This is a genomic window from Streptomyces sp. NPDC054932, assembly GCF_053610205.1.
In genome coordinates this window covers 1-46,442 of sequence record NZ_JBSGXU010000049.1, presented here as the reverse complement: position 1 = coordinate 46,442, position 46,442 = coordinate 1, and the positions used below count along the sequence as shown (strand labels likewise).

The following is a 46,442-nucleotide window of genomic DNA, read 5'->3' as shown; positions in this document are numbered from 1 at the left end:
CGGCGCCGGTGGGGAAGGGGCTTTTCTCCCTTCCCCACCGGCGCAACGTACGCAAGGGGGCCTACGCGGGGCCGACTGCCTGTTCCAGGGCTTCCAGGACGGTGTCGCGGAACAGCGTGGCCTTGTACCCGGTCTGCGGCAGCGGCCGGCAGCGGGCGAGCACCGTTGCGGCCGCCGCGGCGAGGACCTCGGGGGTGGCCTCGCGGCCGATCAGTACGGCCTCCACCTCCGGCAGCCGCAGCGGGACGCGTGCCACCCCGCCCGCCGCGACGGCGGCGTGCGTGACGGTGGCGCCGTCGAGCGCGAGCCGGGCGGTGGCTTCGACCAGGGGCCATTCGGCGTGGGCCCGGCTGATGGCCCGGTGGCAGGCGGCGCGTTCGCCGGGCAGGGCGGCGGGCAGCCGGACCGCGGTCAGGATGCGATGGGGCGGCAGCAGGTGGTCGGCGCGCTGGAGCTGCTCGGCGTCGCCGTCGCCGTACAAGTCGGCGATGCTGCGCGGGGATTCGTCGTGGATCTCGACCTCGGCGTCGTACGTGAGCAGGGCCGTCGCCAGGGTGGAGGGGTGCGGGGTGATGCAGGGGCCGGTTCCGCTGACCACGCCGAAGTGGTGGTCGCCCTCACGCGCGGGACAGCCCGTGCCGCCCTTCTGGAGGCAGCTGACGTGCGGATTGCGGTAGTACCAACAGCGGTTGCGCTGCAACAGGTTGCCTGCCAGGGTGCCTGCGGCGCGGATCTGCGGCGTGGCCGCGGTCCCGGCCGACAGCGCGAGAGCCGGCCAGCCGGCCCGCAGCTGCGGATCCGCGGCGAGTACGGCGAGGGTGGTCAGGGCGCCAATCCGCAGGCCACCGCCGGCCAGTGGCGTGGTGCCGCGCATGCCGTCGGCGCCGTCCGCGCCGTCGAGGTCGGTGAACGGCCCGGGAGAGACCCCGCTGCGCTGCCGGGCGGTGGTGTCGGTGCCACCGCCGCGCAGCTCGCCGCCGCGGGCCAGTACTGCGGCCGAGAGGTGTGTCAGATCGGGCTCAGCGCTCACGTGCCCAGTCCTTCCAGGATCCGGTCGGGGCGGATGGGCATGTCGTACGGGCGCCACCCGGTGGCATCGTGGACGGCGTTGGCCAGGCACGCCGCGGTGGGCAGCGTGGCGATCTCGCCCAGGCCGACACCGCCGCCGGGGACGTGTTCGAAGCCCTCCTGGTGGAAGTGGACGGTGATCTCGGGGGTGTCGCCGATCCCGGGGATGCGGTAGTCCTCCATGTTCTCGGTCAGCACCCGCCCGGTGACCGGGTCGGTGCGCCGCTCCTCGTACAGGGCGTAGCCGATGCCCTGCACGACGGCGCCCTCGCACTGGCTCCGGGCCAGCCGCTCCTCGTGGATGCGGCCCGCCGAAATGCCGCTCCACACGCTCAGCGGGCGGATGCGGCCGAGCCGCGTGTCCACCTCGATCTCGGCGACCTGGACGGATCCGGTGAAGCCCCGGCCGATGGCGATACCGCCCAGGGTGAAGGGGGTCACGAAGCCCCGGCGGTCGCGGGGGCGCCGCCCGGTCACCCGCACGCCGTGCGCCGTGCCGAGGCGGGCGGCGACGTCACCGCCGCCGAGCGCGTCGCGCAGCCGGACGGCGGCGTCCGCGGCGGCGGGCACGATGGAGGGCGTGGTGCGGCTGCCGCCGGAGGTGGGGCCGTGGACGGTATCGCTCCGGCCGATCTCGGCGCGGACCTTCGCCTCCGGCAGGCCGAGCTCCCGGGCAACGGCCCGGCGCAGCACGGTCCGCGAGCCCGTGCCCATGTCCTGCACGGCGCAGCGGGCGACGACGATCCCGTCCTCGACGGTGAGCTCGACCTCGGTGACGGGGTCGAGGAAGTACATCCAGTTGGCCGCGGCGACGCCGACGCCGCGGCGGAACCGTCCGGTGCCGCCGCGGGGGCCCGACCAGACCGGAAGGGCCGCGGCCCGGTCGTAGAGGGCGTGCCGCTTGGGGTTGCCGTCCCAGCGGCGGCGCAGGGCGATCGGGTCCTGGCCGAGCCGGTGGGCCATCTCGTCGACGGCCTGCTCCAGGGCCCAGCACATCGTGGGTCCGCCGGGGCCGCGGAACGGGGCGCCCGGAGGCCGGTGGGTGACCGTGTCGAAGTCGCGGAGGCGGCGGGGGGCCTTGCCGTACATGAACCGGGCCAGTGCCGCCACGGTGCCGCCCACCGCGACCCCGCCGTCGTTGTCCGCGTCCATGGCGAGCGCGCTCAGATCGCCGGCCGCGTCCGCGACCATCGCGAGCCGGATCCGGGTGCCGGGCCGGTATCCGCCGTCGGTGAGCTCCTCGTCCCGGTCCAGCACCACCCGTACTGGGGCGCCGTGCAGTCGGGCCAGCTCCGCCGCGGCGACGACGTCGGTGGTCAGCCCCATCTTGCAGCCGAAACCGCCGCCCACGTGGACGGCCTTCGCGACCACCCGGTCCACGGGCACGCCGAAGCGCTCGGCGGCGAGCTCGGCCACGCGTTTCACCGACTGTGTGGACACCTCCAGGTGCAGTGAGCCGTCGAGCCACTGGGCCAGGCAGGCGTGCGGTTCGAGCGGGGTATGGGTCTGCGGGGCGGTGGTGAACACGCCCTCCACCACTCTCTCGGGGGTCCGGATCCGGGCCTCGGTGATGCGGCGCACGGCCGTGGCCGGGCGCTTGCTCATGGCCGAGGGGCCGCGCAAGTTGCCGCGCCAGCGGGCGGGCACCAGCTGAGGGGTCTCGCCGGACCCCGGCGCCCGCTTGCGCGCCGCCTTGTCCTCGTAGACCAAGGGACCTTCGCCCGTTCGGGCCCGACGTGCGTCCAGGGCCGCCGGCAGCACTTCGTAGTCGACCGTGACCCGTGCAGCGGCCGCCCGTGCGGCGGCCCGGTCCGGCGCCGCGACCGCGGCCACCGGCTGCCCGACGTAGCGCACGACGCCGTCGGGGGGCAGCAGCGGCACCAGCGGTACGTCCCCGGCCTCGAGGGAGCGTACGTGCGCGTGCGCGTGCGGCGAGCGGATGACCACTCCCTCCAGCAGTCCTTCGGGCCGCAGGTCGGTGGTGTACCGGGCCGATCCGTCGGTCTTCTCCGGGGCCTCGGTGCGCGAGGTCACCGGTGTCTCGCCATCGGTCGGCGCCGTGTCGTGGTCGCCGGCGCAGGCCGCGGCCACCGCCCGGAAGATCCCTTCGTACGCGCCGCAGCGGCACAAGTGGCCCGCCAACGCGTCCGCGATCTGCGTCCGCCCCGGCCGGGTGCGGCCGTGCGCGGCCCGCCAGCGTTCGCAGAACGCCGCTGCCTCGACCACGAAGCCGGGCGTGCAGTAGCCGCACTGCAGTGCGTCCTCGACCGCGAACGCACGCATCACGGGGTGGCCGGACAGGCCCTCCACCGTCGTCACCCGGCGGCCCGCCAGCCGGACCGCCGGGGTGAGGCAGGCGACCCGGGGCTCACCGTCGACCTGGATCGTGCAGGCCCCGCAGACCCCGCCCGCGCAGACCAGTTTGGTGCCGGTCAGACCGAGCCGGTCGCGCACCACTTCCACGGCGGCCGGATCGTCGTCCACGTCCACCGCGCGCCGGGCGCCATTGACCTCGAACTCCACGAGACGCACTCCTCCACCATGGGGGTGGTGACCGCCGGGGCCTCGCGCTCACCTTCACGCTCCTTGATATCCCGCTCCCCGGGTCGGCGCAGTCCGGCGTCCACCGCCGGTGGACGGCTCGCTCAACCGTTCCCGTCACGAGCAGGCCGGCCGCGGTTACGTCACGAGAGCACCGGGGACGACGACCCGACCCGGCTGGCCGAGATCGTCGAGAGTCTCCGGCGCCGCATCGACGGGATCGCCGGCCCCTGCCTGCGCGCCACGCCCCCCACCGTCGTCCTGCCGCACCGGCCGGCCGGTCGTGCGGCGGCCGGGCCGGGGGCAGCACACAGGGGGTACCGGTGCTGCTCCTCCGGAGCGCCCGATGGTCAGTGGCCCGGGGCGGAGGCGCCGTCCGGGGCCGGGGTGTCGCCCTGGTCGCGCATGCCCCACGGGGACCCGTACGCGGTGAGCAGGTCGAGGAAGGGAAGCGGCGGCAGGGCCTCGGGGCCCAGCACACCGGCCTGCGACCAGACGCCGGTGGCGAGGAGTTCGAGGGCCACCACCGGGTTGACGGCGGTCTGCCAGACGACGGCCTGGGAGCCGTACTCGCGCATGGACCACTGGTTGTCGACCACGTGGTAGAGGTAGACCTCGCGGGGCAGGCCGTCCTTGGTGCCCTTGACCCAGGTGCCGGCGCAGGTCTTTCCGGTCATGCGGTCCCCGAGGGTCGCCGGGTCCGGCAGGCAGGCGGCGACCACGTCGCGGGGCGAGACCCGGACCTCGCTGCCGTCCTCACCGCGGACCGCGACCCGGTCGGTGGAGTCCAGGCCCAGGGCGTGCAGGGTCTTGAGCTTGCCGATGAAGTCGTCGCCGAGGCCGTACTTGAAGGTGACCCGGCGGGCCCCGACCCAGCGCGGGACGAGCAGGACCTCCTCGTGTTCGACGTTGACGCACTCGACGGGGCCGATGCCCTCCGGGAAGTCGAAGACCTCCGGCTCGCTGAAGGGCTCGGTGGTGAACCAGCCGCGCTCGCGCTCGTAGACCACCGGAGGGTTCAGGCACTCCTCGATGGTCGTCCAGATGTTGAAGGACGGGGCGAAGTCGTGGCCCTCTACGGCCAGGTTGGCGCCGTCGCGGATGCCGATCTCCTCGATGTCGTCGAAGAGCTGGTCGGCCGCGTAGCGCGCGAAGACGTCCGAGAGGCCCGGTTCGACGCCCATGCCGACGAGGGCGAGACGGCCCGACTTCTCCCACTCCCCGGCCCGTTCGAACTGCTCGTCGCCGAGCTTCACCCCGCATTCGCTGTGCGGGTGGTCGGGGTGCGGCCGGGAGAGGGACATGGCCATGTCGAGGTAGTGGCTGCCCGCCGCCAGCGCGGCGTTGAACAGGGGCATCACGAAACGCGGGTCGGTGGCGTTCATCAGGACGTCGCATCCGCGCTCGGTGAGCAGCCGGGTGACCGCCGCCTCGTCGGAGGCGTCGACGCGGCAGGCGCTGAACCGCTGCTCCTCGCCGCCGAGGGCGGCGACCGCGGCCTCGGCGCGGGCCAGGTCGTAGTCGGCGACAAGGATGTGGTCGAAGAAGTCGCGGCGGGCGGCGATCTTGGTGATCGCGCTCCCGACACCGCCGGCACCCACAAGCAGAACACGCATGGCGAGGTCCTTTCTCGGTGAGGCGTGCGCCTCAGGGGACTGATGGAAGCGGTCGCTCCGAGTTAAGGTCAATGGTGTTGGCATAAGGAAGGGAGAGCGGGCGATGGCGAAGGACGTGGTCCCGGAGGAGGCCCGCAGGCGGCGGCGCCCCACCCGGCAGGGGACGGTGCTCTCCGAGCGGTTGATCGTCGAAACGGCCCTGCGGATGGTGCGCGAGCACGGCAGCGCGGGCCTGTCCGCCCGGCGGCTGGGCGCCGCCCTGGGGGCGGACCCCAGCACCCTGTACCGGTACTTCGACGGCATGGACGGCCTGACCCTGGCCATCGGCGAGGAGCTGATCGGCCGGGCGCTCGCCGGCTGGGTCCCCACCGGGCAGTGGCGCGACGACCTGCGCTCACTCGGGCTCCGCATCCACGGCGCCTACCTCGCGCACCCACAGGCCGCGCTGCTCACCGCGAGCCGGGTGACCGGCCGGCCGCGTGAGATCGCCGCCGACGAGGCGATCCTCGGCAGCCTCCGCGGCGCGGGGTTCGCGGACGAGGACGCCGTGCGGATCTACCACGCCTACGTCGACCAGTCCCTGGCCTTCGCGGCGCTCGACGCGGGACCCCTCGCGCTGTCGGAGAAGGCGCGCGAGTCGGACGAGGAGAGGTGGGAGTCGACGTACGCCCGGCTGCCGGCCGACGAGTACCCCAACATCGCGGCCACCGCCGGGCTGCTGGCCGCCCGCATGCCGCACAGCGCCTACCCGGTCGCGCTGGAGATGCTGCTGGAGACCGCGGAGAGGCAACTGGCAGACTCGGCCCGCAGATCCGGGCGCGCGACGGGCACCACTGCTGCCGGGGGCGCGGGCGGCGTGGGCCGGTCCGGAGGGCGGCGCCGGGGACGGAACGGGGGGCAGGAAGGAGGGCAGGACGGAGGGTGAAAGGGCGGGCCGCGCGGCTGACCGGGCGCGCTTATGCCAACACCATTGACCCCCTGTACGGCGCACGGGTTTCCTCATCGCATTCACGCCCCGTTCACAGTGCACCAGTGAGGGACCATGGTCGAAGACACCCCGCGGACGCCGGCCGCCACCGCCACGCTCAGACCGAACGCGATCGGGTTCGTCGACGCCCTCGCCATCGGCCTCAACGCCACTTCGCCGGCGTACTCACTGGCTGCCGTGATCGGGCCGATCGTCGCCCTGGTCGGTGTCCACGCCCCCGGGGTGATGCTCGCGTCCTTCGTTCCGATGGTGCTCATCGCCTCCGCTTTCTACTACCTGAACCGGGCCGACCCCGACTGCGGCACGACCTTTTCGTGGGTGACGCGTGCGCTGGGTCCCACGACCGGCTGGCTGGGCGGTTGGGCGATCACCATGACCGGGGTGCTGGTGGTCGGCTCGCTCGCCGACGTGGCCGTCAATTTCGGCCTGCTGGCCGTCGGCCTGGACGGCTGGGCCGACAACGCCCTGATCCGCCAGGCGCTGACCGTGCTGGTGATCGTGACGATGGCAGCGCTGTGCGTCCGGGACACACAGGCAGCCGCCCGTCTGCAGAACGTCCTCGTCCTGCTGCAGACCCTCTGCCTGTTCGTCTTCGCGGCCGTGGCCCTGTACCGGGTCTATTCGGGCACCGGCTCCCTCGACGCGCTGCGGCCGTCCGCCGGCTGGCTCGACCCCTTCGGGGCGGGCGGCACGGCGCTGACCGGCGGGCTGCTCCTCGGTGTCTTCGTGTACTGGGGCTGGGAATCGGCCGTGAACCTCACGGAGGAGACGACGGACCCGTCCTCCGCCCCCGGCAGGGCCGGCCTCTGGTCGACGGTCGTCCTCCTGGCCACCTACGTTTCCGTGGCCTTCGCCGTCGTCGCGTACGCCGGCACCGGCTACCTCACCGCGCACGCCGACGACGAGGAGGCCGTCTTCGCCTCCCTGGCCCGCGAGGCCCTCGGCGGCTGGGACTGGATCGTCCTCCTCGCCGTCGCCACCTCGGCTCTCGCCTCGACCCAGACGACGATCATCCCGGCCTCGCGCACCGCACTGTCCATGGCCCGCAGGCACGCCCTCCCGCGCCGCTTCGGTCGGATCCACGGCCGGTACCGCACCCCCGCCGTCAGCACCTGGTGGGTCGCGGGCACGGCCACCGTCTGGTACCTGCTGATCCACCGGATCAGCGAGAACGCCCTCGCCGACTCCCTGACGGCCCTCTCCCTGCTGATCGCCTTCTACTACGCCCTCACCGGCATCGCCTGTGCGGTCTACCACCGCCGCCGGCTCACCGCGGGAGTGCGCGAGTTCCTGTTCATCGGCGCCGGCCCGCTCATCGGCGCGGGGATGCTGGTCTGGCTGCTGGTCGAGTCGGTCATCGACATGGCCGACCCGGCGAACTCCTCCGGTGGGACGTCCTGGTTCGGTCTCGGTCCCCCGCTGGTCATCGCCCTCGGTCTGAGCCTCGCAGGGGTGCTGGTGATGCTCGCCAGGCGCGCGGCGTCCGGGGCGTTCTGGGCCGAGCGCCCCGGCGTCCACGAGGAGTCCGCGGGCCGGCCGGACGGGACGGATCGTCCGGATGCGCCGGAGGAGACGGAGGGGATGGGCGAAATGGACGACGAGCCGGCCCGGCCGGTCGCTCCCGCCGCACGGGGATGAACTCCGCAGAGTCGTACGGGCCGTGACGGGGGGCGGTGAGCCGGCCGGGGCCATTGTCAGTGGCTCGCGAGAGGATCACTGTCATGACGAACCTTTCCGCCGTTGAGGCGCTGTCCAGCATGTCCGGCCGCTCCGAGTACGAGGCCGCGCTCGAGCGCCTGCGCGCCGCCTCGGGGGCGTACTACGCCGACGGCGACAGCCCGATGGACGACGCCACGTACGACCGGCTCCGGCTCGACGTGCTGGCCTGGGAGACCGAACACCCGGGTGACGTCGCCGCCGACTCCCCCACCGGACAGGTCGGCGACGGCGCCGCTCCGGCCGGTGACGTCGCGCACACCACCCGGCTGCTCAGCCTGGACAACGTCTTCCATCCCGAGGGCCTGCTGTCGTGGGGCGAGTCCCTGCAGCGCCGGCTGGGCCGGGCGCCGGTCGGCGGGTTCGCCGTCGAGCCGAAGCTGGACGGCGCGGCCGTGGCGGCCCGTTACCGGGCCGGGCGGCTGGTGCAGATCATCACGCGTGGCGACGGCAGCAGCGGTGAGGACATAAGCCATGTCATCGGGCAGATCGAGGGGCTGCCCGAGCAACTGCCGGTGTCCGCCACCTTCGAGGTGCGTGGCGAGGTGCTGTTCACTCAGGAGCAGTTCGAGACCGCGAACGCGGTCCGCACCGCGCACGGCGCGCAGGTCTTCGCCAACCCCCGCAACGGCACGGCCGGCACCCTGCGGGCGAAGGACCGCCCCTACCGGCTGATGATGACGTTCTGGACGTACGGCGCGGTCGAACTGGACGGGGAGCCGTTCCTGCCCGCCGGAGCCACGCACGCCGAGGTCCTGGCCGAGGTCGCCCGGGCCGGAGTGCGCACGACGGCGGACACGCCGGCCGGGCTGCACGTGGTCGCCACGCTCGAAGAGGCCCAGCAGCGGGTGGACGAGATCGCCGCCATGCGCCCCGGGCTGCCGTTCGGCATCGACGGAGTCGTGATCAAGGTCAACGACGCGGCGGAGCAGGAAGCCGCGGGGCTGGGCAGCCGGTTCCCCCACTTCGCCGTCGCCTTCAAGCTCCCTGCCGTCGAGCGGCAGACCGTGCTGGAGGACGTGGTGTGGGAGGTCGGCCGGACGGGAGTGCTCGCACCGACGGCCGTACTCGCCCCGGTCCTGATCGACGGATCGACGGTGACCCGGGCCACGCTGCACAACCCGGCTGACATCCGGCGCCGTGACCTCCACCTGGGCGACACCGTGACGGTCTACAAGGCGGGTGACATCATTCCGCGCGTCCAGGCCGCCGTGGTCCCGCTCCGCCCGGCCGGAGCGACGGAGGTGCCGCTGCCCCAGGAGTGCCCCAACTGCGGCGGAGAGATCAACAAGACCCAGGAGAGGTGGCGCTGCGCCCAGGGCGCGGCCTGCGCCCTTCCGGCCCTCATCGAGTACGCCGCCGGGCGCGAGATGCTCGACATAGACGGCCTGGGCAGAACGTACGTCAAGGCCCTGGTCGACGCCGGTGACGTGGCGGACGTCGCCGACCTGTTCACCCTCTCCCCGGAGCAGCTCACCACCGCCTCCGGCAGCGCCAAGCGGGCCGCGAAGCTTGCCGAGCAGATCGAGGCGGCGAAGACCCGCCCGCTGAGCCGCGTCGTCTGCGCGCTGGGCGTTCTGGGCACCGGACGCAGCATCTCGCGCCGCATCGCCCGGCACTTCGGCACGATGGACGCCGTCCGCCAGGCCGATGCCACGGCCATGCAGGCCGTGGACGGCATCGGTCCGGAGAAGGCGCCCGTCATCGTCGAACAGATAGCCGCCCTGGCCCCGGTCATCGACAAGCTGGCCGCGGCGGGGGTCAACATGAACGAGCCTCAGGAGCAGGCGGCGACGCAGGACTCGGGGCCGCTGGCCGGCAAGGTCGTGGTGGTGACCGGGAAGATGACCGGCGCGCTGGAAGGCCGGGGACGGGACGCGATGAACGTGCTGATCGAGAAGGCGGGCGGGCGCGCGGGCAGCAGCGTCAGCCCCAAGACCTCCATCCTGGTCTCCGCGCCGTCCGCGAGCGGCAAGCCGAGCTCGAAGGCCGTCAAGGCCGCCGAACTCGGCGTCGAGGTCCTCACTCCGGAGGCCTTTGCCGAACTGGTCGCCGACTTCCTCGCCTGATCCGAGCTCCCCCGGCCCGGACGGGCCGGGCCGGGCCCGGGTCAGGCGTCCAGGGGCTGCCAGGCCGGGCCGGCGCCGTCCCGCCGGACGTGTCCGAACACCACGTCGGCGAAGTGGACGCCGAAGCCGATGGTGCCGGGTTCCGCCAGCTCGGCGACGAGGCGGCGGCGGTGGTCGGCGGTGAGGGCGCCGTCGTGGTCGAAGCCCGAGGACCATTCGGGGTGGTCGATCTGGATCGGTGAGTGCACGGCGTCACCGAAGGCGATCAGACGCCGCCCGCCCCCGGTGATCACGTACTCGGCGTGCCCCACGGTGTGGCCGGGGGTGATCCGCACGTGCACGCCGGGGAAGACTTCCTGCCCGTCCGTGACGGTGCGCACGCGCTGGGCGAGTGCCGCGACCTGTTCGGTCATGCCCTGCGCCTCCAGGAGGTCGCGCCGGTCCCACTCGGGCTCGGATATCAGGTAGTCGGCGCCGGTGAACACGGGCCGGTCGGCGCCGGGCGCAGGGTGACAGGCCCAGCCGAGGTGGTCGGCGTGGAGGTGGGTGAAGGCCACCGCTTCGATGTCCTCGGGGCGGCGCCCGAGCTCGGCCAGGTTGCGCGTGAGCGCGCCGCCCCGGATCGCGGCGAGCGGGCCGTCCGGAGCCTCGTGCGTCTGCGGGCCGAAGCCCGCGTCGATCAGCAGCGCGCGGCCGTCGTGCTCCACCAGCAGACCGCCGACGCTCCCCACGAGGTGGCCCGTCCCGTCCAGGTACTCCGGGTGCTCGGCCCACACCTCGTCGGTGGTGTCCTGGAGCAGCTGCAGCGGCCGGAGCCGTACATCGCCGTCCGGCACGTACGACACCTTCGTGTCCCCCAGCCAGATCGAGCGGATTCCCGCCGGACGGCGCAGTCGTTCGTCCTGTGCCACCGTCACATCAGCCATGAATGCATCCTTCTGAGTCGTCATCAGGTCACCGCGGCACGTCTTCCCGCAGCGACGACGCCCACCATAAACATCAAGTTCGAATCATTCAAGCTAGAAATGTTTCTGCTTGACGGACTTGCTAGGGTGGTGGCATGACGACGCCCCCGGAGCTGCAGGCCATCGCCGAGCGACAACTGTGCGGCCTGGTGAACGGGCTGGCCCAGCGGATCGCCGAGCACGTGCGCGAGCGCGCCACCTCCCTGGGCCTCACCGCGTCCCAGGCGACCGCACTGCGGGAGATGAGCGGGCCGATGACCATGCGGGAGCTCGCCGAGCGCATGAGCTGCGAGCCCTCCAACACCACCTTCGTCGTGGACAAGCTGGAGAAGCAGGGCCTGATCGAGCGCCACCCGCACCCCACCGACCGCCGCGCCAAGCACCTCGTCCTCACCGCCGAGGGCACCGCGCTGCGCGAGCGACTGCTGGCACTCCTCTCCGTCGACTCCCCGCTGTCCGGTCTCACACCGCAGGACCAGCAGGTGCTGCACGCCCTGCTGGAGCAGGCCATCACCCGCCGGTGAGCCGTCCCGCGACGACCCGGTGACCCGGACCCTGCCGCGCGCTGCGATCCCGAGCGCGAGTGAGCACGCCCGCCGCTCCTGGACCGCCCGGCCCGAGCGCCTTGATCCACCGTCATTTCCCGGCATCCGGAACCCGGTTCGCCGACGGGCGCCGGCACCGCGGCCGAACCGGTCGAGGAAGTTCCGGAGCCGCGGATAGGCTGAGGCCATGCCTGCCCCGAACACCCCCGCACCGGGCCCGCTGCGCCTGGCCCCCGTCACTGCCGCCAACTTCGACGCGGTCTGCGCGATACAGGTACGCCCCGACCAGGCCCACCTGGTCTCCCCCGTGATGAAGTCGCTCGCCGAGGCGTACGTGCACACCACGGCGGCCTGGCCGCGGGCCGTCGTCGACGGCGACGAGGTCGTCGGCTTCGTGATGGCCTTCCACGACATCGTCTGGGACCCCGCCGCCGATCCCGACGACCGGCGCAGCGGTATCTGGCGCCTGAACATCGACGCCCGCCACCAGGGCAAGGGCTACGGCCGCTTCGCCGTCCACGCCGCCACCCAAGAAATCCGCGCCCGCGGCGTCCACCACGCGTACGTCAGCTGGCACACCGGCACGAACAGCCCCGAGCCCTTCTACCTCGGCCTCGGCTTCCGCCCCACCGGCGAACTGAGCGGCGACGAACGCGTCGCCGTGCTCACCCTCGCCCCGGACAGGTCCTGACGAGCGGGCTCGATCCGGGCCCGCCGGGCGATCCGGGAAATCTGCTCCGCAATTGACAGTTGTGGGCCGGCAACGACGGGGCGATGGATGATGACCCCGACATGGCCGGAGCTCGTACAGGGATGCGCTCGTGTCCGCAGCCTTCGCGGCAGTGCGGACGGTGGCTGCGGGCTGCCGTGTTCACTCTGCTCAGCTCGGTGTTGGCAGTCGTAGGTCATCGCCTGGCCTCGGAGGGGCCGGTGCCCTGGCAGCGGGCGGCCTTCGGGGTGCTGGCCGTCTTCGCCGTCTCCTACCCCGTGGCCCGTCCGTTCCTTCCTGGCCGGCGCGTGCTGGCGGCGACCGGGCTGGCCCAACTCCTGCTGCACTGGGCCCTGTCCACGCGGAGCGGGCTCCGCCACGAGCACGCCGCCGCAGACGACGGTGCGTCGGCGATCGGGTATACGGCACACCACGCGGCGTGGGCCATGACGGCGGCCCATGCAGTGGCCGCATGCGCGATGGCTCTGCTCATGTACCACGCCGACCAGGCACTGAGCCGTCTGCCGGAGATGGTGGGCCGATGGGCCCAAGCGGCGGTTGCGGCTGCCGTCGCGGCTTTCGGTTCCAGCCGCCGCCCATGGTTCCGGCCCGGCCTGCGGGCGGTGCCCGTGGCGCTCGGCGGGCTCGCAGTACGGCCCACGGTGATGACGGAGCTCTGTTACGCGGTGGTGCGCCGGGGGCCTCCTGCCGGATGGGCAGGAGACGTTCCCCTGATCCCCGGCGGGCTCCTCACTGCAGGGTGAGGCCCGTCCCGCGTACCGAGAGGGTTCCTCCATCATGAACAGGTCACACGCCCCCATCCAGCTCCACAGGCTGGCCCTTGCGGCCGTCGGCGCCCTGGTGGTCCTGGGCGTTGCTGCCGGACCGGCCGCCGCGCACGCCGAGGTCACCGCCTCCGATCCGCGCGCGCTCGCCGAGAACGTCACGCTGTCCTTCACTTCCGAGGCGGAGTCCGACACCGCGGGAATCGCGGAGTTGCGGGTCGTGCTCCCGAAGGGCATCGCTCCGGATGCTGTGACGCTCAAGGACGCGCCCAAGGAATGGAAGCTGACGGCCACCCCGGACGGGTACGCGATCGGCGGCCCGGCTCTGGCCACCGGCACCGATGCCGAGTACAGCATCACCGTGCGCCAGCTGCCCGATGAGAAGTCCCTCGCGTTCAAGACGCTGGAGACCTACGGCGACGGAAAGATCTCCCGCTGGATCGAGGTGCCCACCAACGGCGAGAAAGTCGACAATCCGGCTCCCGTGCTCGAGCTGAAGGCAGCGGCCCCCGGGGCCAAGCCGTTGGCCCCGAGCCCCTCGCCGTCCCCGACACCGAGCACTGCCGCGTCCGTCCAGCCGCCGGCGGCGGCCCCGTCGCCGCCCGTCGCGTCCGCGAGCGCGGAGGAAGCGGGCAGCAGCACCGGCGTCATCGTCGGCGTGGTCGCCGCCGTGCTTCTGCTCGTCGCTGCCGGCACGTTCTGGTGGGTGCGTCGCAGCGGTAGCCGGGCCTGACCGCCGCGGTCCGGGGCCGGCACACGGCTCACGCCGTACGTCGGCCCCGACCGCGAGCCGTCCAACGTGGTGCGGTGGTCGGTCCGGGCAGCATCCACCGCCGAGCCGGAGCCCCCGGCGACACCCCCGCTGCCGTCCGATGAGCGTGGCCAGGACCGGCACGGGCAGGCTCGGTTGCGACGACTACGTGATGCGGACGGTCTCGCGCACGGTGACCTGGTCGATGTCGGTGGTGCGCACCGTGAGGTTCAGGGTCCACTCTCCGGCCATGGGCAGCCGCAGGTCGTAGGTGGCCCAGTACCCCTTCTGATTCTTGAGTTTGGCGTCCAGCGGGCCGATTCCGAGATCGTCCTGGGTGAGCGTGAGGCGGAGTTCGGGGACGGTGGCGAGGCCGCCGTCCTGGGTGAACACCACGGCTTCGACCGTGTTCTCGCCGACTCGTCCCGGCGCCAGCGTGATCTGCACCGTGCCCTGATGGTTGGCCGTCCCCATGTCGAACGGGATCGTGATCACCTTGGCCTGCGGCTCCTGCGCGGTTACCGCCGCCGGCGCCCTGTCCTCGGCGGCGCGGCTGGGCTGGGTTCCGGTCAGCAGGGTCGTGATCGCCAGGACGACGGCACTGAGCACGGCTTCGACAACCACGGTGCGGCGCAGGCTGCGCCGGTATTCGTCGTTCTCGAGGACGGGCGGCCCGGTGTCATCGCCCGGCTCGCCCCCGACAGGTGCATCGGGCGTGCTGCCGTGGTCCGTTGCCACGGGGGAAGCCGGCGCTCCGACCGTCTCCACGACCCTCGTCCGATCGGGCTCGGGCACCGCCGGCGCCTCCGCGACCGGCGGTGTCCCGTGAACGAGGCGGGCAGTCCACCGGCGGGAGAAGAACGCCACCGACAGCACGAGAACCACAGCGGCGATCTTCACGGTGAGGGTCCTCCCGTACGAGGTGGTGGTCAGCGCCTCCCATGAGCCGACCTGCCGCCAGGACTGGTACATCCCCGTACCGACGAGAACGGCAACGGCGGTGAAGGCCGAGGTCGAATAGCGGCCGATCGCGGTCGCCGGGATCTCGGGGCTGCCGGGCTCCGGGCGCCGAAGGAGGATGACCAGGGTGATCAGGCCGCCCAGCCAGACCCCCATGGCCAGCAGGTGCAGCACGGAGACCGGAATGGCCAGAGGTACCTGGATGCCGGCGGAGGCGTGTTCCGCCGAGGCCCAGGTGGACGCCAGGGCCAGGGCGAGGACCGCTCCGCCCAGGCGGACCCGGGCGCCGAGGTCCCCCGGCGGCGATCCGTCCTCGCAGCGGTCGAGTCGTACGGCCAGCCGCCTCAGCAGCACAGCGGCGACCGCGAGCAGTACGAGCCGTGCGATCAGTGCGATCCCGGGCCTCCCGCTGACGGTTCGGCCCAGCTGGGACAGGTCGAACGAAGACGTCAACGAGCCGGCTGTCTCGTACGGGCCGCGCAGCAGCAACAGGGCCACGGTGGACGCCACCAGCGCCACCCAGCCGACTGCGAGCAGTCTGCGCACCGGACGGACCGCGCCTGCGGCGGGCCAGCACACGAGGACGAAGGCGGCGGCTCCGACGAGCAGCGCCAGTCCGCTGTAGGCGACGTAGCGGAAGAAGCCGTAGAGGCGGCCGGCTGCCGTCTCCTGGGGGCCGGCCGCCACCACGGCGGCGGTGTCGGACGGCTTGCCGATGGAGAAGACGAACGCGCCCGAGATCGGGTGGCCGTCCGCGGAGACGACGCGCCAGGCCACCGTGTAGGTGCCCTGGGGCAGGCTGCCGGACAGCTCCACCCGCGCGGTGTTCTCCTTGCCGTCCACGTGCTTTGCCGGGCGCGGGTTCGCCCGCTCGTTGTCCGGCGACAGCACCCTCAGTGAGTCCTCGGAGAAGCTGACCGACTCGGTGAAGGTGAGCGTGACGTGGCTCGGAGCCGTCTCGAGGACGGTGCCGTCCGCAGGATCGGAGCTGCTGAAGCCGGCGTGCGCGGAGGCTGGGCCCGCACCGCCGAGGATCAGGGCGAGTATGGCGGCGACCAACGCCAGGACGGTCAGTGACGTCCTTGCGGGAGGCGATCCGGTGTGCATGAACAGTCAGTCTCCGAAGTGGCGGTGGCCCGCTGCCGCACCGCCGCCCAGGACTCGATCGTGCGGAGCAGCAGTCGGACGGCGTGGCTCACGTGGGCGGCAGGACGGACTCTGGCGAGGCTGGAACTCATGGTGAGATGGGGACGCTAGTGCCGCTGACCTCAGGGTGGAGAGGGTTAAGCAACATCGGCTAAAGCACCGTGCCGACGGCTCGGCTTGCGGCGCTTTACCTGTATGGACCGGCGGAACCGCCCGGCGGCGCGTCGTCATCTTCACCTGGGACCCGGCCGTCCTCCGCAGGTTCTGGCTGGTGGACGAGTACTTGCCGGAGGTGGCCGCGTTCGACGACGCACGGGCCGTCCCGATCGACCGGCTGACCGCACTGCGAACGCCACGCAGACCTGCTCCACCACGAAACGCTCGGCATCGGCTACCGAAGGAGCCGCGCGGTCACATGCCCTCCGGCGGAACGGGCGTGGCCTGGTGGTAGTACATCTGCCACGCGGTTCCCGCACTCCGCTTGCGCCAGAGCGAACTCCGCCGTGCCCGCTTTCCGTCGATCGTTGTCTCGTAGGTGAGGTGCACCAGTCCGGGCGCCAGCATGACACCCGTCATGTCCGAGGGCTCATAGCGCGGGCCGTCTTCCGCTGCGCCGTCCATCTCGGGCAGCTCGGCAAGCATTTCCTCATAGGTCCACCGCCGGCCCGAGGCGCCGATCTCCACGAACTCCGAGTCGAGGAGTTGCCGGGCCGCCGACTTGGACATGCGCACGCTGGGGTCCATCAGACGCAGCTCACCTGCGATTGCTTCGTTCACCTCGTCGGTCTCTCTGCTCATTCACGCATCTTCGTACAGGTGACCAAGTCCACCGCAACCGAGTTGCTGCCGGCTGGTCTGCACGGGGCGATCGGCCGTCGCTCTCGGGGAACGGGTGAAGCGGCGCTCCGGGAAACGGGATGACAGCGTGGTGCGCCGGCAGGGAGACTCACGGCGTGCGCGAACGTGTCGAAGTTTCCTCAGGGTTGGTGCTGCGCAGGTGGGCGAGGCGCGATGCGACCTCAGTGATGACGGCCTTCGCCGATCCCCTCATGCGTCAGCAGACGAGCGAACCCATGGAGTCGGTTCACGATGCGCAGCGGTGGATCGCAGACCGCGGTGCCGAGTGGGACGCCGGCTCTGCCTTCGCCTTCTCCGTCGTCGACGGCGATGACCTCGTGCTCGGACAGGTGTCGGTCGGCGCGGTGAATCGGCGGCACTCCGTCGGCTGGGTCTCCTACTGGACGACGGCGACCGCCCGGGGCCGGGGCGTAGCCTCCCATGCCTGCCGGGCTGTCGCTCTCTGGGCGTTCCACGATGCCGAACTGTTCCGGCTGGAGCTCGGACATCGGCTCAACAACCCGGGCTCGTGCAGAGTCGCGCACGCTGCGGGCTTCGCCGTGGAAGGACGACAGCGCCAGAAGCTCGCCTACGACGGCATCCGCTACGACGTCGAGCTCCACGCCCGTTTGGCGACAGACCCTGAGCCTCGGCGGCTCTGAGGCAGGCCCGTACCTCCCGGCACTCCCGTCAGTACGCGATCTTGTAGGTCACGTCCTTCGGTACCGGGGCCGGTGCGGTGTCCGTGTAGAGGAGCCTGATCATGGTGAAGCGCTGGACATCGGGGTGGTCCGGCCAGGGCTCGGGGCTGCTCAGGGTCACCTTCACCGGGTAGGGCCGGAAGCGGCCCGCCGCGCAGTAGGGGGTGCAGTCGTTGACCATGTCGGTACCGGTGGCCGTCGCGTCCTTGGGCCCCCACGTGTCCCAGCGGAGATCGACGAGGCGGTTGTTGCCGTCCCCGCAGGCCAGCAGGTACTCCTCGGGACGTACCTGTGCCTGCGCGAAGCAGTCGACGACCACGACCGGAGCCGGGGCCCGGTCCGGTGCGGTCCGGGTCTGCGCGGAGGCCGGAACCGTGGCGGTTGCAAGGGCCACCGCTGCACACAGCAGGGTTGCGTTGCGCGCCCTGGACCAGACCCGCGATCGGAGTGGACGGACGAGCCGGCCGTCTGCTGAGTTGTCCACGAGGCCTCCTTGCCCGGTTGTCCCGCCGTCGGCTCTGCGGCTAAGCCCAGCTTCCCCCATCCGGGCGGACCGCGCACGCGCAGGGGCGGGGAGGCGTTCTCGTTCGAGGGGTGCAGCAGGACTGGTGGAGCCGCTGCCAGGCCTGGGAAACAGGCGCATTCGTCCGCCTCCGCGTCGGGATCCAAGGGCCGATGTCCGCGCGGTCGAAAGTGTCCCCCTCATGATCGCGAAAACCGGCGCAGTGAGCGGTGTCGGACCGATAATGGGGACGAGCCGGGTGGGCAGTGGACGGACGGGCCCACGCGGACCGGGGGCCGATGACGGCTCATGTCGACGGGGGACGGACATGCAGATCGGGGTGTACCTCGCACACCCGCGGCCGGGGAGTTTCAACCACGCCGTTTTCGATGCCGTTGTGGAAGAGCTGCGCGACCGCGGATGCAGGGTCGTCGCGCACGACCTCTGCGCCGAGGGGTTCCCGGCGCTGCTGACGGCCGAGGAGACCGGCACGGTCGGGTCGGCCCCGCAAGCCCCCGACCCGCAGGTGGCGCTGCACCAGAAGGAGATCGCCACCCTCGACGCGCTGGTGTTCGTCCACCCCAACTGGTGGGGCATGCCACCCGCTGTCCTGACGGGATGGGTGCAGCGCGTACTCGCGCCGGGGGTGGCCTACAAGCTGGGAACCGCGGACGGCGAGCCCGCACCGCTGCTGAAGGCGAGCAGGGCGCTCGTCCTGAACACGTCCGACACACCGCTCGAGCGCGAAGAGACGGAGTTCGGCGATCCGCTGCAGCGGATATGGGCGGCGTGTGTCCTCCCCTATGCGGGGATGACCGACGTGCGACGCATCGTGTTCCGGACGGTCACGGACTCTTCCGACGAAGAACGAGCGGCATGGCTGCATCAGGCACGCCGGGAAGCGGCTGCGCTGCAGGGTCCCATGGCCGAATGATCGTCTCCGTCTGCCGTCCCGGACAGGCGGCTGCGCTGCGGCGATCGACCGTCGCCGCAGCGCCCACCGGACCGGCCCGAACCCTGGAACACGATCAAGGTCAAACAATGTGATCATATTGCGGCATGACCATGAGGACGCTCCACCTGCTCTGCTCCGCCGCCCCGCCCGTTTTCGACATCGCCCACGTCATCGAGGACGCCCAGGTCCGCGGTTGGGACGTATGCCTCGGACTCAGCCCCACCGCAGCACACTGGCTTTCCGAGAGTCTTGACGGGCTCGCCGCCCTCACCGGACATCCCGTCCGATGGCAGTACAAACTGCCCGGCGAGCCAGACGTATGGCCTGCTGCCGATGCCCTCCTCTTCGCACCGGCCACCTTCAACACGATCAACGCGTGGGCGCTCGGCCTCACTCACAACCTCGTCGTCGGCCTCGCCGCCGAAGCGACCGGCAAGGGCACGCCGGTCATCGCGATGCCGTGTACCAACACCGCTCTCGCCGCCCACCCCCAATTCGAGGTCTCCCTCAACACCCTGCGCGGCGCCGGAGTCGAACTCCTCCACGGCGAGAACGGCTACACCCCCGACCCCACCAACCCCGATGCCCCGCTCGACTTCCCCTGGTCCACCGCCCTGAACGCGCTCAACCACACCGCCCGCCAGGTCTGAGGCTCGTCCTGTCCGACCATTCCCGGGGGACTGGGTCCGCCCTTCCCGGTCCGCACGGAAGAATGGTCCGGTGCGCGCCATGGGAGGCGTGGCGAGCGGTCATGGTCTCGGTCTCCCGCGCCCGTTCGTCACGGGCGAATCGGCCGCCGTCCTCCGCTCGCTCGCGCGCCTCGGTCCGCGTACCGGCCGCGGCCGGCCGACGGAGTGTCGGGAAGCCCTCGTGACCGGCCGGCGAACTCCTCGGGGCCGATGGACGGAGACGAGCGCGGAACGGTTCGCGGAGCCGGAGGGTCGGTGACAGTTCTACTGCTCCCACGGATGCAGGGCGCTCCAGGTCCCACCGGTTGCCGCGAAGACCAGGTCCGAGCCCTCGAAGACTTCTTGGGTGTTCTCCGGGCGAAGGCTCCCGAAGCGTTCGGCGCACAGGTCGACCTGCAACAGCCCGTCGAAGTGGGTGAACCGCGGGGGATCGTAGAGCACCCAGGAGAACCCGCTGCTCTCGTCGATGCGGAAACTCCGTACGCCGAACAGATCCAGGGACACCGGTTCCCAACGGAGGTCCTCGCTCACGACCCTGGCGTCGATCACGAGCCTGGCGACCCGGCCCCTCGTTGCTCGCGGACCGTATTCCTGATCAAGGATGACGCGACGGAGGCAGGAGTCACCGAACTCGTAGCGGGCCAACAGGGCCGCGATCCCCTCCTTCGTCAACGCGTGAGGTCCGGTTCTCCGGTCCGGCGTCGGCGGTCTGTGATCCACTGTGCTCCTTCGTCGATGCCGCCATCGTAGGAGGAACCCCGCGGTTCAGCGGACATCACGAAGCGCGCAGGTCGAGCCGCATCAGGATCCGGGGATGGCCGGCCAGCACCGAGGTGGTGTCTGCTGCATGGACGAAACCGGCGCGCTCGAAGTTCGCACGGATCCCGGCGTAGGCCATCGTCAGGTCGACCTTGGCGTCGCCGTTGTCGAGAGGGTAGGACTCGATCACCGGTGCGCCATGGGCGCGGGCGAATTCGACCGCGCCCGCGATCAGCGCGTGCGAGATGCCCTTCCCCCGGCGCCCGGGGCGTACGCGGATGCACCACAGCGACCAGACCGGCAGGTCGTCGACGTGCGGGATCGTGCGACTGCGTGCGAACGAGGTGTCCGCACGCGGCGCCACGGCGGCCCAGCCGACCGGCTCGTCGCCGTCGTAGGCCAATACCCCGGGAGGGGGATCGGCCCGGCACAGCTCGGCGACGAGCTCACCGCGAGCCGGCCCGCGCAGCTCGTTGTTGAGCTTGGACGCAATCCGGTAGCTCAGGCACCAGCAGACGTTGGCGCCGGGTGACTTCGGTCCGAGCATGACGCGTACGTCCTCGAAGTCCGAAGCCGGGCGAACACTGATCACCATGGCACCACGATGCCACGGCGTACGCGGACGGACCGGACGGGACACCCGGCCGGGCCGGCTGGTCCCTCAGCACTGGTAGGGCCAGACGCTGACACTGCTCCGTCCGGCCCGTACCTCCACCCACGTGCCATCGGCATCGTCCGGCGGCGGGCCGAGGAGACCGAACAGGATCGACGTGCCGCCCATGTCCAGGACGGCCGCTGCGTCTTCGGTGAGACTCAGCCGCCCCCGGAAGACGATGTGCTCACCGGCGTCCTCCCGCACCCCGTACGTGGGGGAAGCGGCCGGCCAGGTGTTCCCCGCCCAGGCGATGTCCTCGTCGACGGTCCACTCGATGCGGTGCTCGCCCTCCGCCGCCTCGCGGGCGCCGTCCTGCCAGACCGCGACGGCCGTGCCCACCGCCGAGTGCACCCGCACCGCCACGGGCCCCGTTGCCTCCTGCTGAATTGCCTCCACGCGTACCAACACCCCTCCATCTTCCCCGACCCCGACCCCGACCCCGACCCGGCCCCCTCGGCCGGACGGGCGGTGGAAGGGCGGTGGAAGGGCCGGGGCCACGCCTCGGGCCCGCAAGCGATTTCCGGTGAGCCGACCCCCGTACCGACCGGATCCGGCCAACCTCCCTTCCGCCTCCGCCCGGGAGCCCGGCGGCGGCCGAACACGATCAGCAGCCACGGCAAGGGGGCGCTCGTCGCGAGGTCGGCCAGATCCCGCTGCTCCGGCCTTCGGCCTGCGCTCTACTCACTCCCTCCAGTTCCCGCGACCACGCAGCCGCCCCCTCCGCACACCGTGGAGACGGGCTTCTCCACCATGCGCGCGAGCGGACCAACTGACCCCCAGAGCCAACCAGTTGAAGGAGACGGCACATGTCCGAGCAGCAGACCCGGCAGCAGAGCGAGAAGCAGCGGACCGCCGCACCACCCGCCCCTCCGGAGTTCAAGTACACCTGGGGCCAGCACAACGAGACCATGGAGGCGCTGTCCCTCGGCCAGATGGCCCGCCGCGTCCCCTCTGCCCTCCGGCAGACCGCGCGGCTCGCCCTCGCCGTCAACCGCACCGCGTTCCACGTGCTGGTCGCCGCCCAGATCCTCGGCGGGATCTGCACGGCGGCAGCCCTCGCGGCGATCTCCCGGGCGCTGGTCCCGCTCCTCACGGGCGACGGTGTCCAGGAGCGGATCTCGGCGGCGGCCTGGCCCCTGGTCGTCGCGGCCTCGATGACGGCCCTCGGCGCGCTGGCCTCCATCACCTCGGGCAGTGCCGCCCGGCGGCTGAATCCCGGTATGGCCACCCTCGCCGACCTCGCCATGGTCGACGCCCACATGGACGTCGAACTCGCCGCCTACGACGCCCCCGACTTCACCGAGCGCTCCGAGGCCGCCGAGACCGGATCCGCCCGGTCCGCCATGCTGCTGCAGGACGCCCTCGGCTTCACCGGCGGCCTGATCGACATGGTCGCCGTGGCGTCCGTCCTGGCCGTGGTCCATCCGGTGCTGCTGCCGCTGCTCCTGCTGTCGGTGATCCCGCGCGGCCTCGGCTCGGTCTACGCGGCCCGCCTCGACTACCGCCTCCACAACCAGACGGTCGCCTCCCGCAACATCAAGCACATGATGCGCTGGCACCTGACCACCCCGAAGCTCGCCGACGAGCTGCGCGGCAACAGCATGCGGCCCTACGCCCACCACTGGTACGCGGCCGTCTGCGCGGGCATCGACTCCAGGATGGTCAGCTCCGCACCGCGCTATCTCACCGTCCACCTGATCGCCGCCACCGCCTCGGGGCTCTTCGCCGTCACCACCTACGGGGCGCTCGCCGGGCTCGTCCTCGGCGGGTACATGGCGATCGCTGCCGCCGGCACGGCGATCGTCGCCATGCGGACCTCCACCGCCGCCCTGTCGCAGCTCGTCGTCTACGGGGCGGCCATGTTCCAGCACGCTCTCTACCTCGGCGACTACACCGCCTTCGTCGCGGAGGCCGCCGAGAAGTCCGGCCCGCGCGGACCGCAGGTGATGGAGGCGGCCCCGGAGAAGATCCGTCTGGAGGAGGCCACCTACACCTATCCCGGCAAGGACGTCCCCTCGCTCGGGCCGGTCTCGCTGACCCTGTCCCGGGGCGAGGTGATCGCTGTCGTCGGGGAGAACGGTGCGGGGAAGTCCACGCTGATCCGCCTGCTGACCTCGCTGACGGCCCCGACCTCCGGCATCGTCTCCTGGGACGGGGTCCCGACCTCCGACGCCGACCAGCGCACCGCCTGGCGGCACGTCGGCCTCGTCACCCAGTCGTACGGGCACTGGCCCTTCACCGCCCGGGAGAACATCACCCTGGGCCAGCCCGACCCGCGCGGCGAGGAGGCCGTCCGTGACGCGCTGGACGCGGTCGGCATGCGGACGGCGGTCGAGGAGTTCCCGAACGGCCTGGACACCCTGCTGGCCCGCTCGGTCTGGGGCGGGCACGAGCCCTCCGGCGGCCAGTGGCAGCGCCTGGCGTGCGGGCGCGCCTTTCACCGCAAGCCGGGTCTGCTGGTCATGGACGAGCCGACGTCGGCCATGGACCCGCGCGGGGAGCACATGGTCTTCTCCGGGCTGCGGGACATGAGGGACGACCGGATCACGGTGATCGTCACCCACCGGATGGAGAACTGCCGCCTCGCCGACCGCGTCATCGTCCTCGACGCGGGACGGATCCTGGAGCAGGGCACCTACGAGGAACTGGTGCGGCTGGACGGCTCCTTCGCCGAGCTCGTGCGGCTCTCCCAGGACCGGTAGAGCGGCGGGTGTCCGAGGGGGCGTCGCACTGCGCGGGCGCCGCGCTCGGCGCGTCCCCTCCGGCCCCGGCGGCCGCCCACGGCGTGGGGCATTCATCGGGCCGGGCTCTGCGGACGCTCGTCCGATACGCCCCTCATGGGCCTGCCGCCCGCGCGCCGGGTCGATCACGGGAGGACGTTTCGGTAGATTCCTCCCGATTTTCAAACGCGACCTGGCTCGATGGAGAACTGGCGGCACGGCGATGCAGGTGATCGCATCACGGCCGGCACGACGGAAGGCGGACGCGATGTGCCCTGAGCAGGTGGTGCACGTACGCAGGAACGTGTGGACGCTGCCGGATGACGACCTGACCCTCGCGCACTACGCGGCAGCCGTCAACGAGATGAAGGGGCGGGACCCGGACGACCCGACGAGCTGGACGTACCAGGCAGCCATCCACTACACGGGGCAGAGTCCTGCCCTGCCCCTGTGGAAGAACTGCAAGCACGGATCGTGGTTCTTCCTCGCCTGGCACCGCATGTACCTCTGGTACTTCGAGCGGATCGTCCGAGCGGCGGTCGTGGACCTGGACGGCCCGGCCGACTGGGCCCTGCCCTTCTGGGACTACGGCGCCGACCGGGACCAGGCCCGGATCCCACCGACCTTCCGCGACGAGGAAGGCGGCGCCAACCCGCTGTTCGCCAAGCGGTTCCGGGGCATCAACCAGGGCGTACCGCTGCCCGTCCAGATGACCTCCGCGGCCGCCGCGCTGGGGCGTTCGCAGTTCGTCGGCGAGGCGGAGTTCGGCGGTGGCATCACTCCCGACGTCGCCTCCTTCTGGAACAGGTCCGGGCTCGTCGAGAGAACCCCGCACAACGACGTGCACTCCCACATCGGCGGCTGGATGGGCGACCCCGCGACGGCCGCGCTGGATCCGATCTTCTGGCTCCATCACGCCAACATCGACCGCCTCTGGTTCCAATGGGCGAGCCGCCCGGGCAACGGCAACCCGACCGACCCGCGCTGGACCAGCCAGGAGTACGACTTCTTCGACGCCGACGGGAGCCGCAAGAGCCTTGCGGCGTCCGACATCGTCGACATCGCGGGCCGGCTCGGCTACACGTACGAGTCACCCGCACTGGTCACGCCCCCGCCGGCGCCCCCGGCCCCGCCCCCGTCCCCCGCGCCCGAGGTGTCCATGAGCAGTCCGAACGGCCCGGAGCCGTTGCGGCCCAAGCGGCGCGAGATGGCCGGCTCGTCGGAGGAGACCGTGCATCTCGTCGGCCGCGCCGCGAGCGTCACCGTACCGATCGACCAGCGGACCACGAGGTCCCTCGGCCGGGCGCTGGGCGTGCCCGTCCCCGAGGCCGACCGGCGCGTGTACCTCAACGTCGAGGACATCGAGGGCGACAGGAACCCCAACACCGTCTACGGCATCTACGTCAACCTGCCCGCCGACGCGTCCGATGACCTGGCGGAGAACCACCGGGTGGGCAACCTCTCCTTCTTCGGCATCGAGCGCGCACAGGACCCGCGCGGCGACGAGCACCCGCACGGCCTGCGGGTGACCGTCGAGATCACCCCGCTCGTGCTCAGGCTGGAGGCGGAGGACGCGTGGGACGACAGTGAGCTGCGCGTGACGTTCCTTCCGCTCGGCCCGGTCGACCCGGAGGCCGAGGACCCGCCGATCGAGATCGGGCGTGTCAGCCTCGGCTACACCTGATGCCGACGCGGGGCGCGGTACGGACGCGGTCCCCGCGGATCGCGCCCGTACTGCGGTTGCTGCGGCCGCGCGTCTGCCTCGCATACGAGCTGGTGGCGGTCGCCGCCTGGGTCGCGCTGATCGCGCTGGCCGTGACGGGCGGGATGCACGGCGCCGAGGACGCCGTGGCCACCGTCGGCACCGGCACCAAGGCCGCGCACCAGCACCTGTCCCAAACGCACGACGTCCATCAGGTCCACTCGGTTCACGAGACCCACGCGGTGCACGGAATGCCCGGCTCCGGGGACCTGGCGATGTGGGCGCTGATGAGCGTGGCGATGATGCTTCCGGCGACCGTCCCGGCGCTCGCGCACGTGGGTGCCAACAGCCTGCGGCGGCGTCGGCAGCGCGCGATCGCCACGTTCGCCGCCGTCTACCTGGCGGTCTGGTTCGGGTACGGCACGCTGCTCCTGGCCCTGGCGCCGCTCTGGGCGCCGCTGCCGGACGACGTCGTGCTCGCCTCCGTGCTCGCGCTGGCAGCGGGATGGCAGCTGACCGTGTACAAGCGGCGCGCCCTGCGCGACTGCCACCGCTCCTCCCCGCTGCCGCTGAGCGGTTGGCGCGCAGTGGCGGGAGCCGCCCGATTCGGGCTGCGGCACGGCCGCGCCTGCCTGCGTTCGTGCTGGGCCCTGATGCTGGTGATGGCCGTGGCGAGCGGCAGGAGCGGGATGCTGGTGTGGATGGCCCTGCTCACCGCGATCGTCACGGCGGAGAGACTCGCCCTCAAGCCTCGGCGCCCCGCGCACCTCGCGGCAGCGGTCCTCGCCGCAGCCGCGCTGGCGGCAGTCGTCCTCCCCGCGGCCACGTAGACCGGCGCTGTCAGTGGGACGCCCTAGCCTGGGGCACATGATCAAGGGGGAATTCGCCGTACCGTCACTGGATGCACTCGCGGACGAGGTCGCGGCCGTGCTGGCCGACCGCAGCGACCCGGGTGTGGAGGCGTTCGAACGCATACTCAACGCCGTGGTGAGCCACAGCTACCGGAACAGGGAGGCGCTGGCTGCCGCACTGGGCTCCGTCCCGCGCAAGTTCAAAATGAAGCCACACGGACAGGTGCGCTGCCTCGCGGGCGTCGTCGGCGCCGCGGTGGAGCCGGTACAGGCGGAGGAGTCCTGGGAGAACGCCGGGACGGCGGGCTGGCTGGAGCTGTGCCAGCACGTGGCACTGGACTACATAGCCGGGGCGCGCGCCGGCGAGGTCGCGGCGCGGTTGCGGGCCGGTGATCCCGTGCCGTTCCTGCTGTCCGCGCCGAGCAGACCGACCGGCGCGGTGGAGCCCTCCGACCTGGTCGAGCGCCTCGCCGAGTACGAGCGGCTCGGCGTGCGGCCGGGGCCCGCGGATCTGGGGCAGGCGCTGCTGCGCTGCGGCGGGCAGGTGGATCCCGAAGCGGTACGCGCGGCGGAGAAGCTGGAACTGGAGGAGGGGGCCCGGGTGGTCGCCTGGCTGCGCCAGGGCGGTCTGCCCCAGCCGGTGTGGCGGCGGGAGCGCGAGGCCGGTGAGCCCGAGCGGCCCAGCAGGCGCCGGGGCGCCCGGATCGGCCGCCGGATCCTCGTGGGGCACGAGGCGTTCGAAGGCCGCGGCGCGTTCCCACGGCATTTCTGGTCGCTGTTCCGGAAGTTCGAGCCGCGCATCTCCTGTCCGCACTGGTCCCTGCCCGACTACCGGGACGCCCACACGGTCGCGACCCTGCCCTGGCACCCCGAGATAGCCGCGGCCCGGCTGATGACGGGCATCGCGTCGGCGGCCGACCAGGACGGCTGCGGCGCCCCCGCGTTCCTGGAGGGGCTGGCCGCGGCGGAAGGTCCGGCCGGACCCGCCGTGCACCTGGCCGTCGCCTACGGGCTCGCCTCCCTGCCGGAGCCCGACCGGGAGGCCGCGGTGCGGGCGCTGGTCCTGCTCAACGCACGGGGCCGACTGGACGGGGAACTGCTGGGCCGGGAGCTCACCGAACTCGTGGGGCTGGGCACGTTGAAGGTGCCCCTGCTCACCGAATCGCTGCGGGCTGCGGCCGTCACACCGCAGGGCGCCGAGGCGGTCTGGGCCGTTCTGGCCACGGCCCTCCCGGGGCTCCTGGCCTGCATCCGGCCGCAGGCGCACGGGGCGCTGCTGGCCGTCGCGGCGGACTCCGCGCGGCTGTCGGGTGCGCGGGGTGAGCTGCCCGAGGTGACCGCTCTCGCGCAGCGGCCCGGTTCCTCCCAGCTGCTCAAGCAGGCACGGCGGCTGCGGGACACGCTGGCCGGGTCCTGACGCCGGGGCGCCCGGTACCGACCCGGTCCGTCAGCCGTGCTGGTGCTGTTCGGGCAGTCGGCTGTCCGGGTGTGCCCACAGCAGCACGTTGTCGGGCCGCTCGTCGCGGAAGAAGTCGAGGACGTCCTGGTCCGAGTGGCGCAGGCTGAAGTGGGTGAGGACGAAGAGGGTGTCCGGACGGGACTCGACGACGGGCTTCAACCGGCTCCACACCGTGTGTCCGACCCGGTCGGCCCGCGCCAGCTCGGCGTCGTCGAGGAAGGTGCACTCGGTGATGATCACCGGGTAGTCGAAGAGCCACGGGTTGTCCTCGAAGACGCTCACGTGGGTGTCGCCGAGGAAGGCGAACAAGGGCTTGCGGACCTCTCGTTCGACCGCGGCGCCCTCCTTGCGGCGCTGCGCGAGGATGCGTCCGAAGTCCGCGCCCCGGCCCTGTTGCGCGAGGTCGCGCCGCAGTTCCTCGTACTCGGGCAGCAGCGCCTTGCGGCGCTCGGAGAACGCGTATCCCACGCAGGGCACCTTGTGCACGCACTCCACCACCCGGACGTGGTGGCCGCGGCGCCCGAAGGTGAACTCGTCGCCGCCGCGTACCCCGTGCAGTCGGCAGCTCGCGGCGAGGGAGGGGTCGTAGGCGGTTCCGTGGTTCAGTTCGGCGGAGGCCCGCAGGAAGGTCTCCACGTAGGGCACCGCCGCGGCGGGCAGGTGGATGTCGACGCCGTCGGGCCGGGCGGCGAGGTGGTCGAGGTCCTTGGAGTGGTCGTGGTGGGTGTGGGTGAGGAAGACGGTTTCCGTCTGGCGGCCCTCCGCCAGTCCGGCGTCGAGCGCACACCGCAGTTCCGGGATGTGGAAGAACGTCTTGTCGTTGGCGCGCGAGTACCCGGTGAGCGTGAACTCGGTACCGGGTATGCGCCAGGTCTTCCACTGACGGAACGGGTGCCCTTGCTCCAGCCGTTCGGGGTGGGTGGGTGTCCGCGAAGGAGCGGGTGTCATCGGTTCCTCCGTCGGACCGTCCGTCATGATCGGGTGAGTGCCCGATCGTAACGGTCGGTGCCCCGCCGCGGCCCACGGTTTTCCGGGCGCCGACACGGCCGCACGGATCGTCACCGGGCGTGTCCGGTGGGGCGTGCGGGGCGGTTGCGGCGGCTCTTGCGGTGTCGTCGCTCACGCACCGCCCAGTGCACCCGAACCGGTGGACGCCCGCTCCCCGAGGCCCCGAAGATGAGCGCGGCCCGCGCTCGGTGGGCCGCGAAGGGAGTGCCATGACGACATCTCCAGTGGCGGGCAGGCCGGCGCCGCCACCGAGCACCGCCCGCGAGGTCCCGGACAAGTCCAAGTGGTCAGTCAAGCCGCTGAACGAGGGCAAGCAGGACTACGCGTTACCCACCGAGTGGAAGACGGGTGCACTGCACCACAAGATCTCCAAGGAACGCCTCAGCTCGATCGCCGAACAGGTCACCCCGGCCTGGAACTCGAAGAACCCGCAGCTCCAAGGGGCGGCGCGGGCCTTCTGGAATCTGTGCTGGGCGGTGGCCGGCGAGGACGTCGCCCGGGCGGTGGCCATGGCGGGTCACGGCGGCAACCCCAACCCGCACCGCCTGCTGTGGAACCTGCCGCTGATGGTGTCGCTGGGCCCGCAGAGCCCGGCCAACGACCCGGGCATGAACTTCGACCCCGACACCGAGCCGGTGCCGGGCGGCCCGGGCACCCGGCGGATGGACGCCGTGTCGATCGCGCTCAAGGAACTGGAGACCGCCTGGCTGAACTCCGCCGACGCCGACAACGGGCGCGGCGTGTACGACGCCGCGCTCTGGACCACCCTGCACCGGCATCTGCAGACCGCGCACAGCGCCGCCGAACGCATCGACCGGGGTGAGCGGGTGCTGTACCCGCCGCTGCGCGAACAGTGGGTGTACGACTCCACGACCAAGCAGAACCTCCGCAAGGGGCTGACGCCGTTCCCGACGCCCGAGCAGGGCCTGCGCCTCTTCGCGGAGGCCCGCCTGAACGCGCCGTCGATAGCGGCGTACGCGGCTTCCGCGACGGCTGCCGCGACCGCCACGGTCCGGGCCCGTGTCAGCGGGCGGCAGGTCACGCTGACGCTGACTGCGGCCGAGCAGAACGTGCACCACGTGTGCGTGCGCCACACTCTCACGTTCTTCGACTTCACGGACGCCTCCCGGCCCCGGCCCATCAACACCTTCTGGCCCGCCGTGCGCACCTTCGCCGATGCCACGGCCCTCACGGCCGCGCTGCTGCCGGGCATCGGCCGCAGCTGTCTGCGCGAACTGGACCGCACGCTGGGCAACGTCGCCAAGGCGGACGACTGGCTCGACGAGGTTCTGGAGATCTCCAACGAGGAGGTCGACGGCCGGCTGATCTTCTACAACGTGCAGGTCACCGAGGTGAACGGCACGGACTCGGCCCCCGTACTCCAGGCCGTCATCGAGTCGTTCGCGCCGGACGGCTCCGACGGTCCGGGCTTCACCCGGGGGGACCTGGACCTCATCGCCGGGCGGCTGTGAGGGAGGTCCGCGCCGGGCGGCGGCACGGGCAACCCGGGAGGGCCCTGCCCGGCCCGGGGCCCGGCCCGCCGTACCCTGATCCCCGTGCCGCCCTCCCGCCTCCACCGTGTCGCCGTCCTCGTCCTCGAGGGCGCGAAGCCCCTCGACGTCGGTATCCCGGCGCAGGTCTTCACGACCCGCGCGAGCATGCCGTACGAGGTGCGGGTGTGCGGGGCGGCGCCCGGCCTCGTGACCGGCGGGGACGGCCTGTCGTACCACGTCACCCATGGGCTCGACGCGCTCGCCTGGGCCGACATCGTCTTCGTCCCCGGCTACCGCTTCCCCGACCGTGAGGACCCCCCGCGGGCCGTCATCGACGCGCTGATCGCCGCCCACGCCAGGGGCGCACGGCTCGCCGCCATCTCGACGGGCGCGTTCGCGCTCGCCGCCACGGGCCTGCTCGACGGCAAGCGCGCCACGACCCACTGGCACTACGCGCGGGCCCTCGCGGCGAAACATCCGGGCATCCGGCTCGACGAGAACGTCCTGTTCGTCGACGAGGGCAGCGTACTGACCTCGGCGGGAGCCGCATCGGGCATCGACCTGTGCCTGCACATCCTGCGCCGCGACCTCGGCGTGGCCGCCTCCAACCACGCGGCCCGCCGCCTGGTCGCGGCCCCCTACCGCAGCGGCGGCCAGGCCCAGTACGTGCCGCGCAGCGTGCCCGAGCCGCTCGGCGAGCGTTTCGCCGCCACCCGGGAGTGGGCGCTGCACCGGCTCGGCGACCCGCTCACGCTGGAGGGCCTCGCCCAGCACGCGGGGGTCTCGCCCCGGACGTTCTCGCGGCGTTTCGCCGAGGACACCGGGTACACGCCGATGCAGTGGGTCATGCGGGCCCGCATCGACGTGGCCCGTGAGCTGCTGGAGCGATCGGAGCGCAGTGTCGAACAGATCGCCGACGACGTCGGCCTGGGCACGGGCGCGAATCTGCGCCTGCACTTCCACCGCATCCTCGGCACCACCCCGACCGAGTACCGGCGCACCTTCACCCAGGGCGAATAGCCCGCCATCGGCCCACTCCCCCGCCCCCTGGCGAGATCCTTACGAACCATGGCGATCTCGCCGCTGTCGCGGGCCGGGAGCGGGCGCGAACCTGATGGCGAACGAAAGGGACATCGCTCATGACTCGCATTGCCATCAACGGATTCGGCCGCATCGGGCGCAACGTGCTGCGCGCGCTCCTCGAGCGCGACACCGATCTCGAGGTCGTCGCCGTCAACGACCTCACGGAGCCCGCCACCCTCGCGCGGCTGCTCGCCTTCGACACCACGTCCGGCCGGCTCGGCCGCCCGGTGACCGTCGAGGGGAACGTGCTCGTCGTCGACGGTCACCGCATCACGGTGCTCGCCGAGCGGGAGCCGGAGCAGCTGCCCTGGGCCGAGCTCGAGGTCGACCTCGTCCTGGAGGCCACCGGCCGCTTCACCTCGGCCGAGGCCGCCCGCGGCCACATCAAGGCCGGCGCGCGCAAGGTGCTCGTGAGTGCGCCGTCCGACGGCGCCGACGTCACGCTCGCGTTCGGTGTCAACACCGACGCGTACGACCCGGCCCTGCACACGATCGTCTCGAACGCGTCCTGCACGACCAACGCGCTCGCCCCGCTGGCCGCCGTCCTCGACGACCTCGCCGGCATCGAGCACGGCTTCATGACGACGGTGCACGCCTACACGCAGGAGCAGAACCTGCAGGACGGGCCGCACCGCGACCCCCGCCGCGCCCGCGCCGCCGGCGTCAACATCGTGCCGACCTCGACCGGCGCCGCGAAGGCGATCGGCCTCGTGCTGCCGCAGCTCGACGGCAAGCTGTCGGGCGACTCGATCCGCGTACCGGTCCCGGTGGGCTCGATCGTCGAGCTCAACACCACGGTCGCCCGCGAGGTGACGCGCGAGGAGATCCTCGAGGCGTACCGCACCGCGGCGCAGGGACCCCTGGCCGGCGTGCTGGAGTACTCGGACGACCCGCTCGTGTCCGCCGACATCACGGGCAACCCCTCCTCGTCGATCTTCGACTCGGAGCTCACCCGCGTCGACGGCCGCCACGTCAAGGTGGTCGCCTGGTACGACAACGAGTGGGGCTTCTCGAACCGCGTGATCGACACGCTCACGCTCCTCGCCGCAGGCTGATCCGCCCGCAGCCCCCGGCGGGGCGGCTCGGAGGTTGTCCCTGAACCTGCGCCGGAAGTCGGCGCGCACGTCGCTGATCCCGTGCCCGGTGTTGCAGTGCAGCGTGCGCACCACCGGGAAGGGTTGCGGTACGAAGCGCCCGCACCACCGGCACGGCTTCGTGCGCCGTGCGGGCGCAGCCGGCGCCTGCGTGCGGTCGGTCCCGGTCACGCATCCAGTGAACCGACCGACCGCGCGCGGCGCGCACCTGCTCAACCGCCCCGGCAGGTCCTGCTCATGCGGTCCGCTCAGCGCATGCGGGGAAGGCGGAGGCTGAGCGGCACGGTCAGCGCGATCAGGGCGAGCTGTACGAGCAGGGTGGTGCACACCGCCCCGCGCACGCCGGCCGCCGGGACCAGCGCGAGGAAGAGGCTTCCCAGTGTGGCGACGCCGAGCGCCACGGCGGACTGCTGGGCGGTGATCATGACGCCACTGCCCGCCCCGGCCCGGTCGGCGGGGACGTCCGAGAGCATCAGGCGCATCAGCACGGGCATCTGGAAGCCCTGGCCCAGTCCTGCCAGGGCAATGCCCGGAGCGAGCACGGCAGGGCCGAGGTCCGGCCACCCGTGGTGGAGGGTTGCCAGCAGGAGGGCGATCCCGGCCGCCTGGACGACTCCTCCGGCGGTGACGATCCGGCTGCCGAAACGGGCGACCAGGCGCGGCCCCGCCAGCGAGGCCCCGAAGAAGGCGACAGCCATCGGCGCCAGCGTCAGACCCGCCGTCACCGGACCCATGTCCAGACCCTGTTGGAGGGTCACGGCGAGGACGAACATGAAGCCGCCGAATCCGATCGAGAACGGCACCAGCAGCGCCAGGCCCCGTCGCAGCGACTCCAGCCTCAGCAGGCTCGGCGGCACCAGCGGGACACGGCCCAGGCGGTCGGCCCGGCGCTCGGTGACGTAGAACGCCAGGGCCGCGACGGGAAACACGCCGAGCGAGACCCAGGTCCACAGCGGCCAGCCGGCGGCCCGCCCTTCGGTGAGCGGCAGCAGCAGCGAGACCAGCGACAGGGCGAGCAGCAGGGTGCCCGGCACGTCCACGGCGGCGGGCCGGCCGGCCCGGGTGTCCGGGACGGTGCGCACGGCCAGGACCAGCCCCAGGAGCACCACGGGTACGTTGACCAGGAACACCGCCCGCCAGCCGGTTCCGGCGAGGTCCGCGGCGACCAGGACGCCGCCGAGGATCTGCCCGGCGACCATGGACAGGCCGCCGGTGGCCCCGTACAGGCTCATGGCCCTGGCCCGGCGCGGTCCCTCGGTGGTGGCCTGGATGGTGGCGAGCACCTGCGGCAGCATGAGAGCGGCGGCCGCGCCCTGGGCGACGCGGGCGGCGACGAGGCTCCAGGCGTTCGGGGCGAGGCCGCAGGCGAGCGAGGTGACCCCGAAGGCGGCCATGCCGACGAGGAAGAGCCGGCGGCGGCCGAGGCTGTCCCCGATGCGTCCGCCGAGGACCAGCAGGACGGCGTACGCGACGCCGTAGCCGCCGACCACGAGCTCCAGGAGGGCGGGTCCGGCGGAGAGGTCGTGCTCGATGGACGGCAGCGCGACATTGACGATGAAGAAGTCGATCATGGGCAGGGCCGCGCCCAGCAGCACGGTGAACAGGCCGGGGCCGCCCAGACGGGCAGTGGCCGCGGGCCGCGCAGGGGCGCGGCGAAGAGGGATGTCGCGTACGGGGATCTGAGTCACCCTCCGACGGTCTCCCGTCCGGCAGCCGGGTACCAGAGTGCGGTTATCCGGGTACCAGGACTACCTGGCAACAGGATGAGCGGTGCGGCAGGCTGGGAGTATGACCACTGTGGCCCCTGGAAGCGACGTCCGCCGGCACGAGCTGGCCGAGTTCCTGCGCAGCCGCCGCGAGCGGATCACCCCCGAGCAGGTCGGACTGGTGCGCGGGCCTCGCCGGCGGACCCCGGGGCTGCGCCGTGAGGAGGTCGCGCACCTGTCGTCGGTGGGCGTGACCTGGTACACGTGGCTGGAGCAGGCGCGTGACATCCAGGTGTCGGCGCAGGTGCTGGACGCGATCGCACGGGCGCTGCTGCTCGACGTGAGCGAACGGGAGCACCTGTTCGCGCTGGCGGGGAGCCTGGATCCGGCGCCGCCCGCGGTCTGTCCGAGCGTGACACCGGCCGTACGGGCGATGCTCGACCAGCTGGGCCACATTCCGGCGTGCGTCCAGAACAGCCGGTACGACATCGTCGCCTACAACGCCGGTTACGGGCAGTTGCTCTGCGACCTGGACGGCAAGCGGCCGGAGGAGCGCAACTGCATGTGGCTCGCCTTCACGGACCCCGAGTGGCGCAAGGCGGTGGTCGACCTGCCGAGTACGCACCGGCTGATGGCCGCGAGGTTCCGGGCGGCGATGGCCGAGCACCTGATGGAGCCCGCGTGGAAGTCGCTCCTGGCCCGGCTGGAGGGGACCTCGGCCGAGTTCCGGGAGGTGTGGGCCCGCCACGAGGTGGTCGGCGGGCAGATCGCGAAGTCGAAGTACATCCGCAACGCGCGGGTGGGTCTGCTGCACCTGGAGCACACCAACCTGTGGCTCGGACCGCGGACCGGGCCGAGGCTCGTGACGTACGTACCGCTCGATACAAAGACGCGCGAGCGGCTGAAGGAGCTGGAGCGGCTGGCGGAAGCGGCCCGTGCCGGGGTTCCGGTCGGGGTCTGAAGGACCGGCGGGACGGGCGGGCTCAGCGGGGCGGTGACGGTCCGTCGGCCACGCACGCCATCGCCTATTCCCCGATCGCGTTGGGCTCGAATGCCGTGAAGCAGACGGCCCGGCCCGGACTGCAGATCTCCGCGTCCCTCGGAAAGCTCTGGCCCTCCGGGAAGTCGTACGTCAGAAATGTCATCGTCCTGCCCGAGGGGAACTTCACCGTGGCTTCCTGTACCGGGGTGGCATGCTCGGGCGTGCCGCCGGTGAAGGCGAACGGCCCGCCGGTGTTCTCGACCACGCTGACGGTGAGCCACATCTGGGGTGGTTCCGCGAGGCCGCCCAGGCCGTGCGGACGGCTTCTGCCGACGTGGACGTAGCCCTGGGGCTTCCGCCCGGCCGCGAGTCCGAAGCACTGCCGGTCCGACGCCCGCTCCCGGATCGTGGCCAGGCAGTAGGTGTTGGCGTCCGGCATCCAGGCAATGTCACCCGTACCCGCCGGCCGGCCGCGCCGCAGAACCGCCAGCTCGGACGCGGCCGGCGCCGGCCTGCCCGGCGGGAACAACGGTCCTGCGTTGTACGCCTCGATGAGCTTCGCGTCCTCCGGGGTGATCACCGCGGCGCCGAGTGGAGTGGCGGGACCGGGCTCGGGCACGGGGGGTTCGGCCGGACCGGAGGAAGCAGGGGACGAGGGAGCAGGAGAAGGGGGAGGAGAACCGAGACCGGGGTCGGCCGACGTACACCCCGTGACGACCGCCAGCAGCAGGCCCGCACTCGCAAGAAGCCCACGCTTCATCGCTCACCCCCCGGTTGTGGGGATCATAGTCACAACCCCCGCGACACGGGCCTGCCCGGGTCGTGTCACTGTCAGGGTGCCGGCGGTCGGAGGGGCTGGAGCCGGGTGCGCAGGAGGCAGAATTCGTTGCCTTCCGGGTCGGCCAGGACGTGCCAGCTCTCGGTGCCGCTCTGGCCGATGTCGGCGGGCCTGGCGCCGAGAGCGAGCAGCCGCTCCAACTCGGCCTCCTGGTCGCGGTCGGTGGCGTTGACGTCGATGTGCAGCCGGAGTTTCCCGGTCCGCGGGGTGGCGCCGGGACTGAGGACGAGGGTGGGCTGCGGGCCGCCGAAGCCGGCGTCGGGCGGCCCGATCTCGATGCTTCCGTCCTCCTCCCGGCCGAGTTCGACGTAGCCGAGGACCTCGCTCCAGAACGCGGCGAGCCGCTCGGGGTCGGTGCAGTCGATGACCAGTTCACTGATGCGGCATGCCATGCCCGGCAGTGTACGTACGGGCCCGGCCGGATCACTTGGACGTGCTACCACCTCACTCGGACGTCCTCCGCCCAGCCCAGCAGCCGGTCCACGGCGATCGGCTCGCCGTCGTCGCTGCGCACGGTCCCCGTGTAGTGCCCGAAGCACTGGTTCGTCCGGTTGCCGAGCAGGCCGAGCTCGGCTCGCGCGACCCTGTTGTGGAACGGAGTGAAGACCAGGTCGACCTCGTTGGCCCCACCGCCGCGAATGGTCCAGGGCTGCAGGGGCTCCTCCGGGGAGTAGCGCCAGTCGAGTTCTTCACCGATCTTGAAGATCGTGCCGTCCACGCACAGTGCGTTCTCGGTCGAGCCGGTGCCGCGCGTCCACCGACCGCCGAACTGGAGCCCTACGGTGTGCCCGTCGGTGCGACCGGAGGCGGCCCCCCAGTTCCAGGCCGTTCGCCACGGCCACCGCCCGCGCCCGTGGTCGAGAGTGGCCCAGGCGTCGTCATCGAAGACCAGCACGTCGTTGCCGATCCGTACCGTTCCCGTGGCGGGTCGCGCCGTGTGCTTGGACGTGTACTGGAAACGACGCCTGTTCCACGGGACCACGACCGACAGGGTTTCGTGCCCCTCGGGCAGCGCGGCCAGCAGATCCACTTCGACCGGCAGCCGGTCCGGGTCCGTGCACCGCGCCCTGAGCCGGGTGGCGGCGCCCTCGTTGCTGATCCCTATGCGTACCTGGCCGCGTACGGGCCGCTCGGGGCCCACGGAAACGGGACGGGAGCCGCCGGCTCCGGCGATGGTGTCGGGAAGGTGCACACCGCGTGCGCCGGGGACGAGTGCGGTGCGTTCGAACTCTCGCTGCCGGCCCTCGGGGCCGAACTCCAGGACGTACACGCAGGAGAGGGCGAGGTAGTCCAGATCGCTGACGGTGAGGGCGACCAGGTGGGTCGGAGTGGTCACGCACCAGTACTCCCACCGCTTCGTGCGTCCCCACCCGCCGATCCTTGAGCGGTGGAGCGGCCGGCGCGACCAGCCGACCGCGTCCGGCGCGAGGCGCCCGTCCGCGAGGCACAGATCGACCGGGTCCGTGATCTCGCGCTCATGGGTGGCCATGCCCGGACCATACGGGGCATCGGCACGTCCGTCGAGCATCCGGACTCCGGCCTGCGGTCGTCGCCTTGAGCCCGCGGAGGGCGAGATCGTCGGCGCCGGGCAGAACCCGACCTCGCACACCCCGACACCCCGATATCGGGCCCCCGTCGGGTCATGGGTGTGAGAATGGGAATCTCATGGGACACCGTCCTGGCGTCCCGTCAGATCGAGGCAGGAGCACCTTGACGACCACGAACCGCTGGCACCTGCAGGACTCCGCCGGTCACACCTACTCCGGTGAACAGGCTCGACACCTGCTTCGACATCGGTGGGACTGGGGGAACCAGGAGACGTGGTTCGAGAACGACGCGGGGCAGCTCCTGGCCGTGGTGACCAACGGCGAACGAGCGAAGGTCTTCTTGCTGGACGGGGACGGGGAGCCCGGGGAGCATCTCGTCGATCCGCACGCCGAAGGCTCTTCCGACGGCTACCAACTGTCCAACGGACAGGTCGACGTCTACGCCGACCGGGACACCGTCGCCTTCGACGTCGCAGGCCAGGCCGTGTCGCACTTCATCGAGCACGGCACCTGGCCCCCCGGGGTGACCGCTGAAGGAGCCCGCAGTGACGACCCCGCGCCGCGGTAGGCACGCGGAGGCAGTGGGACGCGGGCCTCGGAACGACCGGGCAGGGAGCACGCACGGCCCCTGCACTAGGTTGGGCGGCACTACCACCGGAGAAGCCGGCTGACTTGATGAGTGAGGTCGTTGTTCCGTGAGCGCTACGGATTCCAGCAGGCGCGGCCTGACGAACGCACTCATCACCGCGGCATGCGTCGTGGCGTTCGTCCTGGTCGGCAGTCTGCTGTACGGGTGCGCCACGCTGCTGATCGGCGCCGAGGGGCAGTGTGACGAGCCCGAGGGCGTGGAACGCCTGGAGCAGATATCGGCCGTCGCCGTTCCGCCGGCTCCGGCCGGGGCGACCCCCGTGCCGGAAGGGACCGGCGCCGAGTGCATGGACGACAGCGGCACCGACGTCTGGCTGACCGCCGACAAGCACTACGCCTTCGACGGCGATCCCCGCGTGGTGCTCGACCACTACTGGGCCGCGGCGCCGGCCGCGGGCTGGAAGGCCACCGGGTCCCGCCCGAAGATCACCCCCGGCTTCCTGCCCAAGGACATCTGCTTCCGCAAGGAAGTGGACGGGAAGCCGACGCTGCTCAGCGTCTCGTACTCGGCGCAGAAGGAGTACTACGTGTCCGTGAGCGCGGTGCTCGACGGATCCCGTCCGGTCTGCTGAACCGGCCGCCCGCCGACGTCATCCTGCGCGCCCCGTTGCGCCTCCTGCCCGGATCACCGGCGGGACCAGCGGTCCGTGAGCGTCGTGATCGAAGCCGCCGCCCGGTCGAGCTTCTCGTCATCGCCCCGGACCGCCTTGTTCAGTTCGATGTGCAGGAAGCGGACGTTCTCCGCGGCGGCGACCAGGCCCTGCTCGTTCTCCCGTCCGGCGAGCTTGCACCGCTCGGAGTACGCCGTGCAGACCTTCAGACCGTCGCGCCGCAGCGCTGCGGCCAGCACCCCCGCGTCCGCCTTGGCCCTGTCGCCGACGCCCGTGGAGACCACCGCGTCGCGCCCGGGGAACGACTCATTGGCGAATCCGTGCAGCTGGACCCCCGGAAGGTTGCGCCGCGTCAGCTCGTCCACCACGCCGTGGAAGATCGAGTCGGAGTGGTGTGCCATGTCCGCCGCACCGTCCTTGCCGGCGTTGCGGTGAGCCCCGGCGAGCACCATCACCCCGCCCGGCGCTGCGCGCAGCACCCGCGCCCCCAGGTGTTCCGTGCGGGCGTCGGCCACGGGGTGCGGGACCTGCACCGACCAGCGCGGAGGATGGTCGAGGTCGACGTACACCCGGCCCCAGCCGCGGGTGGTGTGGCCCGATTCACTCACCCGGTCCGCCACCTCGGCGTACCGGCGCCCGCTGACGGCGTCCGTCACAGTACGGAGGGTGAAGTCGATCTCGGCCAGGCCGGCCCGCGCCGCCTCCTGATCACCGTCGAGCAGGTGGGCGACGGCACCGGTGAATGCCAGTCGTTCCCGGTCCGTTGGGATGCGGTACCCCCCGCGCTCGTCCAGGCCCGCGGTGAACCGGGCGATCTGCTGCTCCAGGTCGCTGCCTGCGGGTGACTGCGTCGCGGGGCCGGCCGGGCGGGTCGGGGGTGCGCTTCTCGATCCCGTCGCCAGAAGCACCAAAACGGCACAAAGGGAAACGGAAACGCCGCACAGAACTGCAATCGTTACTCGCCTGGTCAATGGAGCGCTCATAGTCATATAAAAATATCGGAGTGATGTTCTCCGTTTCCTCTCCCGCCGCCCCACGGTCCGGCCCGCCCTCCACCCCGCCCGGATCCCTCCGGGCCGGCTGCGGTGCTTCCCGGCACCGGGCAGCCGGACGAGCCGCCACCGGGAGCATCCGCGGAGCCACGCCCTGCCGGGCGGAGCGGCCCGCCCTGGTCTGAAGTACCAGGGCCCTGCAGGCCGCCCCGCACACTCTCGACACCCCGTACCCCAGACCATCACCTGCCTCGGCCGCACCGGCTCCAGGACACAACGAAGAGGAGCCAGCGTTGGCCGCGTCGCGATCGAGGCGGCACCGGACACGCCGTCGGGCCGACATGTCGCTGCTGGGCGGCATCCGTCCGCCCATCGCGTCCCTGTCCGTCCTGCTGCTGGCCCTCGCCGCCCTCACCGCGTTCCAGCTCGGCCACGTGGGCAGGACGACCGTACCGCCGGCCGTCCTCACCTCTCAGCAGTACTTCGCGGAGGACGGCGCCATCGCCCTGCGCGCCTCGCTGGACGAGAGCATCACGGACGTCGGCAGGACCGCCTCCCTGTTCAGCTCGGGCGAACCGGTGTCCCCCGACTCCGTGCTCGACAAGCTGGGCAGCGTCTACCAGAAGTGGCGCGGCACGGCCGTGATCGAGATCAAGTCGGGCCGCCTCGAGGCGCAGCGCGGCGAGAACCTCCCGCTGACCGCCCTCGACCTGACCGCCCTGAACTCCGAGTCCGGCCTCGCCCCCCGCATGGTCCGGCTGGAGAACGGTGAGACCCGCCTCCTCACTCTCGCCCTGCTGTCCTGGCCCAACCGCCCCCAGCAGCTCCTGGTCGCCTCCAGCAGCCTGAAGGTCCCGGGCGTCAGCCTGGGCAAGTCCCGCGCCATCGCCGTCCTCGACGCGTCCGGCCAGGTCCTGGGCAGCGACGGCATCGGCGGCTCGGAGCAGGAGAAGAAGCAGCTCAGGAAGTTCGCCAAGACCGTCGCGCAGAAGGCCCGGCAGCACCCGCTCCAGGCCAAGGAGCCCGGCTCCGGCGGCTTCGCGGGCGTCAGCGGCAGCCTGCTCGGGGACTCCAGGGCCGGTCACCGCTCCGTGGCCGGCTACGCGAAGCTCACCGGTTCGCAGCCCGGCGTCGGCACCGACGCGACCGCCCTCGGCCTCACCGTCGTCTCGTTCGTCGGCGTCGCCGAGGAGCGCGCCGCCGCCGTCGACTCCTTCTTCTGGATCGCCACGGCCGGCGCCCTGCTGGTCCTCGGTGCGCTCGCCGTGGCCCTGCTCGTGGTCACCGTGCAGCGCCCGCTGCTCAGGCTGTTCCTGGAGAGCCGCAGGATCGGCCGCGGCGAGTTGCACCGGCCCGTCACCGTGCCCAAGTACGGCGAGACCGCCCGCATCGGCGCCGCCCTCGACCGGCTGCGCCGCCAGCTCCTCGGCGAGCCCGACGCGGACACCGCAGGCCCCCGGACCGGCCGCCGCGCACGCATCGGGACGCGCGCCCTCATCGCGGTGTGCGCAGTCCTGCTCCTGGTGTGGGCCGCGCCGCTCCTGCTGACGCTCAACCGCGCGGGAGCCTCCGTCGCGGTGCCCCAGAGCATCGTCGACGACCAGCGCGAACGCACCGACACCCTGGCCGACCGAGTGCGACGCGCCCTCAACGAGGGACACGCCGACCTCACCTCCGTCGCCTCCGTCATCACCGACAAGACCACTCCCGCCGAGATGACGAAGGTGCTGGAGCGCACCCGGACCCAGCACGGTCGCTACGAATCCCTCTACGTGCTGCAGGCCGACGGCACGGTCATGGCCCGGGCCGGCGGCAAGCCCCGCCACCCCGCCGGCAAGGGCCCCTCCGAGCAGCCCGTCACGCTGATCAACAGCGGCAACCAGCCGGTCATCACCGAGTACGCCGCGGCACCCGCCCTGGGCGGCGCGGCCGTCGTCGGCGAGCTGCGCATCGACTTCCTCAACGCCATGCTCAAGCGGCCCGGACTGGGCGAGGTCCGCGTCGTCGACGCCAAGCACCGGGTGATCGGCGGCAACAACGGCTACCTGGCCTTCGAGACGCTGTCGGACACCGAGCTCGACACTCTGGCGACCAAGGCGAACGAGAAGACGGACAAGGGCCCGCGCTCCCGGAGCGCCCTGCTGCGCCGGGGCGGCGTGCACATCGCCGCCGCTGCGCCGATGACCGGTGGGGGCGTGGCTCAGCCCCTGGACTGGACGGTCGTGACCTGGCAGCCGGCCAAGGGCCTGGAGATCCCCGTGTACACCACGCAGAACCGCACCGTGCTGGCCGGGCTGCTCGGCCTCACGGGCTCTGCGGCCTGCCTCGGCTGGATGCACATCATCGTGGTGCGGCCGCTGCGCGACCTCGCCAAGCGTGCCGAGGCCCTCGCCGACGGTGACCGCCGCACCGTCCTCTACCCGACCCACCACGACGAGGTCGGTGCCGTGACCCGCAGCCTGGAAGTCATCCGGCAGCAGCTGCTCGAGCAGCGCAAGCGGGACGCTGCCGCCGGCAGCGCCGGCCCGAAGCCCAGCCGTGCCGGCCTGGCCGGAAGGAACTGATCCCCGTGCTCTTCCTCTACTGCGTGCTGCTCTTCTGCTGCACGGTCATGCTCGTCGCGGGCATCGTCGAGCAGCGCCGGCACTACGCCAACCTCGCGCAGATACCGAACCGGGTGCTGGTCAACGGCATTCGCGGCAAGAGCTCCATCACCCGGCTGTGTGCGGGAGCCCTGCGCGGCGGCGGGCTGCTGACGGTCGCCAAGACCACCGGTACCGCGGCGCGCTTCATCCACCCGGACGCCACCGAGGAGCCCGTCTACCGCAAGTTCGGCATCGCCAACGTCGTCGAACAGATCGGCATCGTCCGGCGTGCCGCCGCCTACCGGCCGCACGCGCTGGTCATGGAGTGCATGGCGGTCATGCCCGCGCTCCAGGAGATCAACCAGTCGAAGCTGATCCAGTCGACCATCGGTGTGCTGTGCAACGTCCGCGAGGACCACGTCGCCGAGATGGGCCCGACCCTCGACGACATCGCGCGCTCCCTGTCCCGCTCGATGCCTCACGGCGGAATCTGCGTGACCGCCGAGAAGGAGCGCTTCCACGTGCTCCAGGAGGAGGCCGACGCGAGGAACTGCACCCTGATCTACGCCGACCCCGACACGGTCAGCGACGAGGAGCTCCGCGGCTTCAGCTGGTTCACCTTCAAGGAGAACGTCGCCATCGCGCTCACCGTCGCCGAGCTCCTCGGCGTCGACCGCGAGACCGCCCTCCAGGGGATGTACGACGCCCCGCCGGACCCGGGCGTGCTCTCCGTCGAGCGGTACGTGGCCCCCGGCGGCAAGCGCGTGCGCTTCGCCAACGTCTTCGCCGCGAACGACCCCGAGTCGACGCTGATGAACATCAACCAGCTCCTCGACCTCGGCGCCGTCGACCGCCCCCTCAACGTCGTGATCAACTGCCGCCCCGACCGCGTCGAGCGCAACGGCCAGATGGGCCAGATCATCCCCGATCTGATGCCCGACAAGGTCTTCGTGATCGGACACCCGGCGAAGAGCGCCATCGACGCGATCCCGGCCGAGTGGCGCGCCCGCGCCGTCGACCTCGGCGGCGACCAGCGGGACGGCGACGAGTTCATGCACGAGCTGCTCGGTCACCTCGGTGAGAGTTCGTCGCTGGTCGCCATCGGCAACATCCACGGTCAGGGCGAGATCCTCCTGGAGCACCTGGCGGAGCTGCCCGGTTTCGAGGAGGAACCCGAGGACGAGGAGGTGGCCCCGGCGCCTGAGCCCGCAGCGCCCCGGCAGGCCGCGGCCGCGCAGCCGCTGTACGCCCCGCGCCTCGATCCGTACGCGGACCTCACCGCCGCACAGGAGGCACGCTTCGCGCAGCCCCCCGTGCCGCAGCAGTACGTCCACCCGTCGCAGGGGACGCCCGTCCGACCCGCTCCCCAGGCGCTGCCTCCGTACCCGCAGCAGGGTCCGTACCCACCGCAGGGTTCGTACCCGTCGCAGGGTTCGTACCCGCCGCGGCCGCAGGAGCCATGGCAGCAGGATCCGTACCCGCAGCAGGCGCCCGAGCAGCCCTGGCCGCCCCACCCGCACGCGCCCCACCCCAATCAGCAGTGGCAGAGCCCAGGAGAACCCCGTTGATCCCCGCAGTCCTCACCCCCGAGATCGCCGCGATCGGCATCGCGCTGGGCCTGCTGTTCTCCCTGCTGTGCTACCTCACGACGAACCTCTCACCCGGCGGAATGATCACCCCCGGCTGGCTCGCGCTCACCCTGATCGAGGACCTCCAGCGCGCGGCGCTCGTCGTCGGCATCACGGTCCTGACGTATGCGCTCACCCTCGTCACCCAGAAGTTCGTCATCCTCTACGGCAAGCGCCTGTTCGCCGCCGTCGTCCTCATAGGAGTGCTCCTCCAGGCCACGGTGGTGATCGTGCTGCAGATGAAGTTTCCGCTGCTGTACGCGAACCAGACGCTCGGCTTCATCGTCCCCGGGCTGATCGCCTACCAGCTCGTCCGCCAGCCCAAGGGCGCCACGCTGCTCGCCACCGGCTCGGCGACCCTCATGACGTACGTCGTCCTGACCTCGGGCATCCTGCTCGGCTTCATGCCGCACGCCTGACCGACGCCGCGCCCGATCACCCGCACTGCCCGGAGCACCGATGACAACCAAGCCCGCCCGCCGTACCCGCACCGTCCTGCACGCCGCCGTCCTGGCGGTCCTGCTGGCCGGCAGCGCGTACTTCACCTACGAGCTGCGCAAGGAGGAGCAGGCACAGGCACCAGCGGTGCTGCGCGTCACCGACCAGGCGCAGAAGGGCGGCGGCACCAAGGACGGCGCCCACAAGTGGGAGCGGCTGAAGAACCCGGAGCGCTCGGTCCTGCGGGGCTCGGACGGAGCCGTCCTCGCCACCTTCACGGACGGGGCGCGCACGGCATCGCTCACCGGCAAGAGCCGCACCTTCGCGGAGCCGGCCACCACCCAGGCCCGCGTGGTCACCGACAACTGGGTCCGCCTCCTGCCGGAGAGCTGGCGCAACGGCGCGGAGCGCGAGCAGTGGTTCCAGGACTGGTTCAAGAAGTACTACGGCAGCGAGGAGGACGACCTCTTCGCGATCGCCTTCCAGTACGGCGACCAGGCGCCGGTCAAGAAGGACGCCGCCGGTGTCCAGTACGCGGGCGACGCCGCTTTCGGTCCGCTCAACCCGAACGGCTCCGCCGGCAACGACCTGCGCCTGGAGCAGTCGGACTTCTACGACTACCTCGGCACCCCGTACACCTTCCGGAACGGCACCACGGAACAGCCGGAGAAGGCCAAGTTCCGGTCCCTGGACTGCTCCGGCTTCATCCGCACCGTGTTCGGCTACCGCGGCCGCTTCCCGCTCATGGCTTCCGACACGGGCGGCAACGGACTGCCGCGCACCGCCAACGGAATGGCCCGCGCGAAGACCGGCGTGGACATTCTGCCGCTCAAGGGCGTCGCCCCGCAGGACCGACCGGCCTCCATCGACGTCCTCCAGCCGGGCGACCTGGTGTTCTTCAAGCTCGACGCGCGCACCAACGACCGGCTGGACCACACCGGCCTCTACCTCGGCAACGACACCGAGGGGCACAAGGTCTTCATATCGAGCCGCGAAGAGGCCAACGGCCCCACCATCGGCGACAAGGGCGGCGCCTCCCGCCTCGACGGCAACGGCTACTACGCCGCCGCCCTGCGCAGCGCCAAGCGCCTCTGAGGTCCGGCGGCGGGGAACGTCCCGCAGTCGCCGCCGGCACGGCTGCGGCCCGGGCGCTCCCGGCTCACCGACGGGCGGCGGCCGGGTCCTTCCCGTCGCCCAGCATGTGGGTCAGGCGTACGGCGAAGTGGACGGCCGCGCCTGCCGCGACGATGCTCAGGGCATCGGCCACCATGCCGAGGGTCACCGCGTCGAGGAAGGATCCGAGGTCCTCCGCCCGCCGGTGGCGCAGATCGGCGTACCGGCTCAGCACGAACGATCCGGCGAACGATGCCCACCAGAGGTTGACCGGCCAGAAGCGGCCCTCGGCACCCCGCAGGCCGGCCGTCCATGCCTCGACGGCGATCCGGTACGGCAGCCAGAGACAGGCCACCGGAACGAACCAGGCCCCGATGGCCCAGCCCGGCCCCTGCCGGAACCCGGCGGGCGCCAGCCCTCCGGCACTCCGCCGAGCGCGGTGGAACCAGGTGATGAACACGGCCGCGCACACCACCAGGATCGGCATCCGAACCTGGTCCACCCTGGAGAACAGCAGGTACAGGGCCTCCCACCGGTCCTCGGAGAGGTAGGCGAACCCCCCGTCCCCTTCCACCGCGGAGTGCGCCCGAAAACCGGCGTACAGGGAGAAGAGATCCGCGACTGCGGCCGCCGCCAGTACGACGCCCACTGCGACGAGCAGACCGCGTCCGGGGCCGGGGACCGGGCCGGACATGGGCGGGCGAGGGCGGAGCGCCCTGGAACGGGATGAGGACATGACGGTGTGGACCCCCCACGGGCACGGTGCGCAGGCGCCCGGGGATGAGCGCGCAGAGGGAAACTACGGCAGGGCGGACCTGCTCGTCCACAGAGAAGCCGCAGGTCCGGTGCGGTGCCGGGCGACGCGGGCCCGGCAAGATCCGAAATGCACCCCCTAGTAGTGCTTTGTTAGGTGGTGTCGTAGGGCTGCCATGGGGTGGGTTGTCGGCAGGTGGGGCAGGTGCCGGTCCAGGTGGCGATGAGGTGTTG

General features: G+C 71.9%; 41 protein-coding genes. 24 read left to right on the top strand and 17 right to left on the bottom strand.

Features of this window, described 5'->3' with window-relative positions; translation table 11 throughout:
* Positions 1 to 61: 61 nt before the first annotated feature.
* The 3 genes from ACWGE1_RS16265 to ACWGE1_RS16255 form a co-directional block, all read right to left on the bottom strand.
* Complete coding sequence (locus ACWGE1_RS16265) at positions 62 to 1,030, bottom strand: FAD binding domain-containing protein (RefSeq protein ID WP_453421156.1); 969 nt, start codon at positions 1,028 to 1,030, stop codon at positions 62 to 64.
* Positions 1,027 to 3,591: a molybdopterin-dependent oxidoreductase gene (locus ACWGE1_RS16260; RefSeq protein WP_453421155.1), complete on the bottom strand. Its 2,565-nt coding sequence runs from the start codon at positions 3,589 to 3,591 to the stop codon at positions 1,027 to 1,029. Before ACWGE1_RS16260 ends, ACWGE1_RS16265 begins: the two co-directional genes overlap by 4 nt.
* 368 nt (positions 3,592 to 3,959) lie before the next feature.
* The gene (locus ACWGE1_RS16255) at positions 3,960 to 5,225 is read right to left on the bottom strand and encodes a saccharopine dehydrogenase family protein (protein WP_453421154.1); all 1,266 of its coding nucleotides are present in this window, start codon (positions 5,223 to 5,225) and stop codon (positions 3,960 to 3,962) included.
* 103 nt (positions 5,226 to 5,328) lie between these two features.
* Here ACWGE1_RS16255 and ACWGE1_RS16250 point away from each other — a divergent pair, with 103 nt between their 5' ends.
* The 3 genes from ACWGE1_RS16250 to ligA all read left to right on the top strand — a co-directional run bounded on the left by ACWGE1_RS16250 (position 5,329) and on the right by ligA (position 9,998).
* Positions 5,329 to 6,150: a TetR/AcrR family transcriptional regulator gene (locus ACWGE1_RS16250; RefSeq protein WP_453421153.1), complete on the top strand. Its 822-nt coding sequence runs from the start codon at positions 5,329 to 5,331 to the stop codon at positions 6,148 to 6,150.
* A gap of 117 nt (positions 6,151 to 6,267) precedes the next feature.
* Positions 6,268 to 7,851, top strand: a complete 1,584-nt coding sequence (locus ACWGE1_RS16245; RefSeq protein WP_453421152.1) for an APC family permease — start codon at positions 6,268 to 6,270, stop codon at positions 7,849 to 7,851.
* Positions 7,852 to 7,934: 83 nt separating this feature from the next.
* Positions 7,935 to 9,998 (top strand): NAD-dependent DNA ligase LigA, encoded by a 2,064-nt coding sequence (gene ligA, locus ACWGE1_RS16240; RefSeq protein WP_453421151.1) that lies wholly within the window; start codon positions 7,935 to 7,937, stop codon positions 9,996 to 9,998.
* 41 nt (positions 9,999 to 10,039) lie between these two features.
* Here the strand turns inward: ligA and ACWGE1_RS16235 are convergent, their stop codons facing one another.
* Positions 10,040 to 10,924: an MBL fold metallo-hydrolase gene (locus tag ACWGE1_RS16235; protein WP_453421150.1), complete on the bottom strand. Its 885-nt coding sequence runs from the start codon at positions 10,922 to 10,924 to the stop codon at positions 10,040 to 10,042.
* 134 nt (positions 10,925 to 11,058) lie between these two features.
* Between ACWGE1_RS16235 and ACWGE1_RS16230 the strand changes: the two genes are divergently transcribed.
* The 4 genes from ACWGE1_RS16230 to ACWGE1_RS16215 all read left to right on the top strand — a co-directional run bounded on the left by ACWGE1_RS16230 (position 11,059) and on the right by ACWGE1_RS16215 (position 13,735).
* Positions 11,059 to 11,487: a MarR family winged helix-turn-helix transcriptional regulator gene (locus ACWGE1_RS16230; RefSeq protein ID WP_453421149.1), complete on the top strand. Its 429-nt coding sequence runs from the start codon at positions 11,059 to 11,061 to the stop codon at positions 11,485 to 11,487.
* A gap of 208 nt (positions 11,488 to 11,695) precedes the next feature.
* A complete protein-coding gene (locus ACWGE1_RS16225; protein ID WP_453421148.1) occupies positions 11,696 to 12,199 on the top strand; it encodes a GNAT family N-acetyltransferase in 504 nt (167 codons plus the stop codon).
* Positions 12,200 to 12,396: 197 nt separating this feature from the next.
* Positions 12,397 to 12,981, top strand: a complete 585-nt coding sequence (locus tag ACWGE1_RS16220) for a hypothetical protein (RefSeq protein WP_453421147.1) — start codon at positions 12,397 to 12,399, stop codon at positions 12,979 to 12,981.
* A gap of 34 nt (positions 12,982 to 13,015) precedes the next feature.
* A complete protein-coding gene (locus ACWGE1_RS16215) occupies positions 13,016 to 13,735 on the top strand; it encodes a DUF1775 domain-containing protein (RefSeq protein WP_453421146.1) in 720 nt (239 codons plus the stop codon).
* Between the two features lie 183 nt (positions 13,736 to 13,918).
* Here the strand turns inward: ACWGE1_RS16215 and ACWGE1_RS16210 are convergent, their stop codons facing one another.
* Complete coding sequence (locus tag ACWGE1_RS16210; protein ID WP_453421145.1) at positions 13,919 to 15,772, bottom strand: copper resistance CopC/CopD family protein; 1,854 nt, start codon at positions 15,770 to 15,772, stop codon at positions 13,919 to 13,921.
* A gap of 498 nt (positions 15,773 to 16,270) precedes the next feature.
* On the bottom strand, positions 16,271 to 16,657 hold the full coding sequence (locus ACWGE1_RS16205; RefSeq protein WP_453421144.1) for a nuclear transport factor 2 family protein: 387 nt from the start codon (positions 16,655 to 16,657) through the stop codon (positions 16,271 to 16,273).
* A gap of 155 nt (positions 16,658 to 16,812) precedes the next feature.
* On the opposite strand from ACWGE1_RS16205, the gene ACWGE1_RS16200 reads away from it, so the two are divergent.
* Positions 16,813 to 17,358: a GNAT family N-acetyltransferase gene (locus ACWGE1_RS16200; protein ID WP_453421143.1), complete on the top strand. Its 546-nt coding sequence runs from the start codon at positions 16,813 to 16,815 to the stop codon at positions 17,356 to 17,358.
* A gap of 28 nt (positions 17,359 to 17,386) precedes the next feature.
* Here the strand turns inward: ACWGE1_RS16200 and ACWGE1_RS16195 are convergent, their stop codons facing one another.
* A complete protein-coding gene (locus tag ACWGE1_RS16195; RefSeq protein ID WP_453421142.1) occupies positions 17,387 to 17,881 on the bottom strand; it encodes a hypothetical protein in 495 nt (164 codons plus the stop codon).
* Between the two features lie 346 nt (positions 17,882 to 18,227).
* Here ACWGE1_RS16195 and ACWGE1_RS16190 point away from each other — a divergent pair, with 346 nt between their 5' ends.
* Together ACWGE1_RS16190 and ACWGE1_RS16185 are read left to right on the top strand one after the other, a co-directional pair.
* Complete coding sequence (locus tag ACWGE1_RS16190; protein WP_453421141.1) at positions 18,228 to 18,833, top strand: NAD(P)H-dependent oxidoreductase; 606 nt, start codon at positions 18,228 to 18,230, stop codon at positions 18,831 to 18,833.
* A 125-nt stretch (positions 18,834 to 18,958) separates the two neighbouring features.
* A complete protein-coding gene (locus tag ACWGE1_RS16185; RefSeq protein ID WP_453421140.1) occupies positions 18,959 to 19,504 on the top strand; it encodes a flavoprotein in 546 nt (181 codons plus the stop codon).
* Between the two features lie 303 nt (positions 19,505 to 19,807).
* Here ACWGE1_RS16185 and ACWGE1_RS16180 read toward each other — a convergent pair whose 3' ends face one another.
* The 3 genes from ACWGE1_RS16180 to ACWGE1_RS16170 form a co-directional block, all read right to left on the bottom strand.
* Positions 19,808 to 20,074: a hypothetical protein gene (locus tag ACWGE1_RS16180; RefSeq protein ID WP_453421139.1), complete on the bottom strand. Its 267-nt coding sequence runs from the start codon at positions 20,072 to 20,074 to the stop codon at positions 19,808 to 19,810.
* Positions 20,075 to 20,318: 244 nt separating this feature from the next.
* Positions 20,319 to 20,897: a GNAT family N-acetyltransferase gene (locus ACWGE1_RS16175; RefSeq protein WP_453421138.1), complete on the bottom strand. Its 579-nt coding sequence runs from the start codon at positions 20,895 to 20,897 to the stop codon at positions 20,319 to 20,321.
* A gap of 66 nt (positions 20,898 to 20,963) precedes the next feature.
* Positions 20,964 to 21,353: a hypothetical protein gene (locus ACWGE1_RS16170; RefSeq protein ID WP_453421137.1), complete on the bottom strand. Its 390-nt coding sequence runs from the start codon at positions 21,351 to 21,353 to the stop codon at positions 20,964 to 20,966.
* A gap of 410 nt (positions 21,354 to 21,763) precedes the next feature.
* Between ACWGE1_RS16170 and ACWGE1_RS16165 the strand changes: the two genes are divergently transcribed.
* The 4 genes from ACWGE1_RS16165 (at position 21,764) to ACWGE1_RS16150 (ending at position 27,647) form a co-directional block, all read left to right on the top strand.
* Positions 21,764 to 23,659: an ATP-binding cassette domain-containing protein gene (locus tag ACWGE1_RS16165; protein ID WP_453421136.1), complete on the top strand. Its 1,896-nt coding sequence runs from the start codon at positions 21,764 to 21,766 to the stop codon at positions 23,657 to 23,659.
* Positions 23,660 to 23,945: 286 nt separating this feature from the next.
* Positions 23,946 to 25,361 (top strand): tyrosinase family protein, encoded by a 1,416-nt coding sequence (locus ACWGE1_RS16160; protein ID WP_453421135.1) that lies wholly within the window; start codon positions 23,946 to 23,948, stop codon positions 25,359 to 25,361.
* Entirely contained in the window at positions 25,361 to 26,209 is an 849-nt protein-coding gene (locus ACWGE1_RS16155) for a DUF2182 domain-containing protein (RefSeq protein ID WP_453421134.1), read from the top strand. The genes ACWGE1_RS16160 and ACWGE1_RS16155 overlap by 1 nt, the downstream gene beginning before the upstream one ends.
* Positions 26,210 to 26,246: 37 nt before the next feature.
* Positions 26,247 to 27,647, top strand: a complete 1,401-nt coding sequence (locus ACWGE1_RS16150) for a DUF7824 domain-containing protein (protein WP_453421133.1) — start codon at positions 26,247 to 26,249, stop codon at positions 27,645 to 27,647.
* A 30-nt stretch (positions 27,648 to 27,677) separates the two neighbouring features.
* Here the strand turns inward: ACWGE1_RS16150 and ACWGE1_RS16145 are convergent, their stop codons facing one another.
* Positions 27,678 to 28,637, bottom strand: a complete 960-nt coding sequence (locus ACWGE1_RS16145) for an MBL fold metallo-hydrolase (RefSeq protein WP_453421132.1) — start codon at positions 28,635 to 28,637, stop codon at positions 27,678 to 27,680.
* A gap of 269 nt (positions 28,638 to 28,906) precedes the next feature.
* Between ACWGE1_RS16145 and ACWGE1_RS16140 the strand changes: the two genes are divergently transcribed.
* The 3 genes from ACWGE1_RS16140 (at position 28,907) to gap (ending at position 32,328) form a co-directional block, all read left to right on the top strand.
* Entirely contained in the window at positions 28,907 to 30,169 is a 1,263-nt protein-coding gene (locus ACWGE1_RS16140; RefSeq protein WP_453421131.1) for a hypothetical protein, read from the top strand.
* Between the two features lie 84 nt (positions 30,170 to 30,253).
* Complete coding sequence (locus ACWGE1_RS16135; RefSeq protein ID WP_453421130.1) at positions 30,254 to 31,210, top strand: GlxA family transcriptional regulator; 957 nt, start codon at positions 30,254 to 30,256, stop codon at positions 31,208 to 31,210.
* Positions 31,211 to 31,329: 119 nt separating this feature from the next.
* Positions 31,330 to 32,328 carry a type I glyceraldehyde-3-phosphate dehydrogenase gene (gene gap, locus ACWGE1_RS16130; protein WP_453421129.1) on the top strand — a complete coding sequence of 333 codons (999 nt, stop codon included), beginning with the start codon at positions 31,330 to 31,332 and terminating at the stop codon, positions 32,326 to 32,328.
* A gap of 287 nt (positions 32,329 to 32,615) precedes the next feature.
* Here gap and ACWGE1_RS16125 read toward each other — a convergent pair whose 3' ends face one another.
* Positions 32,616 to 33,938 carry an MFS transporter gene (locus tag ACWGE1_RS16125; RefSeq protein WP_453421157.1) on the bottom strand — a complete coding sequence of 441 codons (1,323 nt, stop codon included), beginning with the start codon at positions 33,936 to 33,938 and terminating at the stop codon, positions 32,616 to 32,618.
* A 217-nt stretch (positions 33,939 to 34,155) separates the two neighbouring features.
* Here ACWGE1_RS16125 and ACWGE1_RS16120 point away from each other — a divergent pair, with 217 nt between their 5' ends.
* Positions 34,156 to 35,034 (top strand): helix-turn-helix transcriptional regulator, encoded by an 879-nt coding sequence (locus ACWGE1_RS16120; RefSeq protein WP_453421128.1) that lies wholly within the window; start codon positions 34,156 to 34,158, stop codon positions 35,032 to 35,034.
* A 64-nt stretch (positions 35,035 to 35,098) separates the two neighbouring features.
* Here ACWGE1_RS16120 and ACWGE1_RS16115 read toward each other — a convergent pair whose 3' ends face one another.
* The 3 genes from ACWGE1_RS16115 to ACWGE1_RS16105 form a co-directional block, all read right to left on the bottom strand.
* Positions 35,099 to 35,674 carry a hypothetical protein gene (locus tag ACWGE1_RS16115; protein ID WP_453421127.1) on the bottom strand — a complete coding sequence of 192 codons (576 nt, stop codon included), beginning with the start codon at positions 35,672 to 35,674 and terminating at the stop codon, positions 35,099 to 35,101.
* Between the two features lie 212 nt (positions 35,675 to 35,886).
* Positions 35,887 to 36,285 carry a VOC family protein gene (locus tag ACWGE1_RS16110; protein WP_453421126.1) on the bottom strand — a complete coding sequence of 133 codons (399 nt, stop codon included), beginning with the start codon at positions 36,283 to 36,285 and terminating at the stop codon, positions 35,887 to 35,889.
* A 44-nt stretch (positions 36,286 to 36,329) separates the two neighbouring features.
* Complete coding sequence (locus ACWGE1_RS16105; RefSeq protein ID WP_453421125.1) at positions 36,330 to 37,382, bottom strand: DUF2804 domain-containing protein; 1,053 nt, start codon at positions 37,380 to 37,382, stop codon at positions 36,330 to 36,332.
* Positions 37,383 to 37,603: 221 nt separating this feature from the next.
* Between ACWGE1_RS16105 and ACWGE1_RS16100 the strand changes: the two genes are divergently transcribed.
* Positions 37,604 to 38,008 carry a hypothetical protein gene (locus tag ACWGE1_RS16100; protein WP_453421124.1) on the top strand — a complete coding sequence of 135 codons (405 nt, stop codon included), beginning with the start codon at positions 37,604 to 37,606 and terminating at the stop codon, positions 38,006 to 38,008.
* 127 nt (positions 38,009 to 38,135) lie between these two features.
* Positions 38,136 to 38,660 carry a hypothetical protein gene (locus ACWGE1_RS16095; protein ID WP_453421123.1) on the top strand — a complete coding sequence of 175 codons (525 nt, stop codon included), beginning with the start codon at positions 38,136 to 38,138 and terminating at the stop codon, positions 38,658 to 38,660.
* Between the two features lie 53 nt (positions 38,661 to 38,713).
* Here the strand turns inward: ACWGE1_RS16095 and ACWGE1_RS16090 are convergent, their stop codons facing one another.
* A complete protein-coding gene (locus ACWGE1_RS16090; RefSeq protein WP_453421122.1) occupies positions 38,714 to 39,607 on the bottom strand; it encodes a hypothetical protein in 894 nt (297 codons plus the stop codon).
* A gap of 425 nt (positions 39,608 to 40,032) precedes the next feature.
* Here ACWGE1_RS16090 and ACWGE1_RS16085 point away from each other — a divergent pair, with 425 nt between their 5' ends.
* Genes ACWGE1_RS16085 through ACWGE1_RS16070 form a run of 4 tightly spaced genes read left to right on the top strand, consistent with a single transcriptional unit; the run spans position 40,033 to position 45,437 of the window.
* On the top strand, positions 40,033 to 42,255 hold the full coding sequence (locus tag ACWGE1_RS16085) for a HAMP domain-containing protein (RefSeq protein ID WP_453421121.1): 2,223 nt from the start codon (positions 40,033 to 40,035) through the stop codon (positions 42,253 to 42,255).
* 5 nt (positions 42,256 to 42,260) lie between these two features.
* Positions 42,261 to 43,844 carry a poly-gamma-glutamate synthase PgsB gene (gene pgsB, locus ACWGE1_RS16080; RefSeq protein ID WP_453421120.1) on the top strand — a complete coding sequence of 528 codons (1,584 nt, stop codon included), beginning with the start codon at positions 42,261 to 42,263 and terminating at the stop codon, positions 43,842 to 43,844.
* A complete protein-coding gene (locus ACWGE1_RS16075; protein WP_319732952.1) occupies positions 43,841 to 44,323 on the top strand; it encodes a poly-gamma-glutamate biosynthesis protein PgsC/CapC in 483 nt (160 codons plus the stop codon). The genes pgsB and ACWGE1_RS16075 overlap by 4 nt, the downstream gene beginning before the upstream one ends.
* Positions 44,324 to 44,363: 40 nt before the next feature.
* Entirely contained in the window at positions 44,364 to 45,437 is a 1,074-nt protein-coding gene (locus ACWGE1_RS16070) for a C40 family peptidase (RefSeq protein ID WP_453421119.1), read from the top strand.
* A 64-nt stretch (positions 45,438 to 45,501) separates the two neighbouring features.
* On the opposite strand, the gene ACWGE1_RS16065 is transcribed toward ACWGE1_RS16070, so the two are convergent.
* Positions 45,502 to 46,149, bottom strand: coding sequence for a DUF4328 domain-containing protein (locus tag ACWGE1_RS16065; protein WP_453421118.1), 648 nt, complete (start codon positions 46,147 to 46,149; stop codon positions 45,502 to 45,504).
* Positions 46,150 to 46,442: the final 293 nt, after the last annotated feature.

Bases quoted from the DNA above. Each gene is read 5' to 3' on its own strand.
- ACWGE1_RS16255 (WP_453421154.1), bottom strand. From the start codon at position 5,225: ATGCGTGTTCTGCTTGTGGGTGCCGGCGGTGTCGGGAGCGCGATCACC.
- ACWGE1_RS16250 (WP_453421153.1), top strand. From the start codon at position 5,329: ATGGCGAAGGACGTGGTCCCGGAGGAGGCCCGCAGGCGGCGGCGCCCC.
- ACWGE1_RS16245 (WP_453421152.1), top strand. From the start codon at position 6,268: ATGGTCGAAGACACCCCGCGGACGCCGGCCGCCACCGCCACGCTCAGA.
- ligA (WP_453421151.1), top strand. From the start codon at position 7,935: ATGACGAACCTTTCCGCCGTTGAGGCGCTGTCCAGCATGTCCGGCCGC.
- ACWGE1_RS16235 (WP_453421150.1), bottom strand. From the start codon at position 10,924: ATGGCTGATGTGACGGTGGCACAGGACGAACGACTGCGCCGTCCGGCG.
- ACWGE1_RS16230 (WP_453421149.1), top strand. From the start codon at position 11,059: ATGACGACGCCCCCGGAGCTGCAGGCCATCGCCGAGCGACAACTGTGC.
- ACWGE1_RS16225 (WP_453421148.1), top strand. From the start codon at position 11,696: ATGCCTGCCCCGAACACCCCCGCACCGGGCCCGCTGCGCCTGGCCCCC.
- ACWGE1_RS16215 (WP_453421146.1), top strand. From the start codon at position 13,016: ATGAACAGGTCACACGCCCCCATCCAGCTCCACAGGCTGGCCCTTGCG.
- ACWGE1_RS16205 (WP_453421144.1), bottom strand. From the start codon at position 16,657: ATGAGCAGAGAGACCGACGAGGTGAACGAAGCAATCGCAGGTGAGCTG.
- ACWGE1_RS16190 (WP_453421141.1), top strand. From the start codon at position 18,228: ATGCAGATCGGGGTGTACCTCGCACACCCGCGGCCGGGGAGTTTCAAC.
- ACWGE1_RS16185 (WP_453421140.1), top strand. From the start codon at position 18,959: ATGACCATGAGGACGCTCCACCTGCTCTGCTCCGCCGCCCCGCCCGTT.
- ACWGE1_RS16175 (WP_453421138.1), bottom strand. From the start codon at position 20,897: ATGGTGATCAGTGTTCGCCCGGCTTCGGACTTCGAGGACGTACGCGTC.
- ACWGE1_RS16165 (WP_453421136.1), top strand. From the start codon at position 21,764: ATGTCCGAGCAGCAGACCCGGCAGCAGAGCGAGAAGCAGCGGACCGCC.
- ACWGE1_RS16160 (WP_453421135.1), top strand. From the start codon at position 23,946: ATGTGCCCTGAGCAGGTGGTGCACGTACGCAGGAACGTGTGGACGCTG.
- ACWGE1_RS16155 (WP_453421134.1), top strand. From the start codon at position 25,361: ATGCCGACGCGGGGCGCGGTACGGACGCGGTCCCCGCGGATCGCGCCC.
- ACWGE1_RS16150 (WP_453421133.1), top strand. From the start codon at position 26,247: ATGATCAAGGGGGAATTCGCCGTACCGTCACTGGATGCACTCGCGGAC.
- ACWGE1_RS16145 (WP_453421132.1), bottom strand. From the start codon at position 28,637: ATGACACCCGCTCCTTCGCGGACACCCACCCACCCCGAACGGCTGGAG.
- ACWGE1_RS16140 (WP_453421131.1), top strand. From the start codon at position 28,907: ATGACGACATCTCCAGTGGCGGGCAGGCCGGCGCCGCCACCGAGCACC.
- gap (WP_453421129.1), top strand. From the start codon at position 31,330: ATGACTCGCATTGCCATCAACGGATTCGGCCGCATCGGGCGCAACGTG.
- ACWGE1_RS16125 (WP_453421157.1), bottom strand. From the start codon at position 33,938: ATGATCGACTTCTTCATCGTCAATGTCGCGCTGCCGTCCATCGAGCAC.
- ACWGE1_RS16120 (WP_453421128.1), top strand. From the start codon at position 34,156: ATGACCACTGTGGCCCCTGGAAGCGACGTCCGCCGGCACGAGCTGGCC.
- ACWGE1_RS16110 (WP_453421126.1), bottom strand. From the start codon at position 36,285: ATGGCATGCCGCATCAGTGAACTGGTCATCGACTGCACCGACCCCGAG.
- ACWGE1_RS16105 (WP_453421125.1), bottom strand. From the start codon at position 37,382: ATGGCCACCCATGAGCGCGAGATCACGGACCCGGTCGATCTGTGCCTC.
- ACWGE1_RS16085 (WP_453421121.1), top strand. From the start codon at position 40,033: ATGTCGCTGCTGGGCGGCATCCGTCCGCCCATCGCGTCCCTGTCCGTC.
- ACWGE1_RS16070 (WP_453421119.1), top strand. From the start codon at position 44,364: ATGACAACCAAGCCCGCCCGCCGTACCCGCACCGTCCTGCACGCCGCC.
- ACWGE1_RS16065 (WP_453421118.1), bottom strand. From the start codon at position 46,149: ATGTCCGGCCCGGTCCCCGGCCCCGGACGCGGTCTGCTCGTCGCAGTG.